General features: G+C 65.1%; 59 protein-coding genes (2 of these 59 running past the window's edge). 28 read left to right on the top strand and 31 right to left on the bottom strand.

The window, feature by feature from the left end; all coding sequences use genetic code 11:
- The 3 genes in view from ABCR88_RS30735 to ABCR88_RS30745 are tightly spaced (at most 29 nt apart) and all read right to left on the bottom strand, a layout consistent with a single transcriptional unit that may run on beyond the window.
- Positions 1–582, bottom strand: the 5' portion of a protein-coding gene (locus ABCR88_RS30735) for a transporter substrate-binding domain-containing protein (protein WP_015637346.1). The gene continues 321 nt to the left of window position 1, outside the view; the window shows 582 of its 903 coding nt (coding positions 1–582); its start codon is at positions 580–582; its stop codon lies off the left edge, out of view.
- Between the two features lie 29 nt (positions 583–611).
- Positions 612–962, bottom strand: coding sequence for a RidA family protein (locus ABCR88_RS30740; RefSeq protein ID WP_015637347.1), 351 nt, complete (start codon positions 960–962; stop codon positions 612–614).
- Positions 963–983: 21 nt separating this feature from the next.
- Entirely contained in the window at positions 984–2,225 is a 1,242-nt protein-coding gene (locus ABCR88_RS30745) for a D-amino acid dehydrogenase (RefSeq protein WP_041120223.1), read from the bottom strand.
- A 107-nt stretch (positions 2,226–2,332) separates the two neighbouring features.
- Between ABCR88_RS30745 and ABCR88_RS30750 the strand changes: the two genes are divergently transcribed.
- Positions 2,333–3,238: a LysR family transcriptional regulator gene (locus ABCR88_RS30750; protein ID WP_041120225.1), complete on the top strand. Its 906-nt coding sequence runs from the start codon at positions 2,333–2,335 to the stop codon at positions 3,236–3,238.
- A gap of 75 nt (positions 3,239–3,313) precedes the next feature.
- Here ABCR88_RS30750 and ABCR88_RS30755 read toward each other — a convergent pair whose 3' ends face one another.
- Positions 3,314–3,931 carry a hemolysin III family protein gene (locus ABCR88_RS30755; RefSeq protein ID WP_011063984.1) on the bottom strand — a complete coding sequence of 206 codons (618 nt, stop codon included), beginning with the start codon at positions 3,929–3,931 and terminating at the stop codon, positions 3,314–3,316.
- 155 nt (positions 3,932–4,086) lie between these two features.
- Here ABCR88_RS30755 and ABCR88_RS30760 point away from each other — a divergent pair, with 155 nt between their 5' ends.
- Positions 4,087–5,004: a LysR substrate-binding domain-containing protein gene (locus tag ABCR88_RS30760; protein WP_015637350.1), complete on the top strand. Its 918-nt coding sequence runs from the start codon at positions 4,087–4,089 to the stop codon at positions 5,002–5,004.
- Positions 5,005–5,018: 14 nt separating this feature from the next.
- On the opposite strand, the gene madM is transcribed toward ABCR88_RS30760, so the two are convergent.
- The 9 genes from madM to mdcA all read right to left on the bottom strand — a co-directional run bounded on the left by madM (position 5,019) and on the right by mdcA (position 12,301).
- The gene (madM, locus tag ABCR88_RS30765) at positions 5,019–5,786 is read right to left on the bottom strand and encodes a malonate transporter subunit MadM (RefSeq protein ID WP_016968745.1); all 768 of its coding nucleotides are present in this window, start codon (positions 5,784–5,786) and stop codon (positions 5,019–5,021) included.
- A gap of 5 nt (positions 5,787–5,791) precedes the next feature.
- The gene (gene madL, locus ABCR88_RS30770; RefSeq protein WP_060841513.1) at positions 5,792–6,184 is read right to left on the bottom strand and encodes a malonate transporter subunit MadL; all 393 of its coding nucleotides are present in this window, start codon (positions 6,182–6,184) and stop codon (positions 5,792–5,794) included.
- Between the two features lie 67 nt (positions 6,185–6,251).
- On the bottom strand, positions 6,252–7,187 hold the full coding sequence (gene mdcH / locus ABCR88_RS30775; RefSeq protein ID WP_350403816.1) for a malonate decarboxylase subunit epsilon: 936 nt from the start codon (positions 7,185–7,187) through the stop codon (positions 6,252–6,254).
- Positions 7,184–7,810, bottom strand: coding sequence for a malonate decarboxylase holo-ACP synthase (locus tag ABCR88_RS30780; RefSeq protein ID WP_350023324.1), 627 nt, complete (start codon positions 7,808–7,810; stop codon positions 7,184–7,186). The genes mdcH and ABCR88_RS30780 overlap by 4 nt, the downstream gene beginning before the upstream one ends.
- Positions 7,807–8,610 carry a biotin-independent malonate decarboxylase subunit gamma gene (gene mdcE, locus ABCR88_RS30785; RefSeq protein WP_041120231.1) on the bottom strand — a complete coding sequence of 268 codons (804 nt, stop codon included), beginning with the start codon at positions 8,608–8,610 and terminating at the stop codon, positions 7,807–7,809. Before mdcE ends, ABCR88_RS30780 begins: the two co-directional genes overlap by 4 nt.
- Entirely contained in the window at positions 8,607–9,458 is an 852-nt protein-coding gene (locus tag ABCR88_RS30790) for a biotin-independent malonate decarboxylase subunit beta (protein ID WP_041120233.1), read from the bottom strand. The genes mdcE and ABCR88_RS30790 overlap by 4 nt, the downstream gene beginning before the upstream one ends.
- Complete coding sequence (locus ABCR88_RS30795; protein WP_015637356.1) at positions 9,451–9,750, bottom strand: malonate decarboxylase subunit delta; 300 nt, start codon at positions 9,748–9,750, stop codon at positions 9,451–9,453. Before ABCR88_RS30795 ends, ABCR88_RS30790 begins: the two co-directional genes overlap by 8 nt.
- Positions 9,750–10,625: a triphosphoribosyl-dephospho-CoA synthase gene (locus tag ABCR88_RS30800; protein ID WP_041120235.1), complete on the bottom strand. Its 876-nt coding sequence runs from the start codon at positions 10,623–10,625 to the stop codon at positions 9,750–9,752. Before ABCR88_RS30800 ends, ABCR88_RS30795 begins: the two co-directional genes overlap by 1 nt.
- Entirely contained in the window at positions 10,625–12,301 is a 1,677-nt protein-coding gene (mdcA, locus tag ABCR88_RS30805) for a malonate decarboxylase subunit alpha (RefSeq protein ID WP_041120237.1), read from the bottom strand. Before mdcA ends, ABCR88_RS30800 begins: the two co-directional genes overlap by 1 nt.
- Before the next feature lie 192 nt (positions 12,302–12,493).
- Between mdcA and ABCR88_RS30810 the strand changes: the two genes are divergently transcribed.
- Entirely contained in the window at positions 12,494–13,054 is a 561-nt protein-coding gene (locus ABCR88_RS30810) for an NADAR family protein (RefSeq protein WP_041120239.1), read from the top strand.
- 72 nt (positions 13,055–13,126) lie between these two features.
- On the opposite strand, the gene ABCR88_RS30815 is transcribed toward ABCR88_RS30810, so the two are convergent.
- The 6 genes from ABCR88_RS30815 to pilG form a co-directional block, all read right to left on the bottom strand.
- A complete protein-coding gene (locus tag ABCR88_RS30815; protein WP_174395232.1) occupies positions 13,127–13,576 on the bottom strand; it encodes a chemotaxis protein CheW in 450 nt (149 codons plus the stop codon).
- Positions 13,569–19,478 (bottom strand): Hpt domain-containing protein, encoded by a 5,910-nt coding sequence (locus ABCR88_RS30820; protein WP_350403818.1) that lies wholly within the window; start codon positions 19,476–19,478, stop codon positions 13,569–13,571. The genes ABCR88_RS30815 and ABCR88_RS30820 overlap by 8 nt, the downstream gene beginning before the upstream one ends.
- A gap of 24 nt (positions 19,479–19,502) precedes the next feature.
- Positions 19,503–21,566, bottom strand: a complete 2,064-nt coding sequence (locus tag ABCR88_RS30825; RefSeq protein ID WP_011063998.1) for a methyl-accepting chemotaxis protein — start codon at positions 21,564–21,566, stop codon at positions 19,503–19,505.
- Between the two features lie 140 nt (positions 21,567–21,706).
- Complete coding sequence (locus tag ABCR88_RS30830; RefSeq protein WP_011063999.1) at positions 21,707–22,246, bottom strand: chemotaxis protein CheW; 540 nt, start codon at positions 22,244–22,246, stop codon at positions 21,707–21,709.
- Positions 22,247–22,256: 10 nt separating this feature from the next.
- Positions 22,257–22,622, bottom strand: a complete 366-nt coding sequence (gene pilH / locus ABCR88_RS30835) for a twitching motility response regulator PilH (protein WP_011064000.1) — start codon at positions 22,620–22,622, stop codon at positions 22,257–22,259.
- Between the two features lie 57 nt (positions 22,623–22,679).
- Entirely contained in the window at positions 22,680–23,084 is a 405-nt protein-coding gene (pilG, locus tag ABCR88_RS30840) for a twitching motility response regulator PilG (RefSeq protein WP_011064001.1), read from the bottom strand.
- A 236-nt stretch (positions 23,085–23,320) separates the two neighbouring features.
- On the opposite strand from pilG, the gene gshB reads away from it, so the two are divergent.
- The 7 genes from gshB (at position 23,321) to ABCR88_RS30875 (ending at position 29,285) form a co-directional block, all read left to right on the top strand.
- Positions 23,321–24,274, top strand: coding sequence for a glutathione synthase (gshB, locus tag ABCR88_RS30845; RefSeq protein ID WP_011064002.1), 954 nt, complete (start codon positions 23,321–23,323; stop codon positions 24,272–24,274).
- 99 nt (positions 24,275–24,373) lie between these two features.
- The gene (locus tag ABCR88_RS30850) at positions 24,374–25,273 is read left to right on the top strand and encodes an energy transducer TonB (protein ID WP_011064003.1); all 900 of its coding nucleotides are present in this window, start codon (positions 24,374–24,376) and stop codon (positions 25,271–25,273) included.
- An 85-nt stretch (positions 25,274–25,358) separates the two neighbouring features.
- Complete coding sequence (locus ABCR88_RS30855) at positions 25,359–25,928, top strand: YqgE/AlgH family protein (RefSeq protein WP_041120245.1); 570 nt, start codon at positions 25,359–25,361, stop codon at positions 25,926–25,928.
- On the top strand, positions 25,928–26,365 hold the full coding sequence (gene ruvX / locus ABCR88_RS30860) for a Holliday junction resolvase RuvX (RefSeq protein WP_015637366.1): 438 nt from the start codon (positions 25,928–25,930) through the stop codon (positions 26,363–26,365). The genes ABCR88_RS30855 and ruvX overlap by 1 nt, the downstream gene beginning before the upstream one ends.
- 115 nt (positions 26,366–26,480) lie before the next feature.
- Complete coding sequence (gene pyrR, locus ABCR88_RS30865) at positions 26,481–26,987, top strand: bifunctional pyr operon transcriptional regulator/uracil phosphoribosyltransferase PyrR (protein ID WP_210457927.1); 507 nt, start codon at positions 26,481–26,483, stop codon at positions 26,985–26,987.
- Positions 26,988–27,012: 25 nt separating this feature from the next.
- Positions 27,013–28,017 (top strand): aspartate carbamoyltransferase catalytic subunit, encoded by a 1,005-nt coding sequence (locus ABCR88_RS30870; RefSeq protein ID WP_011064007.1) that lies wholly within the window; start codon positions 27,013–27,015, stop codon positions 28,015–28,017.
- The gene (locus ABCR88_RS30875; RefSeq protein WP_011064008.1) at positions 28,014–29,285 is read left to right on the top strand and encodes a dihydroorotase; all 1,272 of its coding nucleotides are present in this window, start codon (positions 28,014–28,016) and stop codon (positions 29,283–29,285) included. Before ABCR88_RS30870 ends, ABCR88_RS30875 begins: the two co-directional genes overlap by 4 nt.
- 127 nt (positions 29,286–29,412) lie before the next feature.
- Here the strand turns inward: ABCR88_RS30875 and ABCR88_RS30880 are convergent, their stop codons facing one another.
- Entirely contained in the window at positions 29,413–29,832 is a 420-nt protein-coding gene (locus ABCR88_RS30880; RefSeq protein ID WP_232643744.1) for a TM2 domain-containing protein, read from the bottom strand.
- A 251-nt stretch (positions 29,833–30,083) separates the two neighbouring features.
- Between ABCR88_RS30880 and ABCR88_RS30885 the strand changes: the two genes are divergently transcribed.
- Positions 30,084–30,707 carry a C40 family peptidase gene (locus ABCR88_RS30885; RefSeq protein WP_015637367.1) on the top strand — a complete coding sequence of 208 codons (624 nt, stop codon included), beginning with the start codon at positions 30,084–30,086 and terminating at the stop codon, positions 30,705–30,707.
- A gap of 78 nt (positions 30,708–30,785) precedes the next feature.
- Here ABCR88_RS30885 and ABCR88_RS30890 read toward each other — a convergent pair whose 3' ends face one another.
- The gene (locus ABCR88_RS30890) at positions 30,786–31,820 is read right to left on the bottom strand and encodes a type IV pilus twitching motility protein PilT (RefSeq protein WP_015637368.1); all 1,035 of its coding nucleotides are present in this window, start codon (positions 31,818–31,820) and stop codon (positions 30,786–30,788) included.
- Between the two features lie 190 nt (positions 31,821–32,010).
- Between ABCR88_RS30890 and ABCR88_RS30895 the strand changes: the two genes are divergently transcribed.
- The 11 genes from ABCR88_RS30895 (at position 32,011) to ABCR88_RS30945 (ending at position 39,563) form a co-directional block, all read left to right on the top strand.
- A complete protein-coding gene (locus ABCR88_RS30895; RefSeq protein WP_123431082.1) occupies positions 32,011–32,709 on the top strand; it encodes a YggS family pyridoxal phosphate-dependent enzyme in 699 nt (232 codons plus the stop codon).
- 34 nt (positions 32,710–32,743) lie between these two features.
- The gene (gene proC / locus ABCR88_RS30900) at positions 32,744–33,562 is read left to right on the top strand and encodes a pyrroline-5-carboxylate reductase (protein ID WP_232643742.1); all 819 of its coding nucleotides are present in this window, start codon (positions 32,744–32,746) and stop codon (positions 33,560–33,562) included.
- A gap of 10 nt (positions 33,563–33,572) precedes the next feature.
- A complete protein-coding gene (locus ABCR88_RS30905; protein ID WP_011064014.1) occupies positions 33,573–34,163 on the top strand; it encodes a YggT family protein in 591 nt (196 codons plus the stop codon).
- A 14-nt stretch (positions 34,164–34,177) separates the two neighbouring features.
- Positions 34,178–34,471, top strand: coding sequence for a DUF167 domain-containing protein (locus tag ABCR88_RS30910; RefSeq protein ID WP_011064015.1), 294 nt, complete (start codon positions 34,178–34,180; stop codon positions 34,469–34,471).
- A 162-nt stretch (positions 34,472–34,633) separates the two neighbouring features.
- The gene (locus ABCR88_RS30915) at positions 34,634–35,773 is read left to right on the top strand and encodes a homoserine O-acetyltransferase (protein ID WP_041752663.1); all 1,140 of its coding nucleotides are present in this window, start codon (positions 34,634–34,636) and stop codon (positions 35,771–35,773) included.
- Positions 35,774–35,780: 7 nt separating this feature from the next.
- A complete protein-coding gene (gene metW, locus ABCR88_RS30920; protein ID WP_011064017.1) occupies positions 35,781–36,401 on the top strand; it encodes a methionine biosynthesis protein MetW in 621 nt (206 codons plus the stop codon).
- A 26-nt stretch (positions 36,402–36,427) separates the two neighbouring features.
- On the top strand, positions 36,428–36,862 hold the full coding sequence (locus tag ABCR88_RS30925) for a DUF4426 domain-containing protein (protein ID WP_011064018.1): 435 nt from the start codon (positions 36,428–36,430) through the stop codon (positions 36,860–36,862).
- Complete coding sequence (gene rdgB / locus ABCR88_RS30930; protein WP_210671333.1) at positions 36,859–37,455, top strand: RdgB/HAM1 family non-canonical purine NTP pyrophosphatase; 597 nt, start codon at positions 36,859–36,861, stop codon at positions 37,453–37,455. Before ABCR88_RS30925 ends, rdgB begins: the two co-directional genes overlap by 4 nt.
- A complete protein-coding gene (gene hemW / locus ABCR88_RS30935) occupies positions 37,452–38,654 on the top strand; it encodes a radical SAM family heme chaperone HemW (RefSeq protein WP_337154318.1) in 1,203 nt (400 codons plus the stop codon). The genes rdgB and hemW overlap by 4 nt, the downstream gene beginning before the upstream one ends.
- Positions 38,655–38,663: 9 nt before the next feature.
- Positions 38,664–38,987 carry a DUF3392 domain-containing protein gene (locus ABCR88_RS30940; protein ID WP_011064021.1) on the top strand — a complete coding sequence of 108 codons (324 nt, stop codon included), beginning with the start codon at positions 38,664–38,666 and terminating at the stop codon, positions 38,985–38,987.
- A 27-nt stretch (positions 38,988–39,014) separates the two neighbouring features.
- On the top strand, positions 39,015–39,563 hold the full coding sequence (locus ABCR88_RS30945; protein ID WP_350023331.1) for an RNA 2'-phosphotransferase: 549 nt from the start codon (positions 39,015–39,017) through the stop codon (positions 39,561–39,563).
- A 93-nt stretch (positions 39,564–39,656) separates the two neighbouring features.
- On the opposite strand, the gene trmB is transcribed toward ABCR88_RS30945, so the two are convergent.
- From trmB to ABCR88_RS30965, 4 genes are all read right to left on the bottom strand, one after another.
- A complete protein-coding gene (trmB, locus tag ABCR88_RS30950; protein WP_011064023.1) occupies positions 39,657–40,382 on the bottom strand; it encodes a tRNA (guanosine(46)-N7)-methyltransferase TrmB in 726 nt (241 codons plus the stop codon).
- 9 nt (positions 40,383–40,391) lie between these two features.
- Entirely contained in the window at positions 40,392–41,186 is a 795-nt protein-coding gene (locus tag ABCR88_RS30955) for a thiazole synthase (RefSeq protein ID WP_350403823.1), read from the bottom strand.
- Positions 41,187–41,349: 163 nt separating this feature from the next.
- Complete coding sequence (gene thiS / locus ABCR88_RS30960; protein ID WP_011064025.1) at positions 41,350–41,550, bottom strand: sulfur carrier protein ThiS; 201 nt, start codon at positions 41,548–41,550, stop codon at positions 41,350–41,352.
- 70 nt (positions 41,551–41,620) lie between these two features.
- A complete protein-coding gene (locus tag ABCR88_RS30965) occupies positions 41,621–42,001 on the bottom strand; it encodes a DUF423 domain-containing protein (protein ID WP_011064026.1) in 381 nt (126 codons plus the stop codon).
- Positions 42,002–42,075: 74 nt separating this feature from the next.
- Here ABCR88_RS30965 and mtgA point away from each other — a divergent pair, with 74 nt between their 5' ends.
- A complete protein-coding gene (gene mtgA / locus ABCR88_RS30970) occupies positions 42,076–42,798 on the top strand; it encodes a monofunctional biosynthetic peptidoglycan transglycosylase (protein WP_011064027.1) in 723 nt (240 codons plus the stop codon).
- 146 nt (positions 42,799–42,944) lie between these two features.
- Here the strand turns inward: mtgA and rpoH are convergent, their stop codons facing one another.
- The 4 genes from rpoH to ftsY form a co-directional block, all read right to left on the bottom strand.
- A complete protein-coding gene (gene rpoH / locus ABCR88_RS30975; RefSeq protein ID WP_011064028.1) occupies positions 42,945–43,799 on the bottom strand; it encodes an RNA polymerase sigma factor RpoH in 855 nt (284 codons plus the stop codon).
- Between the two features lie 113 nt (positions 43,800–43,912).
- Positions 43,913–44,935 (bottom strand): permease-like cell division protein FtsX, encoded by a 1,023-nt coding sequence (gene ftsX / locus ABCR88_RS30980; RefSeq protein ID WP_015637373.1) that lies wholly within the window; start codon positions 44,933–44,935, stop codon positions 43,913–43,915.
- A complete protein-coding gene (gene ftsE, locus ABCR88_RS30985; protein WP_011064030.1) occupies positions 44,932–45,603 on the bottom strand; it encodes a cell division ATP-binding protein FtsE in 672 nt (223 codons plus the stop codon). The genes ftsX and ftsE overlap by 4 nt, the downstream gene beginning before the upstream one ends.
- Entirely contained in the window at positions 45,600–47,132 is a 1,533-nt protein-coding gene (ftsY, locus tag ABCR88_RS30990; RefSeq protein WP_350403826.1) for a signal recognition particle-docking protein FtsY, read from the bottom strand. The genes ftsE and ftsY overlap by 4 nt, the downstream gene beginning before the upstream one ends.
- A gap of 355 nt (positions 47,133–47,487) precedes the next feature.
- On the opposite strand from ftsY, the gene ABCR88_RS30995 reads away from it, so the two are divergent.
- From ABCR88_RS30995 to ABCR88_RS31015, 5 genes are all read left to right on the top strand, one after another.
- The gene (locus ABCR88_RS30995) at positions 47,488–48,843 is read left to right on the top strand and encodes a pitrilysin family protein (protein ID WP_350023333.1); all 1,356 of its coding nucleotides are present in this window, start codon (positions 47,488–47,490) and stop codon (positions 48,841–48,843) included.
- Entirely contained in the window at positions 48,836–50,326 is a 1,491-nt protein-coding gene (locus tag ABCR88_RS31000; RefSeq protein ID WP_350403827.1) for a pitrilysin family protein, read from the top strand. Before ABCR88_RS30995 ends, ABCR88_RS31000 begins: the two co-directional genes overlap by 8 nt.
- Positions 50,326–50,946 (top strand): 16S rRNA (guanine(966)-N(2))-methyltransferase RsmD, encoded by a 621-nt coding sequence (gene rsmD, locus ABCR88_RS31005; protein ID WP_011064034.1) that lies wholly within the window; start codon positions 50,326–50,328, stop codon positions 50,944–50,946. The genes ABCR88_RS31000 and rsmD overlap by 1 nt, the downstream gene beginning before the upstream one ends.
- Before the next feature lie 131 nt (positions 50,947–51,077).
- Positions 51,078–52,079: a hydrolase gene (locus tag ABCR88_RS31010; RefSeq protein WP_320335618.1), complete on the top strand. Its 1,002-nt coding sequence runs from the start codon at positions 51,078–51,080 to the stop codon at positions 52,077–52,079.
- Positions 52,072–52,902 carry an AraC family transcriptional regulator gene (locus ABCR88_RS31015; RefSeq protein WP_232643734.1) on the top strand — a complete coding sequence of 277 codons (831 nt, stop codon included), beginning with the start codon at positions 52,072–52,074 and terminating at the stop codon, positions 52,900–52,902. Before ABCR88_RS31010 ends, ABCR88_RS31015 begins: the two co-directional genes overlap by 8 nt.
- A 101-nt stretch (positions 52,903–53,003) precedes the next feature.
- Here the strand turns inward: ABCR88_RS31015 and ABCR88_RS31020 are convergent, their stop codons facing one another.
- Positions 53,004–53,858, bottom strand: a complete 855-nt coding sequence (locus ABCR88_RS31020; protein WP_350403828.1) for a sulfurtransferase — start codon at positions 53,856–53,858, stop codon at positions 53,004–53,006.
- Between the two features lie 33 nt (positions 53,859–53,891).
- A protein-coding gene (locus tag ABCR88_RS31025) for a TetR/AcrR family transcriptional regulator (protein ID WP_011064038.1) crosses the window boundary here: on the bottom strand, positions 53,892–54,367 show its 3' portion. Its footprint extends 196 nt past the window's final position; the window shows 476 of its 672 coding nt (coding positions 197–672); its start codon lies beyond the right edge, outside the window; the stop codon is at positions 53,892–53,894.

Consider the following 54,367-nt stretch of genomic DNA (forward strand, 5'->3'; position numbering starts at 1 on the left):
CGACTGCAGCATCTGGAATGCCTCGCCGTGGTCCTTGGCGCTGATCACGAACATGTCGATCTTGTGCTCGACGTTGTAGCTCTTGAGAAAACGCTCGTTGGTGGTCCCCGCCGTGGTCACCACGTTCTTGCCCCGCAGGTCGGCGAAGCTCTTGATCCCGCTGTCCTTGGCGGTCAGCAACTGGCCTTTGACGTAGATGAAGCCATAGGAAAACGCCACCTGCTTCTGCCGCTCGGCCGTCACCCCGGTGGAACCGCACTCCAGGTCCACGGTGCCGTTCTGCACCAGGGGAATGCGCGTCTGGGAGGTCACCAGGTTGTACTTCACTGCGAGTTTGGGCAGGTGCAACTGTTGCTGGATGCGCTCCACCACCTTGCCCGCCAGTTCCACCGAATACCCCATGGGCTGGCCACTGTTGTCGCCAACATAGGAGAACGGCACCGATGCATCGCGATAACCCAAGGTAATGGTGGAGCTATTGGCGATCTTGGCCAGGGTGCCGTCCAGGGGCACTTCGCTGGCGTGGGAAATGGCGCTGAACAACAGTCCCAGGGTGCAGCCGAGCAACGTGATCTTATGCATTGTTATTCTCCGTTGTGGGTAGAAGTGATTCAGCGGCGAACAGCGATGACGCTGATTTCGATGAGGATCTCCGGACGTGCCAGGGCCGCCTGCAAGGTAGTGCGAGCCGGTGCCTGGCCCGGAGACAGCCAGGCCGACCAGACCACGTTCATGGCCGCGAAGTCCGCCTGGATGTCCTTGAGGTAGAGCGTTGCGCTGAGCAGATGATCCTTGTCACTGCCGGCTTCGACCAGCAAGGCGTCGATCTTCTCCAGGACCTCCCGGGTCTGACCGCCGATGTCGCTGCTAGAGCCCGGCACCTGGCCGGAAAGGAACACCAGTTCGGCAAAGGTGACGGCGCCGCTGAGGCGATTGTTGCTGTGGATACGCTGGATACTCATCTGAAGACTCCTGTTGAACATTCAGGCGACGCGGGGCGCCAGGCCCTGCATGTCGATGCTGGTGGAACGCTGGCCGATCAGTTCGCCAAGCAACTGGCCACTGCCGCAGGCCAGGGTAAATCCCAGCGCGCCGTGGCCAAGGTTGAGCCACAGATTGCGATAGGCGGTGGCTCCGATCAGCGGCACGCCGCTGGGAGTGGCGGGACGCATACCGGCCCATTCGATGGCTGCCGCATAATCACCGGCGGCGGCGAAGGTCTGCTCGGCCTGACGCCGCATCAAGGCCAGCCGAGCCGGGTCCGGGGACGGGTCGAAGCCGACGATGTCGACCATGGCCGCCACCCGCAGTTGCTGGCCGATACGCGCATAGACGATCTTGCGGTTGTAGTCGGTGATGCTGATGCCCGGCGCCCGGTGCTGCGGGCCGATGGGCACGCTGAGGCTGTAGCCCTTGAGCGGATACAGCGGCAGCTGGAGCCCGGGCAGGCGCAGTTCGGCGCTGCGGTGCCCGGCAGCCAGCACCAGTTGGTCCACCGGCAACACGCGCTCCCCCAGGTCGATGGCCTGGACCTTATCTCCCCCATGGCGAATGCCCCGCACCCGCTGGCCCAGTAGGATTTCGCAGCGCCCGGAAGCGCGCAGCCGCGTGGCCAGTTGCTGGCAGAAGGCGTGGCAGTCGGCCACTTCTTCATCCGGGGTATAGATACCGCCGACGAAGGGCGTATCCCCCAGGGCCGGTTCCAGGGCCGTGCATTCGGCGGCGCAAAGCACCTGTTGCTGGCCGCTGTCCGCCAGGTTGTGCCGGGCGTGCTCGAAGCTTTTTTGCTCGCGGAAAGTCACCAGCTTGCCGTTGCGCCGCCAGTCGAAGCCCTGTAGGCCATCCTCTTCGCGCCAGCTTTGCAGGGTGCTCTGGCTGAGCAGCGCCAGGCGCAGCAGGTGCGCGCCATTGCGCCGGTTCACCGAGTGCCGGCAAGCACCGAGGAACCCCGCCAGCCAGCGCCACTGCGCCGGGTCCAGGCGTGGCCGCAGCTTGAGCGGAGAGTCGCCCTTGAGCATCCAGCCCAGGGCCTGCCAGGGCACCCCGGCATCAGCCAGAGGCGCCACATAGCGATAGGACAGCTGCCCGCCGTTGGCGAAACTGGTCTGGCTGCCCAGGGACTCCTGCGCCTCCACCAGCGTCACCTCGAAGCCCTGGCGGACCAGGGCGTAGGCACTGGCCAAACCGATAACGCCCCCTCCAATGATGCAAACCCGCTGACTCATGACTGCCCCTGGCCTGTTGGTCGATGGCCCAAGGTTAGGGGCAGGTGACAGGCGCCGGACAATGAATAAAGATGGACCTCCCATAAACAAAGGTTATGGACTGCCCCATGCGCCTTCGTCATATCGAGATTTTCCAGGCCATCCGCCAGACCGGCTCCATCAGCGGCGCGGCGCAGTTGCTGCATGTCTCCCAGCCGGCGGTGACCAAGGTTTTGCAGCACGCCGAACTGCAGTTGGGTTTCCCGTTGTTCCTGCGGGTGCGTGGCAAGTTGCAGCCAACCCCGGAAGCCCTGGAGCTGGAGCGCGAAGTGGACAAGGTCAGCGAGAGCCTGCAAGGGGTACGCCGCCTGGCCCAGAACCTGCGCCGGGCGCCGGGCCACAGCCTGCGCATCGGCGCCACACCGGCCCTGGCCCTGGCCTTGCTGCCGCCCGCCATCAGTGAATGGATCCGCCTTTACCCGGACAGCCTATGCGAACTGTCCAGCGCCCATAGCCGCGAGCTGGTACAGAACCTGCTGATGCGCGAAATCGACCTGGCGCTGACCCTGCAACCCCCGGATCACCCGGGCCTGAGCGCCCAACCCCTGGCCCAGGGTGTGCTGGTGGCCCTGGCGCCGCTGGGCTTCTGGCCCGAGCACAGCCGCGGCCAGCCCCTGGCGCTGCAGGAGCTGGCGGACGCGCCACTGATTGGCCTGAGCAGCGCCGACCCGTTGTCGGCCCGGCTCGACAGCTACCTCAAGTCGGTGGAGCCGCCGCCGCGGGTGAGCATTGCCGTGCAGACCTATTCCCTGGCCCGGGCCATGGTCGAGTCCGGCGCCGGGCTGGCTCTGATCGACCCCTTCACCGCCCTGGGCGCCTCAACGGCCAACACCGCTATCCGCCCCTTGAGCCCGCCGCTGCCGATCACCCTGTACGCCGTGACCCGCGCCGCAGAACCGCCGCCCCACACCCTGGCCAGCCTGCTGGAAATCTTCGCCCGCCAGGCCCGGGCCCAGCTCGACCGCCCCTTGTAGGAGCTGGCTTGCCAGCGAAAACGTCCGCCAGCACGGTGCAAATCCAGAGGGCCCGCTGCGCCGGCCAGCCGGCCCCTACAGGACGTAGAACAGGATCGCGACGAAATGCAGCAGGCTGCCGGCGATCACGAACAGGTGCCAAATGCCGTGGGCATGGCGCAGGCGGCTGTCGAGGGCAAAGAAGATGATGCCCACGGTGTACAGCACCCCGCCCGTGGCCAGCCAGGCGAAGCCGGCTGGCCCCAGGGCCGCCAGCAGCGGCTTGACCGCCACCAGGACGATCCAGCCCATCACCGCGTAGATCACGATGGAGAGAATCCGCGCCTCCGAGCGCGGCTTGATCTCCTGGAGGATGCCGATCAGCGCCAGCCCCCAGACGATGCCGAACAGGGTCCAGCCCCAGGGCCCGCGCAGGGTCACCAGGCAGAACGGCGTGTAACTGCCGGCAATCAGCAGGTAGATCGAAAAATGATCAACCTTCTGCATGATGTTCTTCGCCCGTCCGCGCACGCTGTGATAGACCGTGGACACGCTGTAGAGCACCAGCAAGGTGAAGGAATAGATCGCCACGCTGACGATCTTCCACGGGCTGCCATCCAGGCTGGCCAGCACCACCAGCCAGATGCCGCCGATAAACGCCGCGATTGCCCCCAGCAGGTGGGTCCAGGCGTTGAATCTTTCTCCGTGATACATCAGTCGCTCACCCTTGAAACATTGAAAAAACACGCAAGGCTCAGGCCTGCAGCTTGAAAGCGCAATATGTCTATTGGGGCGCGGCCGAGAAAATACCAGCGGCCACGTCCTGACCGATCGGGCATCATCAGCCCCTCCTCAGCAGAGTCCGGACCATGCTCATCGACGAAGAGTTGACCCTGAAAAAGCTCGAAGTGTTTCTGGCCTTCATGCGCACCGGCAACCTGGCCCGCGCCGCCGCCGAGTTGCAGACCAGCAATGTCAGCGTGCACCGGGCCATCCACTCCCTGGAAAATGCCCTGCGCTGCCCGCTATTCAAGCATGAAGGGCGCAACCTGACGCCCCTGGAAAGCGCCTTCGTCCTAGAGGAACGGGCACAGAAGCTGGTGCAGGACGTGGTCGAGAGCGTGCGTCTGACCCGCGAAGCGGCGGGCTTTTCAGCAGAACGCTTCAAGCTCGGCGCACTTTACTCGCTGACGGTGAAAACCGTGCCGCAGTTGATCATGGGCCTCAAGCTGCGCCGCAGCGAGCTGAACATCGACCTGATCCTGGGCTCCAACATCGACCTGCTGTACAAGCTCAAGAACATGGAAGTGGACGCCATCCTGATTTCCCTGGACGACAGCGCCCATGACCCGGACTGCGAGCAACTGCCGTTGTTTTCCGATGACATTTTTCTCGCCACCCCCGCCGATTCGCCCTTTGCCCAGCAGAGCGAAGTGGACCTGGCCGACGTGCGCGACGCCACCTTCATCACCCTGACCCAGGGCTTTGCCACCCATCAGGACGGGGTGCGAGTGTTCAAGCAGGCGGGCTTCGAACCCAAGGTGGCGATGCAGGTCAACGACATCTTCACCCTGCTGAGCATGGTCAGCTCCGGGGTGGGTTATGCGTTGCTACCGGGAAGGATTGCCGCGGTGTATGAAAACCGCGTGAAACTGATACCGCTGCAGGCGCGCTACCGCCTGCAGCAGCATATCGGCGTGGTGTTTCTCAAGGCCAAGGAGCGCGACCCGAACCTGTTGGCGCTACTGGCCGAATGCCGGATGTACGCCAACCGCCAAACCCCCTAGAAGCCGGCCGGCGCCTACGCGCCCAGCAGGCCGCGCATCAACAGGAACAGCAACGACGGCCCGAGCAGGCAACCCAGGGCGGTGTAGAACGCCGCCGTCAGGCAACCGTAGGGCACCAGCTTCGGATCGGTGGCCGCCAGGCCCCCGGCGACGCCGCTGGAGGTGCCCATCAAGCCGCCGAAGATCACCGCGCTACGCGGGTTGTTCAGGCCGATCAACGGCGCCACGAACGGCGTCATCACCATCACCAGGATCGCCTTGATCAACCCCGCGGCAATCGACAGCGCCATGACTTCGGAGCTGGCGCCAATCGCCGCACCGGTCACCGGGCCGACGATGTAGGTCACCGCCCCGGCGCCGATGGTGGTCAGGCTCACCGCATCGGTGTAGCCAAAGGCCATGGCCACGCCGACCCCGGCGACAAAGGACGAGCCAACCCCGACGAACAGCGCCAGCACGCCCACGAACCCGGCGCGCTTGAGCTCCTCGACACTGACCCCGAAGGCCGTGGCGACAATCGCGAAGTCCCGCAGCATGGCCCCGCCCAGCAGGCCGATGCCCGACAGCAGCGGAATATCTACTACGCCCTTCTGCCCGCCGGTGAAGGCGCCGCCCACGTAAGACAGCACCAGCCCCAAAAGAATGGCGATGGCCGAGCCGTGCAGGCGGCCCTTGGTAAAGGTGTTGGAGATCCAGTAGGACACCCACATGGTGATCCCGATCACCGCGAAGCCGCTGATCAGCCCGTAGCCGGTAATGACCTTCATCATCGATTCGTACATGGCCCTTACCCCACTGTTTTCTGAGCAACGGCCGCATCCGGCGCCTTGTTGCCGATGCGTACCAGCACCGGTACCAAGGCGAAGGCGATCACTACCGCCAGGGTACCGGCGAGAATCGCCATCGGCCCGCCCTTGAGCGCGCCATAGACGTTCTGCTGGGCGGCCATGGCCACCACGATGGGGATGTACACAGCGCCCCAGAACTCCACACCCTGCTCGGACTTGCCGGCGAACAACCCGCGCTTGTGCAGGTAGCTGCCCAGGCCGATCAACAGCAGCATGGCAATACCGACGCCGCCGACATTGGCCGGTACGCCGATCAATTTGCCCAGCAGCTCACCGATGAAAATACCCACCAGGGTACAAAAGGCCAGGAAGGCCACACCGTAGATAATCATTGTTGTTGTCCTCAAAGTGCATCGTCGAAGTTGTTGTTCTTGTGCTTCGTCAGCCTGAGTCGGTGCTCTATCGGTCGCGGCTTCCCTCCTCACTCAACAGGGCTTGCAGGGTGTCCAGGCGCGCGCCGTCGAAGGCGATCACCGTCCCTTGGGCAAACACCCGGCGGGCCAGCCCGGTCAGTACCGCGCCGGGAGGCAATTCGACCTGCAGGCGCACCCCGCGCTCGTAGGCGCTTTGCACCGTGCCGCGCCAGTCGACGACGCGGCACATGTTGAAGGCCAGGTCGTCACGCAACGCTTCCACGGAGCGCATGAGGCGCGCCCGGCTGCCACTCAGGTAGCCCAGCTTCGGCAGTTGCAGGGGTACCTCGGCAAAGGCGGCAGCCAGGGCTTGGGCCGGTTGCTCCAGCAGTGGGCAATGGGACGGCACGCTGACCGCCAGGCGCTTGGCCACGCCGACCCCGCACCCCCGGGCCAACTCGGCCACGGCATGCATCGCGGCATCGCTGCCGGCGATCACCACCTGGTTGTCAGCGTTGATATTGGCCAGGTACACCGGCCTCTGCGGGCTGTGGACCTGGGCCAGCAGCCCTTCCACCGCCGCCAGTTCCAGGCCGATCAATGCGGTCATGCCATAGCCCTGTGGATAAGCCTGCTGCATCAACTCACCCCGCAGGCTCACCAGGCGCAAGGCGTCGGCAAACTGCAGGGCCCCGGCCACCACCGCCGCCGGATAGGCGCCGATGGACAGGCCCGCCACGTAGTTCACCCGAGTATCGGGCTGCAACAGAGTGCGCGCCGCCGCCACACCGGCGATCAGCAGGCACAGCTGCACCGCCCGGGTGCTGGCCAGGGCTTGGGGTGAATCCAGCGTCAGTACGTCCTGCCCCAACACATCGCTGGCCTCTTGCAGGCAGGCCCGCGCTTGCGGGCTTTGCGCCAGACGCTGGAGCATCCCCGGCTGCTGCGCGCCCTGGCCCGGAAACACCAGCAGGCTGCTCATGCCGCCTGCTCCTGAGGGTTCCAGGGGTCGCTGACCAGGCGCGCGCCACTGGCGCTCTTGAGCAGAACCCGGGCAGCCGGCCCGGCCCATTCGCGCAGGGCCAGGGCGCCGCCGGGCACCTGTAACTGCATATCCACCGGGCAACCGGCGCCGTCCAGCAGCGCCAGCAATTCACGGGCCCGGGCCCGTGGCAGAGGCTCCGGGGTACGCAGGATCAGGTCCAGGTCGCTGTGCTGATGCAAGGCAGCCACGCCGCTGGCCAGCTCGAAACCGGCACTGCCACTCACGCCCCAGATCCACTCCAGGGCATCCAGCTCATCGCGCAAGTGCTGCAACACCTGCAACGCCGGCCATGGGCGCCGGGGCGGCACATGACACAGCTGCTCGGGGCGCACCCCGCGCTGCACGGCTTGCAGATCCAGCAGCGCCGGATAGCGCTGTTCCCGGGAAACACCGCGCAAACCCACCGCAACCTGCCCCGGTGCAGTCAGGGCCCGGCGCACCACCACCGGCTGCCCGGCCTCCAGCACCGCATGGGCCCAGGCCGGCGCATCGCCCGGCAACTGCGCCGGGGTCATGCCCCACAGCAGGTCGTGGGGCAGCCAGGGGCCGCACCCGCTCACCACTGCTCCCGCAGCAACTGCCGGACTCGGCTCGACGCCGCCCGGTTCACCGCGCCCAGACGGCTGCCGAGGTCGACGCCCTTGGCCCGCACATCGGCAATCGCCGCCAACAGGCATTGATTGACCCGGGCCAGATCCTCCGCCGTCGGCTGCTCAATCTGCCGCACCGACAGGGTTTCCCACAGCAGGCCCAGGCCCGCGTAGCTGTCGATGTCATAGGCCATGGGCGGCACGCTGGCGGCCAGGGCTTCCAGCTCCTCGACGCTGCGCAGGGTGACCCGCGCCGCCGAGGCCTTGCCCATGGCGTGCACCATCACCCCTGGGTCACGCAGGGCGATCAAGCGGTTGGCCTGATACCCATGGGCCAGAAAGGCCCCGGACATGGCCTTGCCCACCAGCAGGGCAATCACCGGGTGCCCGGCCAGGCGGGCCCGGGCATAGCTGTCGGCGGCGCCCGCCAGGGCCTGATGAATGCCCAGCGCCTCTTCGCGCCGGCCATAGGCCTGGCTCGGCACATCGACAATGGCGATCAGCGCCCGCTTGCGCTCCTGGTCCTGATCGGCGCGGATCACCTCATCCACTGCCTTGGCCAGCCCCCAGCCTTCCAACAGGCCGACCTCGCCCTGGCGGGCGCGGGGAAAACGGTTGTCGGGGTCAGGCACTACAGCAATGAAACGCGCCGGCTGCCCGTCCAACTGGCCGTCGGCCACTTTCAAGGAAGGTGGCAGGCCGCTCACGGGGGTCGCATCGCCACTCAAGGCGTCGAACCAGTTCAGGCCCCGCAGGGAACTAGCAGTCATGGGCGGTCTCCTTGATACAGGTCGCGAACCGTCGCCGCATCGATTTGCGGCGTCGTGTCCAGGCGGGACAGACGTTGCAGGTACAGCTCGGCCTCGCGGCTGCGTTGCCGCGACGGCAAGCCCAGGGCCAGCAGCTCACGGACCCGGGCCTGGATCTGTGCCACGTCGTCAGCCACGTAGCGGTCCACCAGGCCAGTGGCGAAACGCTGCTCGCCGCCGGTCAGGCTCCAGATGAAAGGACGGTCCCGGGAGTCGTATTCCTCAAGGCCCGCTTCCTGCTCGATCACCTGCGGGCCGTTGAGCCCCAGGCGCGCTTCCTGGGTGACCAGCAGATAACTGCACAAACCGGCGGCAATCGACATGCCGCCAAAGCAGCCGACGCTGCCGGCCACCACGCCGACCACCGGCTGGTACTGGCGCAGGTCGACAATCGCCGCATGAATGTCGGCAATCGCCGCCAGCCCGAGGTTGGCTTCCTGCAAGCGCACGCCGCCGGTTTCCAGCAGCAACACGGCGCGGGTCGGGATGCCGTTACGGTTGTCCTCGGCGGCCAGCTCCAGGGCGCCGGCAATCTTCGCCCCGCCCACTTCACCGAGGCTGCCGCCCTGGAAAGCGCCTTCGATGGCAGCAATCACCACCGGCGAACCCGCGATGCTGCCCTTGGCGATCACCACCCCGTCATCAGCCTGGGGCACTACGCCCTGGCGCTCCAGCCAGGGCGACATGACCCGCTGGAACGGGTCCAGCAACTCACGAAAGCTGCCGGCATCCAGCAAGGCCCGGGCCCGCTGCCGAGCACCCAGCTCGACGAAGCTGTGCTTGTTCAACAAGCGTGCGCTGTCAGTCATGGCCGATCTCCTCGAAGCCCTGTTCCAGGCGCAGGCGCACCACCCCGGGGGTGGCACCGAAATCATGGATGTCGATCAACAGCGCCGGCGGCGTCTGGCCGTCGAACATGCGCTCGAACAGGTGCTGCCAGCGCGATGCGCTGCCGTTTACCGAGGTCTGTACCTGGATGCTCAATTTGCCGGGCTGCCCCGGCTCCAGCAGCACTTCCAGGTCGCCGGAGCCGACACAACCCACCAGGGCGCGGCCACGGCCGGGCTGGCCGGCGGGGAATTCAAAGGACAAGGTTTCCATCAGTTCGCTCCCTGGTTAACAGCATCGCCGGATTCGATCCGGTCCAGCAGCAGGCTGGCCGCCAGCAAGTCGGCAGCGCCGCCGGGCGAGGCATTCAAGGTCAGTAGTTGCACATCCAGTTCATGCAGGCGGCGACGCCCGGCCAGGGTGGCGCTGCCACCAGCATCGAGCACCGCCCGGGCCCCCTGCTGCATGGCCTGCAGGCCAAGCTCACCGGCGCGATAGAGCACGCAGGTGTCCGCCAGCCGGCTCATGATCGCCAGCAAGGCATCGAGCCGGGCATTCTGTTCGCCATGGCCCTGGGCGCGGCTGCGCTTGAGCTGCGGCAGCCCCAGTTGCAGCACCGCGGGAAAGCCTTGCTGGGCTTCTTCGCGGGCACCGCGCACGCCGAAGCGCAGCGCCACCTGGGCGCCATGGCTCAAGGGGCGTGGTGCATAACGGTCTTCGAGCAAGGCCAGGCGCGCGGCCCGCAGCGCGACACTGCCGGCACTCGTGGCTTGAGGTTCCAGCGCGGCGGCGGCCACCAGCAGCCCCAGGGCCCAGATCGCCCCGCGATGGGTATTCACCCCACCAGTGGTGGCGAGCATGGCCTGCTCGCCTTCTCGGCCAATGCGCCCCAGGGCTTCACGCAGGGGCAGGCCCACTTCCCCGAGCAGCAGGGCAGCGTCGGCCATTTCCTTGAAGGCCGGCCACAGCGACAGCGCCGAGGCATGCATCAGGCCCAGGTGCAGGTCGGTGTGGGCGCCATTGCCACGGCGGTCCACCAGGGCCGGCTTGGGCGACAGGTCGGCCTCGTCGATCAGCGCGTCCACCGCCAGGTCCGCCAGGCGCTCGGCCAGGCTCGGGGTGGGTGATTGCAGGTTGAATGCGTGCATTACCAGCTCCTGAACTTGGCGGGCGGGTTGTACAGGCCACCGGACCACTCCACCAGGTCGGCCACGCTTTTCGCCGCCAGCAGCTCGCGGCTGGCGTCGGTGCGGCGGATGCCCAGGTCTTCCGGCAGGGCAATCAGGCCTTCACGGCGCATGCGCGCGGTGTCCTTGGGGTTGTGGCGCAAGCCGATGGCAGTAACCCCGGCCACGGCGGCGATCATCGCCTGGCGCTCTTCCAGGGAACGGGCCTTGTACAGGTAGGCGATGCCTTCCTCGGTCAGCAGGTGGGTGACGTCGTCGCCGTAGATCATGATCGGCGCCAGGGGCATGCCGCTCTTGCGCGCTACGTCCACCGCGTCGAGGGTTTCGACGAAGGTCGGTTTGCCGCCTTCCTGGAAGGTTTCCACCATCTGCACCACCAGCTTCTTGCCGCGTTCGAGCATGGCCTGGGGTGCATCGCTCTGATCCTGGCGCATATCGAGCCAGGCCGGGGTGCCGTGGCGGCGCCCGCGGGGGTCGTGACCCATGTTCGGCGCCCCGCCGAAACCGGCCAGGCGGCCACGGGTCACGGTGGAGGAATGGCCGTCGCCATCCACCTGCAAGGTGGCGCCGATAAACAGGTCCACCGCGTACTGCCCGGCCAACTGGCAGAACATCCGGTTGGAACGCAGGGAACCGTCGCGACCGGTGAAGAACACGTCCGGACGCGCGGCGATGTAGTTTTCCATGCCCAGTTCGGTGCCGAAGCAATGCACGCTGTCCACCCAGCCACTTTCAATGGCCGGAATCAGGGTTGGGTGAGGATTGAGGGTCCAGTTGCGGCAGATCTTGCCCTTGAGCCCCAGGGATTGGCCGTAGGTGGGCAGGATCAGCTCGATGGCCGCGGTGTTGAAACCGATGCCATGGTTCAGCGACTGCACGTTGTGTTTTTCGTAGATGCCGCGAATCGCCATCATCGCCATCAGCACGTGCACCGGCTTGATATGGCGCGGGTCGCGGGTGAACAGCGGCTCGATATAGAACGGCTTGTCGGCCACCACCACGAAATCCACCCAGGACGCGGGAATGTCGACCCGGGGCAGCTCGCTGACATCGTCCACCAGCTGGTTGACCTGGACGATGACAATGCCGTCGCTGAAGGCCGCCGGCTCGATCAGCGCGGGCGTGTCCTCGGTACTGGGGCCGGTGTAGATGTTGCCGGCGCGGTCGGCCATGAACCCGGCAGAGAGCACCACATTGGGGATCAGGTCCACCACCAGCCGCGCATAGAGTTCGATGTAGGTATGGATGGCGCCGATTTCCAGCAGCCCGTCTTCCAGCAACTGGCTGATGCGCAGGCTCTGGGTGCCGGCAAAGGAAAAGTCCAGCTTGCGGGCGATGCCGCGCTCGAACAGGTCCAGGTGCTCGGAGCGGCCGACGCTGGGCATGATCATGTGCAGGTCATGCAGCCTGGCCGGGTCGGCCTTGGCCAGGGAGCGAGAGAGAAAGTCCGCCTGTTTCTGGTTGTTGCCTTCCAGCACCACCCGGTCGCCGGGCAGGATCAGCGCTTCCAGGGCCGCGACGATCTTGTCGGTCGGCAACACCACGCCATCGGCGATGGCCCGCACCTGCTCGAGGCGCCGCTGCTTTTCGCTGCGCCGCCGCGACCAGCGCGCGTCGGGGGAAATTATTGTTGTCATGCTCACTCCACGGGTTCGCTGTCGTGGCAGTCACCTTAGGAGTGAAAACAAGGAGCATCAATCAAGCACGGCGTTGGATCGTTACGCTCAGCGTAATGATTTGGGAGCCATGGCACTCTCATGCTCTCTCGGTACACAATGCCCGCCGTACCGGCCCATGAGCGGCCTGGGCAGACCAAGATGAGAGTCAGCATGGACACACCGATTCGCTCGAACCAGGCGCTGCTGGAGCAGCTCAAGCATGGCCTGAAGCCTGACTACCTGATGTTCTGGGGGCACCAGCCCACCCGGGACGGACGCATCTCCCAGAGCTGTTTCAGCCAGTGGTTCGACGCAGGTCTGGAACTCGATGGCATTCAATACCCCAGCGCCGAGCATTTCATGATGGCCGGCAAGGCCCTGCTGTTCGGCGACCAGGAAACCCACGGGCGGATCCTCAAGGCCGTGACGCCCGCCGACGTGAAGCAACTGGGTCGCGAGGTGCGCGGCTTCGATGACGCCCGCTGGACCGAAGCACGCCTGGATATCGTGGTGCAGGGCAACCTGGCCAAGTTCAGCCAACATCAGGCGCTGGGTGAATACCTGCTGTCCACAGGCGACCAGGTACTGGTGGAAGCCAGCCCGGTGGACCGGATCTGGGGCATCGGCCTGGCGGCAGAGGACGCCAGGGCCAGCCGGCCGGAACAGTGGCGCGGCCTGAATCTGCTGGGCTATGCGCTGATGGAGGTGCGGGACAGGTTGCGCATTGGCTGAGGGGCTGCCTTCGCTGGCAAGCCAGCTCCTACCGGCGATGTTGTGTAGCGGCCGGCTTGCCGGCCAAGAGGCCTAGAGCCCCGCCACCAGCAACTCTTCCAGGGCCAGCAGGTCCGGCACCTTGGCCACCTGCTCGGCCACCTGCACCGCGGCCTTTTCCAGCGCAGCCAGGGGCACGTCGACATAGCTCAACTGGCTGTCGAGCTTGCAGGAGCGGGGAATGCCCTGCACCAGCAGGGCCATGAACTTCAGCTCCGGGCGCCCGCCCAGGGCATTGAGCACGACGATCCGCGCCCGCTCGCCAATCACGGTCCTGCCACCGCAGGCCGACTCGAAGCTGATCAGCGCAATCCACCGCTCGCGCCACAGCACCCGGCCCAGGTACCAGGGCGGTGAATCCAGGTCGAAGGTGCCCTGCTGATAGTCGATCAGCTCGGCCACGGCCACGTTGGGCAGGATCAGGGTACGGTCGGCCAGGGGCAGCAGCAGCCCGGTGAGAGTGCTGGCGCGGTGATCAAGCATGGGTCTTGCTCCACAGGGCGATGCTTTCCAGCAGCACCGACTCTTGATAGGGCTTGCCGAGGTAGTCGTTGACGCCGATGGCCATGGCCCGGTCGCGGTGTTTCTGGCCGGTGCGGGAGGTGATCATGATGATCGGCAGGTGTTGCAGGCGCGGGTCGTTGCGTACCTGGATCGCTACCTCGAAGCCATCCATGCGCGGCATTTCGATGTCCAGCAGCATCAGGTCCGGGGTGTGCTCGGCCAGCAGCGCCATGGCGTCGACCCCGTCCTTGGCGGTGAGCACATTCATGCCGTGGCGTTCCAGCAGGCGGCTTGTGACCTTGCGCACCGTGACCGAGTCGTCCACCACCAGCACCAGCATCGGCCGCGGCGGTTGCACCTCGCTGGCCGGCTCGTCGCCCGCCAGGCGCGGCAGCGGTGCCTGGGCCTGCAAGGCGCGGATATGCGCCAGCAAATCGAGAATCAGCACCACCCGACCATCGCCCAGAATCGTCGCCCCGGACAGCCCCTGGACCGCGGCGAACTGCGGCCCCAGGCTCTTGACCACGATTTCCCGGGTGCCGGCGGTGGCATCCACCTGCACCGCGATGCGCTGCTCGTTGCAGTGCACCAGCAGCACAGGCAGCGGCTGCACCTGGCCCAGCAGCTTCGGCCGGGGCACGGTGTGCAGCAGCTCCCCCAGGTAGCACAGCTGATAAGACTGGCCGGCGTACTCATAGCGCGGTGGGTCGAGCTGGTAGTAGCCGTCCAGCTCGCCGGGCAGCACCCGGACAATGCCCTCCACGGTATTCAGCGGAATCGCGTACTGCTCGTCGGCGCACTGCACCATCAGCGCGCGGTTGACCGACACGGTGAACGGCAGGCGAATGCGAAAATGCACGCCCTGGCCGGCAACCGAGTCGATGCTCATGCTGCCGCCCAACTGGCGCACCTCTTCATGGACCACGTCCATGCCCACCCCGCGCCCGGAAATCTGGGTGATCTTCTCGGCAGTGGAAAACCCCGGCTGCATGATGAATTGCAGCACTTCGCGGTCGCTGAGCTGCGCCTCGGGGTCCAGCAGGCCGCGCTTGATGGCTTTTTTGCGCACGGCTTCCAGGGGCACCCCGGCGCCGTCGTCGCGCATGTCGAAAATCATGTCGCCGCCCTCGCGGGACAGGTCCAGGCTGATCCGCCCCTGTGCCGGCTTGCCTGCCGCAAGGCGCGCCTCGGCCGATTCCAGACCGTGGTCCACGGCGTTGCGCAGCATGTGTTCCAGGGGCGCGACCATGCGTTCCAGAACGTTGCGGTCCATTTCCCCTTCGGCGTTACCGACCACGAACTCCACATCCTTGCCCAGCTCTTCGGCCACCTGGCGGACGATGCGCTTGAGTCTGGGCACCATGCGCTCGAACGGCACCATGCGCGTGCGCATCAGGCCTTCCTGCAATTCGGTGTTGATCCGGCCCTGCTGCTGCAACAGATTCTCGGCGTCGTGATTGCGCCGGTCCAGGGTTTCCTTGAGGTCCAGCAGGTCCGAAGCCGATTCGAACAGGGCCCGGGACAGCTGCTGCAACTGCGAGTGGCGGTCCATTTCCAGGGGGTCGAATTCTTCGTAGCCCAGGCGCTCGGCCTCCACCTGCTGGCGGCTGAGAATCCGCCCCTGGGTTTCGGTGTCCAGGCGGCGCAACTGGTCGCGCATGCGCTCGATGGTGGTTTCCATCTCGCCCAATGCCGTGCGCGCATCGTTGACCTGTTGTTCGATACGGCCACGGAAGATCGAGGTTTCCCCGGCCAGGTTCACCAGGTCGTCCAGCAGCTCTGCCGAGACTTTGACCATGTCCCCCACCACTGCCGCTTCCGTCACGGGCGCAACGGGCTCGGGCTTGGTGCTGGGCAGTGCAGCTTGCGCGGCAACGCCGGTCGCTACCCGCGGATGGCTCAGGTCGTGGATTGCATCGATGAGCTTCTGGGCCGGCTTGATGGGCTGGCCGGCACGGGCCGCATCGAGCATCTGGGCCAGGCGGTCGTGGCTCTTCTGCAACAGGGTGAACAGCACCGGGCTAGGTTGCAGCAGGCCGGCGGACAGGCCTTCGAAGAGAAATTCCAGTTCATGGGCCAGATCGCCGATGGGGGCGATTTCCACCATGCGCGCACCGCCCTTGAGGGTGTGCAGGTCGCGCAGCAGGGTTTCCACTTCCTGGCGGCCCTGGGGCTCGGTCTGCCAGCGGGCCAGGGCCGCGGCAGAGCTGTCGATGATGTCGAAACCTTCTTCGAGGAAGATTTCCAGCAGCTCCGGGTCCTGGGCCGCACGGTCTTCCTCGACCGTGCCCTGGGCCACTTCGGCGGTGCTGGCGGCCTGCTGCCGGTACGACCGCACGGCCTCGATCTGCGCCCGGGATTCGTCCAGGGGATGCTGCCCCTGCAACTGTTCCAGCAGCAGTGCCAGTTGTTCGTGGCTGCTGCGCAACAGCAGGCCCAGGTGCTGGCTGTGGCTGTAGCGCCGATCCACCAGCCCCTCGTACAGCGACTCCAGCTCCTGGGCCAGTTCCGCCACCGGTGCCACTTCGGCCATCCGTGCGCCGCCCTTGAGGGTGTGCAGGTCTCGCTGAAGGGAAGACAGTGGCGCGCCATTGTCCGGGTCGGCCAGCCAGCGCTGCAGGGCCTGGTCGGCGCTTTCGAGGATATCCACCGCTTCTTCGAGGAAGATCTCGACAATCTCGTCGTCCGCCTGCATCGGGGCCACGGCCTGCTCCAGGCGGGCCGTGGCCGCGCCCAGTTCGCTGATGCTCAGGGCGCGGCCGCCATCGCTCTTGATCAGGCCCGTGGCAGAAGGGTCCAGACCTTCATCCAGCAGCTCGCGCAAGGCCTGCACCCGTTCCGGGCGCGGGCTGACTTCCTGGCCTGCGGCCAGCTCGTCGAGCATGTTGATCAAGGCATCATGGGCGCTTTCGGCTTCGTGGAAGAAACGCTCGCTGACGGCCAGGCTGCTCTCTTCAACCGCGCCATAGAGATCGAGCAAGGCTTCGCACAGCTCGTCCACCGGGTGCAGGTCGGCCAGGTGCGCGCCCTCGCCCAGGGTGGTCAACTCATCCAGCAGGGCGCTGAGTTCCTGGCGCTCGCCAGGGTGCTGCTGCCAACGGCGCAGCAGGCTTTCGGCATCCAGCAGGATGTCCATGCCCTGGGCCAGGAAGTTGTTGATCAACTGCGGGTCGCGCTTGGCCCGGGGCGCGCTGTCCGGGGCGCTGAGCAGGGTTTCCAGGCGCTCCCCCAGCAGGGCCAGGGCGCGGCCCACCAGGGAGCGGGCGCCATCGATAGGCGCCAGCGGGTCGCTGTCCAGCTGCCGCAGGCCCCGGCGCAGCAGGCCTTCGGCTTCCAGCAGCAGCTCCACCTCGTCCAGGTCCAGGGGGATCAAGTGCGCCCGGTATTCCCGGGCCAATTGGTCCAGAGGGCCGGCCAGCTCGGCAATCGACAGCACTCCGGCCATGGAGGCGCTGCCCTTGAGGGTGTGCAGGGCCCGTTGCAGTTCGTCGCTGGCCTGCAGCGGTACGTGTTCGGCGGCCTGCTCGAGAAAGCGGTTGATGCTGTCCAGATGGGTCTGGGCCTCGGTGCGGAAGATCTCCAGCAACTGCGGGTCCAAGGCCTCGGCCGGCACTGGCGCCGAGCCTTGCGCGCCATTGGCCAAGGCATGGGCCCGGGCGGCCAGGCGGTCGACATCGTCGCGCTGGCGCTGGGCCTGCTGGGCGAACTCGGCGATCAGTTCCGGCAACAGTTGCAGGGTGTCGGCCACCAGTTTCCGGGCCTCGACACCGGGCTCCACGCTGTGCTCCAGCACCCGGTTGAGGAGGTTTTCCACCGCCCAGGCCAGTTCCCCCAGCACCAGCGCGCGCACCATGCGCCCGCTGCCCTTGAGAGTGTGGAAGGCCCGGCGCAGTTCGCTCAGGGCAGATGTGCCATGGGGGTCCGCGGCCCAGCGCGGCAGGTACTCGCGCAGCATCTCCAGCACTTCCTCGGTTTCTTCGAGGAAGACTTCCCGCAGTTCATCGTCCACCGGCTCCTCGTCCCCTGGCGGCGGCAACAGGCTGCCCGGGGTAATCAGGGCCGGCGGGTTGAGGGCCGAGACCGGCACCGCCAGGACATCCGCCAGGGACTGCGCCACCCGGGGATCGTCCAGCTCTTGCAGGTCCTGCATCACCAGGGCTTCGCTGGGGCTCAGGGGCTGATCGAGCAACGGCACCTGCTCCACCGGCACATAGCCCAGGGCGAGCAGACCCTGCTGGGCCACATCGAGGATCTTCTCCCCCGGCGCCTCGTGGTCCTCGCTCAGGCGCTCCAGGTAGTACTCCAGGCTGGTGAGCACATCCGCCAGGTGGTCCAGTTGCTGCCAGTCGGGCCGGGAACGGGCCGCTAACAGGTGTTCGACGACAAACTGCTGGCAGGCCTGCATCAGCCCCGCCGCGCGGGGCAGCGGGATCATCGCCAGGGCGCCGCGCACCTGGGTCAGCAGCTCGGGCAGCGCCTGCAGGTGTTCGGCGTCCCAGTCGGCCTCGATGCACTCGGCGATCAGGTCCTTGGCCTGGTGCAGGCAAACCCGCGCCTCCTGGATCACCAACTGGTGGATCTGGGTCAGGTCGGTGGTGGGCAGGCGGCTTTCCTCACGGCTTTCGGGCTCCACGGTGCCGGCCATGCCGGCCAGGGTCGCTTCCACGTATAACAGGGCCCCCGCCACATCCATCAGCACCGCGTCGTCCGGCGCGCGCTGGCCCTGGGCCAGGCTCTGGACCACCGCCAACTGATCGATGATGACCTTGCGCGGCTGGCCGAAGCCCAGCACCGCCAGGGTGTCGGCGATCTGCCGCAGGGGCGACAGCAGCCCTTCGAGGTCGTCGGTGTGCTGGCGGTCGCTGCGCACGAACAGGTCGAGGCGTTCCTTGACCCGCACCAGGCCATCGCACACCGCGGTCAGCACCGAGCGCATGGCATCCCGGTCGGGGCCGGCCAGGCGGGCCCGCTCCTCGTCCACCACCGCGCTGTCGGGCAAGGCGTCATCCAGTCCGTAACGTTCTTTCATGGTCAGCATCAATGGGGTGGGATGGCGCGCCTTGGCGATATAGAACAGCAGGCTCTTGAGCAATTCATCGGGGGCCGGCCGGTTGATCCCGGCCATGCCCTGTTCCAGCAGGCGCTTGAGCTCCTTGTCGGCATCCTTGAGCAGGCTGCGCACCGCCGGGCTGTTGGCGATCTCGTCGTGGCGCATGCCCTCCACCAGGGCCGAGGCGATATGCCACAAGGGCGCCAGCGGGGCGTCCTGGCACAAGGCTTCCAGGCGTTCGAAGACCTTGGCCATGTAGCCCAGGCTCTGCTCGTCATCCTGCTCGCGCAGCAGGTCCACCAGGGCGGTCTGCAACATGTGTCGCAGCTTGCGCAACTGGTTGGGCAACTCCAGGGGTTCCAAAGCCGCCAGGGCCTTGTCGCTCAGGGGCGGCAGGCTGGGCAGTTGCGGGCTGAACAGGCTGGTTTCCGAGAGCAGGCTCTCGCCCCGGGCACTGCGCAGGTCGTTGAGCAGCGGCAGCACCACCAGCGGCAGGTCGCGCCGCGCGCTCTGCACCCGGTCCAGGTACTGGGGCAACTGGCCGATGGCCTGGCGCAGCAGGCGCAGGGCTTCGTCGCGCTGGGCCACGCGCCCCTGCTGCAGGGCCAGGGCGAGCTTTTCCATTTCTTCAGCCAGCAGCGCGGCGCCGTAGAACTCCACCATCTGCAGGCTGCCATGGACCAGATGAATGCCTTCCAGGCACTGGTCGATGGCCTCCAGGGCCTGGGGATCGTCCGCCAGATGCTCCAGCGCCTGATGCGCCTGCTTCAGGGTCTCGGCAATTTCGCCCTTGACCCACTCCAGGGCTACATAGTCGTGCCGATCAACCATAACCACTCCAGTCAAAGCCTTGTGTCAGCGGTTGTCATTCGGGGCCGGGCCCCGGGTGGCCGGCAGGGTGAAGCCGGACACCGAGCGGCGCAGCTGGCTGGCCATCTTCGCCAGGTTGCCGATGCTCTCGGCGGTGGCGGTGGAACCGGACGAAGTCTGCGAGGTGATCTGCTGGATCACGTTCATGGTCAGGGAAATCTGCCCGGCCGAAGAGGTCTGCTGCTGGGCCGCGTTGGAGATGCTCTGGATCAGCGCCGCCAGGGTCTTGGACACGCCTTCGATCTCTTCCAGGGCCACCCCGGCGTCCTGGGCCAGGCGCGCGCCGCGCACCACTTCGGTGGTGGTCTGCTCCATGGAGATCACCGCCTCGTTGGTGTCGGTCTGGATCGCCCGCACCAGGGTCTCGATCTGCCGCGTGGCCGCCGAGGAACGCTCCGCCAGCCGCTGCACCTCGTCGGCCACCACGGCAAAGCCGCGCCCGGCGTCACCGGCCATGGAGGCCTGGATCGCCGCGTTGAGGGCGAGGATGTTGGTCTGGTCGGCAATGTCGTCGATCAGGCTAACGATATCGCCGATCTCCTGGGAAGACTCGCCCAGACGCTTGATCCGCTTGGCGGTGTCCTGGATCTGCTCACGGATGTTGTCCATGCCGTGAATGGTGTTGTGCACCACCTCGTTGCCCTTGTTGGCGATTTCCACCGAGCGCTCGGCCACCGCCGAGGATTCCGCGGCGTTGGCCGATACCTGGTCGATGGACTGGGCCATTTCGTTGATCGCCGTGGAGGCTTCGGAAATCTGCTGGGCCTGATGCTCCGAGGCTTCGGCCAGCTGCATGGCGGTGGCCTGGGTTTCCTGCACTGCGCCGGCCACCTGGCCGGCGGTGAGGTTGATGGTGGCCACCAGGTCGCGCAGCTGGTCGACGGAATAATTGATGGAGTCGGCAATGGTGCCGGTGAAGTCCTCGGTCACCGAAGCGGTGACCGTGAGGTCGCCGTCGGCCAGGTCCTCGATCTCGTCCAGCAAACGCATGATCGCGTTCTGGTTGCGCTCGTTCTTCTCTGCGGTCTCGCGCAACTGGCGGTTGGTCTCGCGCACCATCACCAGGCCGATGAGGATGATCGAAGCCAGGGCCAGCAAGCCCAGGACGTAGCCGCCGATGGTGTCCAGCTTGCGGCTGCCGGCCAGGTTCTCGAAGCCACTGGCCAGCAGCGAAGCTTCGTCCAGCAGGGTCTGGGACAGGCTGAAGATGTTGCTCGCCGACTCGCGGACCTGGAACAGCTCGGGGGAGGTTTCGAGGATCTCGTCCACGGAGCCGGAGACGAACTCGAACAACTCGGAAATCTCCGCCAGCCGCCCCCGGGCATCCGGGTCTTCCACCTGGCTGATCTTCAGCCCCGGGTTGCCCTGCAACATGCCGTTGAGCACCTGGCCGAAGCGCGCGGCATCGCGACCGAAGGCATCGGCGGCCTGGACCGCGTTTTCGTCCCCGGCCAGCACCGTGTTGACCGCACCGAGAATCCGCTCGGCAAGCAGCGACTGGCGCTGGGCCATGGCCACCTGGGCCGCCGGGGCGCCACGCTGGAGCAGGATCTCGACGACCTTTTCATACTCCACCTGCAATTGCGGCACGGTTTCCGCCAGGGTTGCCGCCACCTGGTGCAGGGACAGCACGGTCTGCTCGCTGGCGAGAATCGCGTCGGTGTTTTTCAGCAGTTTTTCCCAGTCCAGCTGCACCGCGCGCATTTCCTGGCGCAAGGCCACCGGGGCCCCGGGCAGCCCGGTGTCCGGGTCACCCTTTTTCAGGTAGCCCCAGCGCCGGGCGAAATCGTTGCGCGCATCCCCCAGCAGCTTGAACGCCGCAGCCTTGCCCGCCGCCGCTTCGGTGGCGTTCTTGGCAATGCGCTGGGACAGCACCCGCAGCTCGCCAGCATGGCCGATGTACTGTTTGTCGTAGGTGGCCTGGGTATTGAGGTAAGCGAAGTTGGCGAACAACAGCATGATGAACACGATCAGTGCGATGAACAGCACGATGATCTGCGAGCGACTGCGGGAGCCTTCCAGGGGCTTGCCGGTTTTGGCTTTGGTCATCGATCAGGCCTGTGGCGAGCGGGCGGTCCCGCATTCGGGTGCCCGGGGCGCGCGCAACGCCGGGGCAGCATGGGTTGATCCAGGGAAACACGCGCTTCCCGTGGCACGGCCAACGGGTTGCCCAGGCGCCGGGGCGCCCTTCACGCTGCCACCTCCAGGAACCCCGGCGAACGGGCCAGGGCGAAGGGGCTGAAGACCTGCCAGACCTGATCGCGGCGGAACTGGCCCTGCAGGTAGGGGTTGACCGCGGCGTCGGCAAAGTCGGTGATGCCGGGCTCCAGGCTGTCCTGGGCAAAGTGCTGCAGCCCGGCCACCTCGTCCACCAGCAGGCCGGCGAACAGCTCCTTGTACTCCACCACCAGGACCCGCCGCTGCTTGCGCAGGGGCGACAGCTCATGGCCGAAGAAACCGCACAGGTCCATGATCGGCAGCAGCCGCCCGCGCAGGTTGGCTACGCCCTTGACCCAGGGCTTGACCCCGGGCAGCAGGGTGTAGCGCGGCTCGTGCAGGACTTCGCTGATCTCGCCCATGGCGGCCACGTACCAATGCTCGCCCAGGCGAAAGCCGATGCCGCTCCAGCTGTGCTGGCGGGTTTCCTGGGACGGCAGGTCGGCGGCCAGCAAGCGGCAGCGCTGGTCGATCTCCAGCAGCAGCTCGAAGGCGGTCTGGGATTGGCTCATGGCGCGGCTGTCAGCCGGCCAGGACGTTGTTCAGGGTCTTGATCAGGGTCTCTTCGTCCACCGGTTTGGTCAGGTAGTCCTTGGCGCCCTGGCGGGTGCCCCAGACCTTGTCGGTTTCCTGATCCTTGGTGGTGATGATGATCACCGGGATATGGCTGGTCTCGGCATCCTTGGTCAACTGGCGGGTCGCCTGGAAACCGTTGAGGCCGGGCATGACGATGTCCATCAGCACCGCGTCGGGCTTTTCTTCCCGGGCCAGGGCCACGCCGTCGGCACCGTTCTCGGCCTTGAGCACTTCATGGCCGTGCTTTTCCAGCATGCCGGTGAGTTTGTACATTTCAGTCGGCGAGTCATCGACGATCAGAATACGAGCCATGGTCTTCCCCATACGGTATAGGCGCGCGGCCTGCTGGCCGGGCGTCGCTGTGCGTGTCTACTGTGGCGCAAGCGCGACAAAGTCCGGGACATGGGCCTTGATCGCGCTCAGCAGTTCTTCCTTGCTGAAGGGTTTGGTCAAAAACTGGTCGGAGCCGACGATGCGCCCCTTGGCCTTGTCGAACAGGCCATCCTTGGAAGACAGCATGATCACCGGGATGGACTTGAACGCGCTGTTGTTCTTCACCAGCGCACAGGTCTGATAGCCGTCGAGCCGCGGCATCATGATGTCGACGAAGATGATGCCGGGGTGATGGTCGACGATCTTGGACAGGGCTTCGAAGCCGTCCACTGCGGTGATGACCTCGCAACCGACGTTCTTCAGCAGCATTTCGGCCGTGCGGCGAATCGTCTTCGAATCGTCGATCACCATCACCTTCAAGGCGTTGGAATGCTGTTCCATATCTGCTCTGCCATCGCCCCAGCGAATGATTTGGTCCGGTACCGCCGGGCAATGGGTGAAACCCTTGAACTTCAAGGCTTGGGCCCGGCCTGCGAGCCTTTTTAGCACACTCTCCCCCCTGCAATCTATGGACCACGCCAGGCAGTGGTTTTTCCTTGACCCAGGCCCCTGTCAGCGCCACTCTGACGCCACTTTTTTTGCCTCGCTCCCACTCATTTTCTTAAAGGAATCCACCCATGAGCGTTCGCGTCGGGATTGTCATGGACCCTATCGCCAGCATCTCCTACAAGAAGGACAGCTCGCTGGCCATGCTGCTGGCCGCCCAGGAGCGCGGCTGGACCCTCTTCTATATGGAACAGCGCGACCTGTACCAGGGCGCCGGCGTGGCCCGGGCCCGCATGCGCCCGCTGCAGGTGTTCGCCAACCCGCAGAAGTGGTTCGAGCTGGACGCCGAGATCGACTGCCCGCTGAGCGATCTGGACGTGATCCTGATGCGCAAGGACCCGCCCTTCGACATGGAGTTCGTCTACTCCACCTACCTGCTGGAACAGGCCGAAAGCGCTGGCGTGCTGGTGGTCAACAAGCCCCAGAGCCTGCGTGACTGCAACGAAAAGCTGTTTGCCACGCTGTTCCCCCAGTGCACCCCGCCCACCGTGGTCAGCCGCCGCGCCGACGTGCTGCGCGAGTTCGCGGCCCAGCATGGCGATGTGATCCTCAAGCCCCTGGATGGCATGGGCGGCACCTCGATCTTCCGCCACCGCGCGGGTGATCCGAACCTGTCGGTGATCCTGGAAACCCTGACCGTGCTCGGCAGCCAGCAGATCATGGCCCAGGCCTACCTGCCGGCGATCAAGGACGGTGACAAGCGCATCCTGATGATCGACGGCGAACCGGTGGATTACTGCCTGGCGCGCATCCCGGCTGCCGGTGAAACCCGCGGCAACCTGGCGGCCGGCGGTCGTGGCGAAGCCCGCCCGCTGAGCGACAAGGACCGCTGGATCGCCGCCCAGGTCGGCCCGACCCTGCGGGCCAAGGGCCTGCTGTTCGTCGGCCTCGACGTGATCGGCGAACATCTGACGGAAATCAACGTCACCAGCCCCACCTGCATCCGTGAAATCGACAACGCCTTCGGCACCAACATCGGCGCGATGCTGATGGATGCCATCGATCAGAAGCTCAAGGCCAAGTGATGTAGAACAACCAAGCACAAACCAACATTGCGTTATCATGCGCCGCCTGTGAAACCGTGATGTTGGTTTTGTGATGCCTCCTGTGATGTCGAACTGCCGATGAGCCTCCCGTCCGATCTGCCCCCCGAGCTTGCCCATAGCGGCGTGCGTGCGGCCGATCGCCTGGGTTTTACCCTTTTCCTCGCGGCGCTCCTGCACCTGGCACTGATCCTCGGCCTGGGCTTTTCCTTCGCCGAGCCCAAGGCCATCAGCAAGACCCTGGAAATCACCCTGGCCACCTTCAAGAGTGAGACCAAGCCGAAGAAGGCCGACTTCCTCGCCCAGGACAACCAGCAGGGCAGCGGCACCCTGGACAAGAAGGCCATTCCGAAAACCACCGAAGTCGCACCGTTCCAGGACAACTCGGTGAAGAAGGTCACGCCGCCGCCCTCGGTCAAGCCCGAGGTCAAGGACACCGCCCCCAAGGCCGCCGTGGCCACCACCGCGCCCAAGCCGAAAAAGACCGTCACCCAGCGTGAAGAGGTCAAGAAAGACCCGACTCCCAAGGCCCCCACTCCGACGTTCGACAGCTCGCAACTGTCCAGCGAGATTTCCAGCCTGGAAGCCGAGCTGGCCAATGAACAGCAGTTGTATGCCAAACGCCCGCGCATCCACCGCCTCAGCGCCGCCTCCACCATGCGCGACAAGGGCGCCTGGTATAAGGACGAATGGCGCAAGAAGGTCGAGCGCATCGGCAACCTCAACTACCCCGAGGAAGCCCGGCGCAAGCAGATCTACGGCAACTTGCGGTTGATGGTCTCGATCAACCGTGACGGCTCGCTGTATGAAGTGCTGGTGCTGGAGTCCTCCGGGCAACCGCTGCTGGACCAGGCGGCGCAGCGCATCGTGCGCCTGGCGGCGCCGTTCGCCCCCTTTACCGGCGACCTGTCGGACATCGATCGCCTGGAAATCATCCGCACCTGGCGCTTCGCCCGGGGCGACAAGCTTTCCAGCAACTGATCGGCCGGCAATCGTCCGTGCGACAGCGCCATGGCTGCACATCGCCAGCTTGTCAGCCGGGCCCGCCACCGCCACACTAGCGCTCATGAAAAATGTCAGCCCAAGCTATCTCAAGCATCATTTCCTGATCGCCATGCCCCATATGGCCGACCCGAACTTTGCGCAGACCTTGACCTACATCGTCGAGCACAACGCCAGTGGCGCCATGGGCCTGGTGATCAACCGCCCCCAGGACCTGAACCTGGCCGATATCCTCGAACAATTGCGCCCTGACCAAGAACCGTCCCTGCTGTGCCAGCACGTGCCCATTTTCAGCGGTGGCCCGGTGCAGACCGATCGTGGCTTCGTCCTGCACCCCAACGGCCCGGTCTACCAGGCCACGGTGGAACTCGAGGGGCTGTCCCTGTCCACGTCCCAGGACGTGCTGTTCGCCATCGCCGATGGCGTGGGCCCGGCCAAGAGCCTGATCGCCCTGGGCTATGCCGGCTGGGAAGCCGGGCAGCTGGAAGCCGAACTGGCGGACAACGCCTGGCTGACCTGCCCCTTCGACGCCGACATCCTGTTCAACACCAGCAGCGAACTGCGCCTGGAAGCCGCCGCCCGGCACCTGGGGGTCAACCTCAGCCTGCTCACCAGCCAGGCGGGCCACGCCTGATGACCCTGCGACTGATCCTCGGCTTCGACTACGGCACCAAGCAGATCGGCGTTGCCGTGGGCCAGGCCATCACCGGCCAGGCCCGGGAGCTGTGCACCCTCAAGGCGCAAAACGGGGTGCCCGACTGGAACCAGGTAGAAGCCCTGATCAAGGAATGGAAGCCCGACGCCGTGGTGGTGGGCCTGCCCCTGAACATGGACGGCAGCCCCAGCGACATGTGCGTGCGCGCCGAAAAGTTCGCCCGGCGCCTGAACGGCCGCTTCAATGTGCCTTTCTATACCCACGACGAACGCCTGACCACCTTCGAGGCCAAGGGTGAACGCCTGGCCCGGGGCGGCCAGAAAGGCAGTTACCGCGACAACCCGGTGGACGCCATCGCCGCCGCCCTGCTGCTACAAGGCTGGCTCGATGAAAACGCCGGTCTGTTGAACACCTGAGACCACATCCTGAAGATGCGCGGCCCCGGGGCTGCGCGCCTCCTGGCCCAACACCAGCCGTAAGTTCCCGCGCCCAGCTGCCCGGCAGCAGGCGCGAGCCCACGAAGGAGCCACCATGAGCCTGCCCAATCCCGCCGCCCTGATCAGCCAGATGGCCGCTGATCTCAACGCCCACCTGGCCCAGCGCGCCATCAGCGAGCCACGTTTCATCGGTATCCGTACCGGCGGCGTCTGGGTGGCCCAGGCCCTGCTGGAAGCCCTGGGCAGCGATTCGCCCCTGGGTGCCCTGGACGTGTCCTTCTACCGCGACGACTTCAGCCAGAACGGCCTGCACCCGCAGGTGCGCCCTTCGGAGCTGCCGTTCGAGATCGAAGGCCAGCACCTGGTGCTGATCGACGACGTGCTGATGAGCGGCCGGACCATCCGCGCCGCCCTCAACGAACTGTTCGACTACGGACGCCCGGCCAGCGTGACCCTGGTCTGCCTGCTGGACCTGAACGCCGCTGAACTGCCGATCCGTCCGAATGTGGTGGGCGCGACCCTGTCGCTGGCCGCCCACGAGCGGGTAAAATTGTCCGGTCCTGCGCCGCTTCAACTCGAGCTCCAAGACCTCGCCCTCTAACTCGCCCTTTTAAGAGTCCATTGCGATGACGCCTCTAGACGCCAAGCGCCCGCTGCAGCTCAACGATCAGGGCCAGCTGCGCCACTTCCTGTCCCTCGACGGCCTGAACCGCGAGCTGCTGACGGAAATCCTCGACACCGCCGACTCGTTCCTCGAAGTCGGCGCCCGGGCGGTGAAGAAAGTCCCGCTGCTGCGCGGCAAGACCGTGTGCAATGTGTTCTTCGAGAACTCCACCCGAACCCGCACCACCTTCGAACTGGCGGCCCAGCGGCTGTCGGCGGACGTGATCACCCTGAATGTCTCGACCTCTTCGGCGAGCAAGGGTGAAACCCTGCTGGACACCCTGCGCAACCTGGAAGCCATGGCCGCCGACATGTTCGTGGTGCGCCACGGCGATTCCGGCGCCGCGCACTTCATCGCCGAACACGTGTGCCCGCAAGTGGCGATCATCAACGGCGGCGACGGCCGTCACGCCCACCCGACCCAGGGCATGCTCGACATGCTGACCATCCGCCGGCACAAGGGCGGCTTCGAGAACCTCTCGGTGGCCATCGTCGGCGACATCCTGCACTCGCGAGTGGCGCGTTCGAACATGCTGGCGCTGAAAACCCTCGGCTGCCCGGACATCCGCGTGATCGCACCGAAAACCCTGCTGCCCATCGGCATCGAGCAGTACGGGGTCAAGGTCTACACCGACATGACCGAAGGCCTGAAGGACGTGGACGTGGTGATCATGCTGCGCCTGCAGCGTGAACGCATGCAGGGCGGCCTGCTGCCCAGCGAAGGCGAGTTCTACCGCCTGTTCGGCCTGACCACCGCGCGCCTGGCCGGGGCCAAGCCCGACGCCATCGTCATGCACCCGGGCCCGATCAACCGCGGCGTGGAGATCGAATCGGCGGTAGCCGACGGCCCGCACTCGGTGATCCTCAACCAGGTGACCTACGGCATTGCAGTGCGCATGGCGGTACTGTCCATGGCCATGAGCGGGCAAACTGCCCAGCGACAATTCGAGCAGGAGAACGCCCAGTGAAGCTCAGCATTCTCGGCGCCCGCGTCATCGATCCAAGCAGCGGCCTGGATCAAACCACCGATCTGCACCTGGAAGCCGGCAAGATCGTCGCCATCGGCGCCGCGCCTGGCGGCTTCAATGCCGTTACCACCATCGACGCCAAGGGCCTGGTGGCCGCCCCCGGCCTGGTGGACCTGAGCGTCGCCCTGCGCGAGCCGGGCTACAGCCGCAAGGGCAGCATTGCCAGCGAAACCCGCGCCGCAGCCGCCGGGGGCGTCACCAGCCTGTGCTGCCCGCCGCGCACCAAGCCGGTACTGGACACCTCGGCGGTGGCCGAACTGATCCTCGACCGCGCCCGCGAGGCCGGCAACAGCAAAGTGTTCCCCATTGGCGCCTTGAGCAAGGGCCTGGAAGGCGAGCAGCTTGCGGAGCTGATCGCATTGCGTGACGCCGGCTGCGTGGCCTTCGGCAACGGCCTGGAAGGTTTCCGCAGCACCCGCACCCTGTGCCGCGCCCTGGAATACGCCGCCACCTTCGACCTGACGGTGATCTTCCACTCCCAGGACCGCGACCTGGCCGAAGGCGGCCTGGCCCACGAAGGCGCCACCGCCAGCTTCCTCGGCCTGCCGGGTATCCCGGAAAGCGCGGAGACCGTGGCCCTGGCCCGGGACCTGCTGCTGGTGGAACAGAGCGGCGTGCGCGCCCACTTCAGCCAATTGACCAGCGCCCGCGGCGTGGAACTGATTGCCCAGGCCCAGGCCCGCGGCCTGCCGGTCACCGCCGATGTTGCCTTGTACCAGCTGATCCTGACCGACGAGGCGCTGATCGACTTCTCCAGCCTGTACCACGTGCAGCCGCCGCTGCGCTCGCGGGCCGACCGCGATGCCCTGCGCGAAGCGGTGAAGTCCGGGGTGGTGCAAGCCATTTCCAGCCATCACCAGCCCCATGAGCGGGACGCCAAGCTGGCGCCGTTCGGCGCCACCGAGCCGGGCATCAGCAGCGTCGAGCTGTTGCTGCCCCTGGCCCTGACCCTGGTGCAGGACGGCCTGCTGGACCTGCCGACCCTGCTGGCACGCCTGAGTGCCGGCCCCGCCGCGGCCTTGCGCCTGCCGGCAGGCAAGCTGGCAGCCGGTGGTGCGGCGGACCTGGTGCTGTTCGACCCGGCCAGTTCCACCGTGGCCGGCGAGCGCTGGCTGTCCAAGGGCGAAAACTGCCCGTTCCTCGGCCATAGCCTGCCGGGCGCGGTGCGCTACACCCTGGTGGACGGCCATATCAGCTATCAGGGCTGATCGCCTGGCAAACACCCTGTAGCCGCTGCCGCAGGCTGCGAACGGCTCCGAAGGAGCCGCCGCTCCTGATGGCGCCCTGCGGCAGTGGCTACAGGCTGCGCCATCACCGCCTGCGCCGATGACAGGATCAACGGCGCTTGGCGTTCTCCAGCGATACCTGATCGTTCAGGGTCCAGAAGTCGTACAGCACCCCCAGGAAAAACAGGCCGCCGGTGAACAGGTAGATCACCCCGCTCAGCCATTTACCCTGGTACATGCGGTGCACGCCGAAAACCCCGAGGAAGGTCAGCAGAATCCAGGCCACGCTGTATTCCACCGGACCTGCGGTAAAGCGAAGGTCCGCTTCCCGGTCCATGGACGGGATCAGGAACAAGTCGATCAGCCAGCCAATGCCCAGCAGACCGAAGGTGAAGAACCAGAGAGTCCCGGTCACCGGCTTGCCGTAATAGAAGCGGTGGGCCCCGGTAAAACCGAAAATCCACAACAGGTAACCGATCACCTTGCTGTGGGTGTCATGGGTGGATGCATCCTGACGATAGGTGTTCATTAAGTGCCTCTTTGCAGGTGATAGATAAATATTCTTAAAAACTTTGTGACTTTTTTACAGGCATTCGACGTGCGGGCAATGTTACCTTCTGTTCCGCCAAAGCCTTGTACTGCCTGACTTCTGACGGTTTTCTGCGTCAAGTTGCCACCTCTTTGCCGAAGTTGACCCCAAGGTTGAATCGACAAACGGCCACGGAAGTGACCTGAAAGCTGTTATAAAGTTGCGCGCTAACCAAATAAGAGCCTTGCCTAATGCGTCCATTTTTCAAGACATGGCTAACCATTTGCCTATTAATGCCACTGGCCGCCCACGCCACCAACCGTGAGCAACGACTTCCCAACGTTAATGGCTACACTCCGAAACCTCACGTTTCGACGGTCGCCGCCAAGAACAAGAGCACCATCAAGCACCCCACCCGCCTGAGCAAGGCCGACAGCAAGCTGGTGGCCAACAACGCCGGCCGGCCGAGCACCACGGTTCTCAGCCGCGCGGTCAATGTCCTCGGTACACCCTATCGTTGGGGCGGCAGCAGCCCAAGCAAAGGCTTCGACTGCAGCGGCCTGGTGCGCTACGCCTTCAATGATGTCGCCGCCGTGGACCTGCCACGCACCTCCAACGCCATGGCCAGCGGCCACGGGCAGAAGGTCGAACGCAAGGACCTGAAGCCGGGCGACCTATTGTTCTTCAACATCAAGAGCCGCAAGGTCAACCACGTCGCCATCTACCTGGGCGAAGACCGCTTCATCCACGCCCCGCGGCGCGGCAAGGCAGTGACCATCGATACCCTGAAGAAGCCCTACTGGCAGAGCCACTACGTGGTTGCCAAGCGGGTCCTGCCCAAGGAGCACGCGCCCCTGCGGGTCGTGCAACGCTGATACGCCGCTTCGCCGGCAAGCCGGCTCCTGCACCCAACTGTAGGAGCCGGCTTGCCGGCGAATGCATTTCCAGCCCAGTCAAAAGCTCTCCGGCATCCGCGCCTGCTCCCGCGCCTGATCGCGGCTGATCAGCCCCTGCCCGAGCAATGCCTTGAGGCTCATGTCCAGGGTGCGCATGCCCTGGGCGCCGCCCGTCTGGATCGCCGAATACATCTGCGCCACCTTGTCCTCGCGGATCAGGTTACGGATCGCCGGGCTGCCCAGCATGATCTCGTGCGCCGCTACCCGGCCACCGCCCACCTTCTTCACCAGCACTTGCGCGACCACTGCCTGCAGCGACTCGGCCAGCATCGAGCGCACCAGGGCTTTTTCCTCCCCCGGAAACACGTCCACCAGCCGGTCGATGGTCTTGGCCGCCGACGAGGTGTGCAAGGTGGCCAGTACCAAGTGCCCGGTTTCCGCGGCGGTCAGGGCCAGGCGGATGGTTTCCAGGTCCCGCAGTTCGCCCAGCAGGATCACGTCGGGATCTTCCCGCAGCGCCGCACGCAAGGCCGTGGCGAAGCTCTGGGTATCGCGCTGCACTTCGCGCTGGTGCACCAGGCAGTTTTTCTGCGGATGCACGAATTCGATAGGGTCTTCGATGGTCAGGATGTGCTGCTGGCGGCGCTGGTTCAGGTGGTCGATCATCGCCGCCAGTGTGGTGGACTTGCCGCTGCCGGTGGGCCCGGTCACCAGCACCAGCCCGCGGGGCGCCTCGGTAATCTGCCGAAACACTTCCCCCAGCCCCAGCTCCTCCAGGCTCTGTACCCGCGCGGGAATCAGGCGCAGCACCGCACCGGCGCCCCGGGCGTGCCGGAAGGCATTGACCCGAAACCGCGCCACACCTGGCAGTTCATGGGCGAAATCCAGGTCATTGCAGGCGGCGAATGCCTGGCGCTGAGCTTCGCTCATCAGTTCATGGATCAGCGCCAGCACCTCTGGCCCTTCCAGGGCCGGGCCCGGCAGCGGGCGAATATCGCCATCGATGCGCAACATCGGCGCCAGCCCGGCGGACAGATGCAGGTCCGAAGCGCCCCGGGAAGCGCTCAAGCGCAAGAGTTCGGTGATGTCCATAGTGCCCCCCAATTCCAGTAGAATGCCGCGAGCTTCAGACCCGCCCGCGCCTGGCAGATTCAATGGCCAGGCCGCGGACGATGCCCGACGCGACCCTTGAGCGTGGCTCGGGCCGGCGGAGAATCGAGGTCTGGTGGATTCACGCGGCAGCCGGTGGCCAGGGCCGCCGGTACTTTTGAGACGAAATCGAATGTCCACGATAGCAGACAACATTGCCCAGGTAGCCGAGCGCATCCGCAACGCCTGCCAGGCCGTACAGCGCGACCCGCACAGCGTCCAGCTGCTGGCCGTGAGCAAGACCAAGCCCGCCGCCGCCCTGCGCGAGGCCCATGCCGCCGGCCTGCGGGATTTCGGCGAGAACTACCTGCAGGAAGCCCTGGGCAAACAGCAGGAACTGGCCGACCTGCCCTTGAGTTGGCACTTCATCGGCCCCATTCAGTCGAACAAGACTCGTGCCATTGCCGAGCATTTTGACTGGGTGCACTCCGTGGATCGCTTGAAAATCGCCCAACGCCTGTCCGAACAACGCCCGGCCGAGTTGCCGCCACTGAACATCTGCATCCAGGTGAACGTCAGTGGCGAAGCCAGCAAGTCCGGCTGCGCCCCGGCCGACCTGCCGGCCCTGGCCAGCGCCATCGGTGCCTTGCCACGCCTGCAACTGCGGGGGTTGATGGCGATTCCCGAGCCTACCGAGGACCGCGCTGCCCAGGACGCCGCCTTCGCCGCGGTACAACGCCTGAACAACGACCTGCGGGACAGCCTCAACCTGCCCCTGGATACCCTTTCCATGGGCATGAGCCACGACCTCGAAGCGGCCATTGCCCAAGGCGCCACCTGGGTGCGGATCGGTACCGCGCTGTTTGGTGCCCGCGACTACAGTCAGTCCTGATGCGACTGACCCCGACCTCTTGTAAGGACCTGTCATGAACACGACTCGTATCGCTTTTATCGGTGCCGGCAACATGGCGGCCAGTCTCATCGGCGGCCTGCGGGCCAAAGGCCTGGAGGCCTCGCAGATCCGCGCCAGCGACCCGGGCGAGCAGACCCGCGCGAAAGTAGCGGCCGAACATGGCATCCAGGTATTTGCCGATAACGCCGAGGCCATCGAAGGCGTCGACGTGATCGTCCTGGCGGTCAAGCCCCAGGCCATGAAAGCCGTGTGCCAAGCCCTGCGCCCGAGCCTGAAGCCGCAACAGCTGGTGGTGTCCATCGCCGCCGGTATCACCTGTTCGAGCATGAACAATTGGCTCGGCGCCCAGCCCATCGTGCGCTGCATGCCCAATACCCCGGCACTGCTGCGCCAGGGTGTGAGCGGCCTGTACGCCACCGCCGAAGTCAGCGCCCAGCAACGCCAGCAGGCCGAGGAGCTGCTGTCCGCCGTGGGTATCGCCCTGTGGCTGGACCAGGAGCAGCAACTGGACGCAGTGACTGCCGTCTCCGGCAGTGGCCCGGCGTATTTCTTCCTGCTGATCGAAGCCATGACCGCTGCTGGCGAGAAGCTCGGCCTGCCCCGGGAAACCGCCGCCCAGCTGACTCTGCAGACCGCCCTGGGCGCCGCCCACATGGCGGTCTCCAGTGACGTTGACGCCGCCGAGCTGCGCCGCCGCGTGACTTCACCGGCAGGCACCACGGAAGCGGCCATCAAGTCGTTCCAGGCCGGTGGCTTTGAAGCCCTGGTGGAAAAAGCATTGGGTGCCGCTGCGCACCGCTCGGCCGAAATGGCCGAACAACTGGGCCAATAAGGAGCCAATGATGATTGGATTGAACACCGCTGCGGTGTATGTGCTGCAAACCCTGGGCAGCCTGTACCTGCTGATCGTGCTGATGCGTTTCGTCCTGCAACTGGTGCGCGCCAACTTCTACAACCCGCTGTGCCAGTTCATCGTGCGGGCCACCCAGCCGCTGCTCAAGCCGATGCGCCGGGTCATCCCGAGCATCGGCGGCCTGGACATGTCCTCGCTGCTGCTGGCGATCCTGGTGCAACTGGCACTGATGGCCCTGACCCTGCTGCTGACCTACGGCACCACCGGCAACCCGCTGCAACTGCTGATCTGGTCGATCATCGGCGTCACCGCGCTGTTCCTGAAGATCTTCTTCTTCGCCCTGATCATCAGCGTGATCCTGTCCTGGGTCGCCCCTGGTAGCCACAACCCCGGCGCCGAACTGGTGAACCAGATCTGCGAACCCGCCCTGGCCCCGTTCCGTCGCATCCTGCCGAGCATGGGCGGCCTGGATATCTCGCCGATCCTGGCATTCATGGTGCTCAAGCTGCTGGACATGCTGGTGATCAACAACCTGGCGGCCATGACCATGATGCCGGACATCCTGCGCCTGCTGATCTGACCCGGGCGGCCTGCATGAGTTATTACCGCTGGGACGGTGACGATCTGATCCTCGATTGCCACCTGCAACCCAAGGCCAGCAGCGACGAGTTCGCTGGCCTGCACGGCGAGCGGTTGAAGATCCGCCTCACCGCGCCACCGGTGGAAGGCAAGGCCAATGCGCACCTGATGGCGTTCCTGGCCAAGGCCTTTGGCATTCCCAAGAGCAACGTCAGCCTGGTCAGCGGCGAGCTGAACCGGCAGAAACGGGTGCGCCTGCAAGCGCCGAAGAAGCTGCCGGACCTGCCGGGGCTGGCTCGCCCCGCCTGATTCGTCGGCAAGCCGGCTCCTGCGCCCCATGTTCACTGCAGGAGCTGGCTTGCCAGCGAACCTCCCACATCATTCCCGCAACGAAACACAGCCCCGGGCTTTGCTTGCCGCTGGGGGCAGCGGTCTTTAGACTTACGCCTCATTTAAATGAGAGCAGGGTCGATGCCAACTGCCTTTCCCCCCGATTCTGTTGGTCTGGTCACGCCACAAATAGCGCACTTCAGCGAACCCCTGGCCCTGGCCTGCGGGCGCGCGCTGCCGGCCTACGACCTGATCTACGAAACCTACGGTCAGCTCAACGCCAGCGCCAGCAACGCGGTGCTGATCTGCCACGCCCTGTCCGGCCATCATCATGCCGCCGGCTACCACAGCGTCGACGACCGCAAGCCCGGTTGGTGGGACAGCTGCATCGGCCCGGGCAAGCCGATCGACACCAACAGGTTCTTCGTGGTCAGCCTCAACAACCTCGGCGGTTGCAACGGCTCCACCGGCCCCAGCAGCCTCAACCCGGACACCGGCAAGCCGTTCGGCGCCGACTTCCCGGTGCTTACCGTGGAAGACTGGGTACACAGCCAGGCGCGCCTGGCAGACCGCCTGGGCATCGACCAGTGGGCAGCGGTGATCGGCGGCAGTCTGGGCGGCATGCAGGCCCTGCAATGGACCATCACCTACCCGGACCGTGTACGGCACTGCCTGGCTATCGCCTCGGCGCCCAAGCTCTCGGCGCAGAACATCGCCTTCAACGAAGTGGCGCGCCAGGCGATCCTCACCGACCCGGAATTCCACGGCGGCTCGTTCCAGGAACAGGGGGTGATCCCCAAGCGCGGGCTGATGCTGGCGCGAATGGTGGGCCATATCACTTACCTGTCCGACGACTCCATGGGCGAGAAATTCGGCCGTGGGCTCAAGAGCGAGAAGCTCAACTACGACTTCCACAGCGTCGAGTTCCAGGTGGAAAGCTACCTGCGCTACCAGGGCGAGGAGTTCTCCGGGCGTTTCGATGCCAACACCTACCTGCTGATGACCAAGGCCCTGGACTACTTCGACCCGGCGGCCAACTGCGACGACGACCTGGCCAAGACCTTTGCCCATGCCACCGCCAAGTTCTGCGTGATGTCCTTCACCACCGACTGGCGCTTCTCCCCGGCCCGCTCCCGGGAACTGGTGGATGCATTGATGGCCGCGCGCAAGGACGTCTGCTACCTGGAGATCGACGCACCGCAGGGGCATGACGCCTTCCTGATCCCGATCCCGCGCTACCTGCAGGCGTTCAGCCACTACATGAACCGCATTACCTTGTGAGGACACGATGAGAGCCGATCTGGAAATCATCCAGGAATGGATCCCCGCCGGCAGCCGCGTCCTCGACCTGGGCTGCGGTAACGGCGAGCTGCTGAGCTGGCTGCAGGAGCACAAGCAGGTCACCGGCTATGGCCTGGAAAACGACCCGGACAACATCGCCGAGTGCGTGGCCAAGGGCATCAACGTGATCGAGCAGGACCTGGACAAGGGCCTGGGCAACTTTGCCAGCAACAGCTTCGACATCGTGGTCATGACCCAGGCCCTGCAAGCCGTGCACTACCCGGACAAGATCCTCGACGAAATGCTCCGGGTCGGCCGCCAGTGCATCATCACCTTCCCCAATTTCGGTCACTGGCGCTGCCGCTGGTACCTGGCCAGCAAGGGGCGGATGCCGGTTTCGGAGTTCCTCCCGTACACCTGGTACAACACGCCGAACATCCACTTCTGCACCTTCGAGGACTTCGAAGAACTGTGCCGCGAGCGGCAAGCCCGGGTGATCAACCGCCTTGCCGTCGATCAACAACACCGCCATGGGTGGGCCAGTAAGCTATGGCCTAATCTCTTAGGAGAGATCGGCATCTACCGCGTCAGCAGTCCCGGCCTGCAAGATCACAAGGTCGCGGTATAAACCACGTTGCATCGAGGAGAACCATCATGGGACGTCTGGTTACATTTCTACTGGCTGCCTGCCTGAGCGTCAGCGCCCTGGCGGCGGACCCGATCAAGGGCGAACGCCAGGAAGTGTTCGGTGACATCACCGTGCACTACAACACCTTCAACTCCACCTACCTGCAGCCTGATATCGCCAGGGCGGCGGAGCTGGTCCGCAGCAAGAACCAGGGCGTGATCAACGTTTCCCTGATCAAGGACGGCAAGCCGCTGGTCGGCCAGGTCAGTGGTACGGTCAAGGACCTGACCAGCAAGAGCATCCCGCTGAAATTCCGCCAGATCACCGAGCAGGGCGCGATCTACTACATCGCCCAGTTCCCGGTGGAGCAGCAGGAAAACCGTACATTCACCATCAATGTGCAGACTGGCGGTGACACCAACAGCTTCAGCTTCAACCAAGAGCTATTCCCGGGCGAATAATGAACCTCACGCAACTCGTACTGGCCAGCCATAACGCCGGCAAACTCAAAGAACTCCAGGCCATGCTCGGCGCTTCGGTGCAATTGCGCTCGATCGGCGAGTTCAGCAGCGTCGAGCCGGAAGAAACCGGCCTGTCGTTCGTCGAAAACGCCATCCTCAAGGCGCGTAATGCCGCACGCATTTCCGGCTTGCCGGCACTGGCCGACGACTCCGGCCTGGCAGTGGACTTCCTCGGTGGCGCCCCGGGCATCTACTCGGCCCGCTACGCCGACGGCCAGGGCGACGCGGCGAACAACGCCAAGCTGCTCGAAGCCCTCAAGGATGTGCCCGAAGAGCAACGCGGCGCGCAGTTCGTCTGCGTCCTGGCCCTGGTGCGGCACGCCGACGATCCGCTGCCGATCCTCTGCGAAGGCCTGTGGCACGGACGCATCCTTACCGCCGCCAGCGGCGAGCACGGCTTCGGCTACGACCCGCTGTTCTGGGTGCCGGAACGCAACTGCTCCAGCGCCGAACTGGGCCCCGAGGAGAAAAACCAGCTCAGCCACCGCGCCCGCGCCATGACCATTCTGCGGCAACGCCTGGGCCTGAAATGAGCCACGAGCCCTCCGCGTCGCCGCTGATTCTCGGCGGCGCGCATACGCCCCGGGCGGCGCTGCCCCAGTTGCCGCCCCTGGCGCTGTACATCCACATCCCGTGGTGTGTACGCAAATGCCCCTACTGCGACTTCAACTCCCACGCGGCCAGCCCGACGCTACCGGAAGAGGAGTACGTCGACGCCCTGCTGGCCGACCTCGACCAGGACCTGCACGCCGTGCACGGTCGCGAGCTGAGCTCGATCTTCTTCGGCGGCGGCACCCCCAGCCTGTTCAGCGCCCAGGCCCTGGGTCGGCTGCTCAAGGGCGTGGAACAGCGCATCCGGTTTGCCCCCGACATCGAGATCACCCTGGAAGCCAACCCCGGGACCTTCGAGCAGGAAAAATTCACCGCCTACCGCGCCTTGGGCATCAACCGCCTGTCCATCGGCATCCAGAGTTTCCAGGAACAGAAGCTCAAGGCCCTGGGCCGCATCCACAACGGCGATGAAGCGATTCGCGCCGCTGGCATGGCGCGCCAGGCCGGGTTCGAAAACTTCAACCTGGACCTGATGCACGGCCTGCCGGACCAGTCCCTGGACGATGCCCTGGGCGACCTGCGCCAGGCCATTGCGATGAAGCCGACCCACCTGTCCTGGTACCAGCTGACCCTGGAGCCCAACACGGTGTTCTGGAACCAGCCACCAGTACTGCCGGAAGACGACACCCTGTGGGACATCCAGGAAGCCGGACAGGCCCTGCTGGCCGAACACGGCTATGCCCAGTACGAAGTCTCGGCCTACGCCCAGCCCGGGCGCGCGGCGCGGCACAACCTGAACTACTGGAGCTTTGGCGACTTCATCGGGATCGGCGCCGGTGCCCACGGCAAACTCAGCCACCCGGACGGGCGCATCCTGCGCACCTGGAAGACCCGCCTGCCCAAGGACTACCTGAACCCGGCCAAGCAGTTCAAGGCGGGCGAGAAGGCCCTGGGCAACGAAGAGCTGCCGTTCGAGTTCCTGATGAACGCCCTGCGCCTCACCGATGGCGTGGACGCTGCGCTGTTCGCCCAACGCACCGGCCTGGACCTGGGCAGCCTCGCCGAAGGCCGGCGCCAGGCCGAACAAAGCGGCTTGTTGCAGGTCGAACCGTCACGCCTGGCGGCCACGGCCCGCGGGCAACTTTTTCTCAATGACCTGCTGCAATACTTTCTGATCTAAGGAAATCACATGGATCTGGTACTCGACCTGCTCGCCACCGTGTCCCGCTGGAGTCGCAGCAACCTCTCGGAAATCGCCCTGGCACTGGTGGGCTGCCTGCTGGTGCTGTTCGGCGCGGACATCAAGGGCTGGGTCGAACAGCGCCTGGGCGGCATCGCCGGCGCCCTGCGGGTGCCGCTGATGGCCCTGCTGTGCATGGTGGGCAGCGGCCTGGCGCTGATCTACGCCACGCCGTGGATCGTCCGCGGCCTGAGCCAGTTCAACAACTACAGCCTGGCGCCAGTGCTGTTGGTGGTGCTGGTGCTGATTGGCGTGGTCGCCGACCGCCGCTGACCTGCAGCCCGCTATTCAAGGAAGAACATGAGCAAGAAAGTCATCGAAGACACCAGTAAGTTCCTCAGCTATGTGCTGCGCCACGAGCCCCAGGCCATCGGCCTGGAACTGGACAGCGAAGGCTGGGGCGATATCGACGCGCTGATCAGCGGTGCGGCCAAGAACGGCCGGCGACTGAGCCGGGAATTGATCGAGCTGGTGGTCGAAGGCAACGACAAGAAACGCTTCGCCCTCTCGGCTGATAGCCAGCGGATTCGTGCCGTTCAGGGGCATTCCAACAAGGCCGTGCAATTGCAGCTTGAGGCAAAGCAACCGCCCGCCGTGCTCTTCCACGGCACCGCCACGCGCTTCATGGATTCGATCAACGAGAAGGGGCTGATCCCGGGTTCACGGCACCACGTGCACCTGTCCCAGGAAATCGACACCGCCCGGGCCGTGGGCCAGCGCTATGGCAAGGTGGTGATCCTGCAGATCGACGCCCAGGCCATGCAGGCCCAGGGTTTCACCTTCTATCAGGCAGAGAATGGGGTGTGGCTGACCGACCAGGTGCCGGTCGGCTTCATCAAAGCCCTGTAGGAGCCAGCTGGCTGGCGAAGGCGACCTTGAAGGCCTCTTCGCTGGCAAGCGGAACGCCGCCCGGCAGCTCCTACAGCAGCGTGTCCGCGGGGCTCAGGCGAGCTTTTCGAACTTCAAATCCCACACGCCGTGGCCCAGGCGCTCGCCGCGACGCTCGAACTTGGTGATCGGGCGTTCGGCCGGGCGCGGCACACACTTGCCGTCTTCGGCCAGGTTGCGATACCCCGGGGCGACGTTCATCACCTCCAGCATGTATTCGGCATAGGGCTCCCAGTCGGTAGCCATATGCAGAATGCCGCCAACCTTGAGTTTGCTGCGCACCAGCTCGGCGAAGGAGGCCTGGACGATGCGGCGCTTGTGGTGCCGGCTCTTGTGCCACGGATCAGGGAAAAACAGCATCAGCCGGTCCAGGCTGTTGTCGGCGATGCAGCGGTTGAGCACCTCGATGGCGTCGCAATCGTAGACCCGCAGGTTGGTCAGGCCCTGGGTCAGCACGCCATTGAGCAGCGCGCCGACACCCGGGCGGTGAACCTCAACGCCGATGAAATCCTGCTCCGGAGCCGCTGCGGCCATTTCCAGCAGCGAGTGGCCCATGCCGAAGCCGATTTCCAGGGAGCGTGGCGCCGAGCGGCCGAATACCTGGTCGTAATCCACCGGGGCGTCGGCCAAGGGCAGCACGTACAGCGGCGCGCCCTGATCCAGGCCGCGCTGCTGGCCCTCGGTCATGCGCCCGGCGCGCATCACGAAACTCTTGATGCGGCGGTGTTGGCGCTCGTCGCCGGCTTCCGGCTGGATTGGCGTGTCGTTTGATTCAGTCATCAATGGCTCTTACTTGATCAGACCATCCAGCGGCGAAGAGGCGCTGGCATAGAGTTTCTTCGGCATGCGACCGGCGAGGTACGCCAGGCGGCCCGCGACAATTGCGTGTTTCATGGCTTCGGCCATCATCACCGGCTGCTGCGCGTGGGCAATGGCCGAGTTCATCAGCACCGCCTCACACCCCAGCTCCATGGCGATGGTGGCGTCGGAAGCGGTACCGACACCGGCATCCACCAGTACCGGAACCTTGGTTTCTTCAAGGATGATCTGCAGGTTGTACGGGTTGCAGATCCCCAGCCCGGTGCCAATCAGGCCGGCCAGCGGCATGACCGCGATGCAGCCCATTTCCGCCAGCTGGCGGGCGATGATCGGGTCGTCGCTGGTGTAGACCATCACGTCGAAACCTTCCTTGACCAGCACTTCGGCGGCCTTGAGGGTTTCCAGCACGTTGGGGAACAGGGTCTTCTGGTCGGCCAGGACTTCCAGCTTCACCAGGTTGTGGCCATCGAGCAGCTCACGGGCCAGGCGGCAGGTGCGCACGGCCTCGACCGCGTCATAGCAGCCGGCGGTGTTGGGCAGGATGGTGTAGCGATCCGGCGGCAGGATATCCAGCAGGTTCGGTTCGCCCGGGTTCTGGCCGATATTGGTCCGGCGCACGGCAACGGTCACGATCTCGGCACCCGAGGCCTCGATGGCCAGGCGGGTTTCTTCCATGTCGCGGTACTTGCCGGTGCCTACCAGCAAACGCGACTGGTACGTCCGACCGGCCAGGACGAAAGGCTTGTCACTACGAACGTTGCTCATCGGAAATCCTCTGTTGGGGTGAGGTTCTTGCAGAATTCTTTATCAGGCCCGGGGCGCTGGTGACCCTCGATCCGGGGCCGGTGAAAGCATGTCGTCCATGAAAGGGCCCGGAATCGGGCCAGGGCGCTGCGCAGATGAGCAGCAGCGCGGTTGAAGCCAGTGACTAGCCGCCGCCGATGGCGTGGACCACTTCAACCTGGTCACCTTCGTTGAGGGCGGTTTCGGCGTGCTGGCTGCGCGGAACGATATCCAGGTTGAGCTCCACCGCGATCCGCCGTCCGGTGAGTTCCAGATGGCTCAGCAGGGCCGCAACGGTCGAGCCGTCGGGCAGTTCAAAGGATTCACCGTTCAACTGAATGCGCATGCCAAGGCCGCCATCATTTTTAGGGGCCAGCATTCTAGCCCGATCATGACCTAAAGGTCAGCTACAAGCGTCAGCCGGCGACTTGCAGGCGCCAGGCGGCAAGCCCCAGCAGGAACCAGCCGACCAGGAAGGCCACACCGCCGAAGGGGGTGATGATCCCCAGCTTGCTGGTGCCAGTCAGGGTCAGCAGGTACAGGCTACCGGAAAACAGCAGGATGCCCAGGGTGAAGGCAGCGCCGGCCCAGGTCACCAGCCGCCCGGGAATATGAGCCGCCAGCAAGGCGACGCCGAACAACGCCAGGGCATGCACCAGTTGATAGGTAACACCTGTATGAAAAATAGCCAGGTAGTCCGTGCTCAGGCGGTTTTTAAGACCGTGGGCGGCGAAAGCGCCAAGGGCAACCCCGGTGAAACCGAAGAAGGCGGCCAGCATCAGGAAGCCACGCAACATGAGGAACTCCAGTCAGATTCAGCACAAAGGGTCTGTATAATGGCGCGCTCAACGGGTTCGGCCAAGCCATCTCTATGCTGCGTTATCTGTTTCGTCGTCTTGTAAAAGCCTTGATGTGGTTCATGGTCGGCAGCGTCCTGCTAGTGCTGCTGTTGCGTTTCGTACCGCCACCGGGCACCGCCCTGATGGTAGAGCGCAAGATCGAGTCCTGGGTCGACAACGACCCCATCGACCTGCAGCGCACCTGGAAGCCTTGGGATGAAATCTCCGACAACCTCAAGGTGGCGGTGATTGCCGGCGAGGACCAGAAATTCCCCGAGCACTGGGGCTTCGATATCGATGCAATCCAGGCAGCGTTGATCCACAACGAAAGGGGCGGCTCGATCCGTGGCGCCAGTACCCTGAGCCAGCAAGTGTCGAAAAACCTGTTCCTGTGGTCCGGCCGCAGCTACCTGCGCAAGGGACTGGAAGCCTGGTTCACCGCGCTGATCGAGGTGTTCTGGCCCAAGCAGCGGATTCTTGAGGTCTACCTCAACAGTGTCGAATGGGATGAAGGGGTGTTCGGGGCAGAAGCCGCGGCGCGCCATCACTTCGGCGTCAGCGCGGCCAATCTGTCACGCCAGCAAGCCAGCCTGCTAGCCGCTGTTCTGCCCAATCCAAGGGTGTGGAGCGCAGCACGTCCCAGCACTTATGTGATGCAGCGGGCGGGCTGGGTTCGACGGCAGATGAGCCAGTTGGGTGGAGCCGATTACTTGAATCGGCTAAACGAGTCGCGCAGGGCGCCCTGGGCGGAGTAACCCGGATTTGGCTTTGCGCCGGTTCTTCTTGAGCATGTTCGAGATGGGGGCTGGGCTGGGGATTCGCCGGCAAGCCGGCTCCTACGCCAACCGCACAAACAAAAACGCCCCGAGGTAATCGGGGCGTTTTGCATGACGCTTCAGGCTTAAGCGGCGATGGACAGTTTCAGCTTGTTCATCGCGCTTTTTTCCAGCTGGCGAATCCGCTCGGCCGAAACGTTGTACTTCTGCGCCAGGTCGTGCAGCGTGGCTTTCTCTTCGGCCAGCCAGCGCTGGTAGAGGATGTCACGGCTGCGTTCGTCCAGCACTTCCAGGGCTTCGTGCAGGTTGCTGGTGGAGTTGTCGCTCCAGTCGGCATCCTCAAGTTGCAGCGCCGGGTCGTAGCGGTGGTCTTCCAGGTAGTTGGCTGGAGACTGGAAGGCGCTGTCGTCGTCCGCTTCCGCAGCCGGATCGAACGCCATGTCCTGGCCGGTCAGCCGGCTCTCCATTTCCCGCACTTCACGAGGCTCCACGCCCAGGCTTTCCGCCACGCGGTGAACTTCTTCGTTGTTCAGCCAGGCCAGACGCTTCTTCTGGCTGCGCAGGTTGAAAAACAGCTTGCGCTGCGCCTTGGTGGTAGCAACCTTCACAATCCGCCAGTTACGCAGGATGAACTCGTGAATTTCCGCCTTGATCCAGTGCACCGCAAAGGACACCAGGCGCACACCCATTTCAGGGTTGAAGCGCTTCACGGCTTTCATCAGGCCAACGTTGCCTTCCTGGATCAGGTCAGCCTGGGCCAACCCGTAGCCGGAATAGCTACGGGCGATATGTACGACAAAACGCAGGTGGGCGAGCACCATCTGCCGAGCCGCCTCAAGATCCTGCTCATAGTAGAGACTCTCGGCCAGTTCACGCTCCTGCTCGGGTGTCAGCAATGGAATGCTGTTCACCGTGTGCACATAAGCCTCCAGGTTTGCGCCTGGAACCAATGCGTAAGCAGGTTGCAAAGAAGTGGTCATACGAAAAAACCTCCGACTCACATAACTCGTGCCGTTCAGCACTGCGAAAATTGACCGGAAACCGCGAAACAAGTTCCCAAAAATGCTGAAAGGTCAATACAAGCAAAAAGATATCACTTCGGTGCCAGTTCCCTCAGGTGACGGGCCACCGCAATCCACGCACCGATATAACCCAACAGCACCGCCCCTAGCAAGAGCGACAGACCATCGGCAACCGGCACCCCCGCGAGGGCAAAATCGCTGCCATACAAGCCAGCCAGACCGATTACCGCATCATTCAGCCAGTTCAGGCCAAACGCCAATACACCCCAGGACAGGATCCCCGCGCCGAAACCATACAGCGCCCCCATATAGAGGAAGGGCCGACGAACATAACTGTCCGTTCCGCCGACGAGTTTAATCACTTCTATCTCGGTGCGGCGGTTTTCAATATGAAGACGAATGGTATTGCCTATCACCAAAAGTAATGCAGAAACCAGCAGCACCGTCAGGCCGAAGACAAAGCGGTCCCCCAGCTTGAGGATCGCCGCCAGCCGCTCGACCCATACCAGGTCCAGTTGCGCCAGTTGCACCTTGGGCATTTCCGACAACCGCTGGCGCAGGGCTTCCAGGGTCGCCTTGTCCACTTCGTTCGGCGTGACCAGCACGACACCCGGCAGCGGGTTATGGGGCAGTTCGCGCAAGGCCTCACCTAGCCCGGACTGCTGCTGGAACTCCTCCAGGGCCTTTTCCTTGCTGATGAACTCGGCATCCGCCACACCGGGCAGGCCCTTGATCTCTTCACTGAGCTTCTCGCCCTCGGTAGCAGAAGCCCCCAGATCCAGGTACAGCGAGATCTGCGCCGCGCGCTGCCAGGAACCGCCCAGGCGCTCGACATTATTGAGCAACAGCGACAAGCCCATGGGCAGGCTCAAGGCCACGGCCATCACCAGGCAGGTAAAGAAGCTGCCGATGGGCTGTTTGCCCAGGCGCCGCAAGCTGTCCAGCAAGCTGGCACGATGGCTTTCGATCCAGGCGTGCAGCAGGGTGCCGAAATCCGGACCGTCATCCTCGTCGCGTTTTTTCTTCGGCGGCGGTGCTTCGGAGGCCTTGGGCGCTACGCGCTCCGCCACTTTAGGGGTACGTGTAGCACTCATACGCCGGCCTCCCCGTCGCCGATCAAGCGTCCGCGTTGCAAGGTCAGCATGCGGTGGCGCATGCGGGCGATCAGTGCCAGGTCGTGGCTGGCGATCAGTACGCTGGTGCCCAGGCGGTTGATGTCTTCGAACACGCCCATGATTTCCGCCGCAAGACGCGGGTCGAGGTTACCGGTGGGTTCGTCCGCCAGCAGCAGAGCCGGGCGGTGGACAATGGCCCGGGCGATGCCCACGCGCTGCTGCTGACCGGTGGACAGGTCGCCGGGGTACAGATCGGTCTTGTCCGACAGCGCTACGCGCTCCAGGGCCGAGTCCACCCGCTTGGCGATTTCCGCCTTGGACAGGCCGAGGATCTGCAGCGGCAGGGCGACGTTGTTGAATACGGTGCGGTCGAACAGCAACTGGTGGTTCTGGAACACCACGCCGATCTGCCGCCGCAGGAACGGGATCTGCGCGTTGCTGATCTGCCCCAGGTCCTGCCCGGCCAGCAGCAGCTTGCCGGTGGTGGGACGCTCCATGGCCAGCAGCAGGCGCAGCAAGGTGCTCTTACCGGCGCCGGAATGGCCGGTGACAAACAGGAATTCGCCGCGACGCACGCGAAAGCTCAGCTCATGCAGGCCAACGTGACCGTTGGGGTAGCGCTTACCGACCTGTTCGAAACGAATCATGAACGCTCCCGCTCGGCAAACAGTGCCTGGACAAAGGGTTCGGCTTCAAAGGTACGCAAGTCGTCGATGCCTTCACCGACGCCGATATAACGGATCGGCAGGCCGAACTGCTTGGCCAGGGCGAAGATCACTCCACCCTTGGCGGTACCGTCGAGCTTGGTCAGGGCCAGGCCGGACAACTGCACCGTCTGGTTGAACTGCTTGGCCTGGTTGATGGCGTTCTGGCCGGTACCGGCGTCCAGCACCAGCAGCACCTCGTGGGGCGCGTCGGCATCGAGCTTGCCGATGACCCGACGGACTTTCTTCAGCTCTTCCATCAGGTTGTCTTTGGTGTGCAGGCGCCCCGCCGTGTCGGCGATCAGCACGTCAATGCCACGGGCCTTGGCCGCTTGCACCGCATCGAAGATCACCGAGGCCGAATCGGCACCGGTGTGCTGGGCGATGACCGGGATCTTGTTGCGCTCGCCCCAGACTTGCAGCTGCTCCACTGCCGCGGCGCGGAAAGTATCGCCAGCGGCCAGCATGACTTTCTTGCCTTCCAACTGCAGCTTCTTCGCCAGCTTGCCGATGGTGGTGGTCTTGCCGGCGCCGTTGACGCCCACCACCAGGATCACGAACGGCTTGTTCTGGGCGACGATCTGCAGTGGTTGTTCCACTGGCTTGAGCATGCTGGTGAGTTCGGCCTGCAGCGAGGCATACAGCGCATCGGAGTCGGTGAGCTGCTTGCGTGCCACCTTCTGGGTCAGGTTCTGGATGATCACCGAAGTCGCCTCGACCCCGACGTCTGCGGTCAGCAGGCGGGTTTCCAGGTCTTCCAGCAATTCGTCATCGATGGCCTTCTTGCCGAGGAACAGGCTGGCCATGCCTTCGCCAATGCTGGCGCTGGTCTTGGACAGGCCCTGCTTGAGGCGAGCGAAGAAGCCGATCTTGCTCTCTTCGGCGGGACGGACGGGCTCGGTCACAGGCTCGGGCTCTGCCGCCGCCACAACCGGCTCGGCTACAGGAGCAGGAGCAGGAGCAGGAGCAGGAGCAGGAGCAGGAGCAGGAGCAGGAGCAGGAGCAACAGGTTCAGCGCCGACGAATACCGGGGCAACCGGGGCTTGCACCTCGACCACGGGGGCCGGGCTAACCACCGGGGCTTCGACCACCGGCTCAGGGTGCACGGCAACAGCCGGAATCGGCGGAGCCACATGCTCGACCTGGGCGTCTTCCACCAGGGCCACCGGCTCTTCCGCCACCGGCAGGGTCAACCAGGGCTTGTGCTCGGCGCTTGGCGCCAGCGGCAGGTCGGGCGCCGCCGGTTCAGGCGCGATGTGCGGTTGCAGCACCGGCTCGGCCATTGGCAGCACCACCGGCTCGGCCGGGGCTACGCTGGCGGCAGGTTCGATGACCGGGGTCGGTGCCGGCTCGGCAGGCACTTGCGGCTGTTCGACGACGGGTTCCTGCGGCTTTTTGCGCAGCCATCCGAACAGGCCTTTCTTCTCGCCAGCCGCGGCTGGGGTCTTTTTGTCGTCGTTGGAACCAAACATGGAGACGGCTATCTCAAGGTAGCGATGCGCCACTGGGCGCCTCGGTAAATAAATATTCGATGCAGAACAGACTGTGTTTCATCCAGCTTGTTCACGCGCAACATGTTGTCGAAATGCCCAAAAGCACTTCAAGGAGCGATTTTACTAAAGGACTGGAACGGCAAAATCGGCGAAAAGTCGAAGTCTAGCTGGTAAATCAGGGCTTCTTGCCGGTAACTCATACAACCTGCTCAAGTACATGCTGATCCGCGAAGACCTGATAGGCGTGGCCGCCAGTAAAACGGATCAGTATCCTAGCACCTCCTCGCCCGCACAGGCTAAGACCAAGCGGGCAGTCCAACAGGTTTAAAAACGAATGAATGCTCTAGCCCGCCGCGCCGCAGGCCTGCTGCTCAGCACAGTTTGTCTGCCCCTTGCAGCCCTGGCTGCCGACCCTCAACCCACCCATGAATTCACCCTCAACAACGGCCTCAAGGTCGTGGTCCGCGAAGATCATCGCGCGCCGGTGGTGGTGTCCCAGGTCTGGTACAAGGTCGGCTCCAGCTACGAAACCCCGGGCCAGACCGGTTTGTCCCACGCCCTGGAACACATGATGTTCAAGGGCAGCGAGAAAGTCGGCCCCGGCGAGGCCTCCCTGATCCTGCGGGACCTGGGCGCCGAAGAGAACGCCTTCACCAGCGACGACTTCACGGCCTATTACCAGGTCCTGGCCCGCGACCGCCTGGGCGTGGCCCTGGAGCTGGAAGCCGACCGCATGGCCAGCTTGCGCCTGCCGGCCGACGAGTTCAGCCGCGAAATCGAGGTCATCAAGGAAGAGCGCCGCCTGCGCACCGACGACAAGCCGATGTCCAAGGCCTACGAGCGCTTCAAGGCCATGGCCTACCCGGCCAGCGGCTACCACACGCCGACCATCGGCTGGATGGCCGACCTGAACCGGATGAAGGTCGAGGAACTGCGCCACTGGTACCAGGCCTGGTACGTGCCGAACAATGCCACCCTGGTGGTAGTCGGCGACGTCACCCCGGACGAGGTGAAAACCCTGGCCCAACGCTACTTCGGCGCGATCCCCAAGCGTGACGTGCCACCGGCGAAGATCCCCATGGAGCTGGCCGAGCCCGGCGAGCGCCTGATCACCTTGCACGTCAAGACCCAACTGCCGAGCCTGATGCTGGCCTTCAACGTGCCGAGCATCGCCACCTCCGAGGACAAACGCGCGGTGAACGCCCTGCGCCTGGCCGCGGCCCTGCTGGACGGCGGCTACAGCGCCCGCATCCCGACCCAGCTGGAGCGCGGCGAAGAGCTGCTGTCCGGCGGCTCCACCAGCTACGACGCCTACACCCGGGGCGACAGCCTGTTCATGCTTTCGGCCACCCCCAACAGCCAGAAGAAGAAAACCATCGCCCAGGCCGAAGCCGGGCTGTGGCGCCTGCTGGACCAGTTGAAGACCACCCCGCCATCCGCCGAGGAACTGGAGCGGGTGCGAGCCCAGGTGATCGCCGGGCTGGTCTACGAACGTGATTCCATCACCAGCCAGGCCACCGCCATCGGCCAGCTGGAAACCGTCGGCCTGTCGTGGAAGCTGATGGACACCGAGCTTGCGGAACTGCAAAGCGTGACCCCGGAAGACATCCAGAAGGCCGCCCGCACCTATTTCACCCGGGAACGTATGAGCGTGGCCCATGTACTGCCTGAGGAGTCCGCTCATGAGTAAGCGCAAGAATGCCTCGCCGGTCCTGCTGGGCCTGGCCCTGGTGGCCCTGCTCACCGCCGGCGGCCTGTACCTGTCGCGTTCCGGCGAATCCAATGCCAGCCAGGCCCTGGACAACGCCAAGACCAGCCAGAAACTGCAATCCCTGGCCGAGCTGGATGGCAAGGCCCCCAGCCACCGCAACCTCAATGTGCAGACCTGGAGCACCGCCGAAGGCGCCAAGGTGCTGTTCGTCGAAGCCCGCGAGCTGCCGATGTTCGACCTGCGCCTGATCTTCGCCGCCGGCAGCAGCCAGGACGGTAACGCGCCGGGCGTGGCCCTGCTGACCAACGCCATGCTCAACGAAGGCGTGGCCGGCAAGGATGTAGGCGCCATCGCCCAGGGCTTCGAAGGCCTGGGTGCGGATTTCGGCAACGGCGCCTACAAGGACATGGCCGTGGCCTCGCTGCGCAGCCTGAGCGCTGTGGATAAGCGCGAACCGGCGCTGAAGCTGTTCGCCGAGGTGGTGGGCAAGCCGACCTTCCCCGCCGACTCCCTGGCGCGGATCAAGAACCAGATGCTCGCCGGCTTCGAATACCAGAAGCAGAACCCCGGCAAGCTGGCCAGCCTGGAGCTGATGAAGCGCCTGTATGGCACCCACCCTTACGCCCATGCCAGCGACGGCGATGCCAAGAGCATCCCGCCGATCACCCTGGCCCAGCTCAAGGCTTTCCACGCCAAGGCCTATGCCGCAGGCAACGTGGTGATCGCACTGGTCGGCGACCTGTCCCGCAGCGACGCCGAGGCGATTGCCGCGCAAGTCTCCGCCGCCCTGCCAAAAGGCCCGGCCCTGGCGAAAATCGAGCAACCCACTGAACCCAAGGCCAGCATCGGCCATATCGAGTTCCCGTCGAGCCAGACCAGCCTGATGCTGGCGCAACTGGGCATCGACCGTGACGACCCGGACTACGCCGCCGTGTCCCTGGGCAACCAGATTCTCGGCGGTGGCGGTTTCGGCACCCGGCTGATGAGCGAAGTCCGCGAGAAGCGCGGCCTGACCTACGGCGTCTACTCGGGCTTCACCCCGATGCAGGCCCGCGGCCCGTTCATGATCAACCTGCAGACCCGCGCGGAAATGAGCGAGGGCACCCTGAAGCTGGTGCAGGACGTGTTCGCCGAGTACCTGAAGAACGGCCCGACCCAGAAAGAACTGGACGACGCCAAGCGTGAACTGGCTGGCAGCTTCCCGCTGTCCACCGCCAGCAACGCCGATATCGTCGGCCAGCTGGGCGCCATGGGTTTCTACAACCTGCCGTTGAGCTACCTGGAAGACTTCATGCGTCAATCCCAGGAGCTGACGGTGGAGCAGGTCAAGGCCGCCATGAACAAGCACCTGAATGTCGACAAGATGGTCATCGTCAGCGCCGGCCCCACCGTCGCGCAAAAGCCGTTGCCGCCCCCCACTGACAAACCCGCCGAGCAGCCGCTCGGGGTTCCGGAGCATTAATGGCCCGTCCAGCCCGTCCCAGCAAGAAACCCGTCCACAACCAGCACAATGGCGTGGGCCAGTTGCGCATCATTGGCGGCGAATGGCGCAGCCGCAAGCTGAGCTTCCCCGACCTGCCGGGGCTGCGACCGACCCCGGACCGGGTGCGTGAAACCCTGTTCAACTGGTTGGCGCCCTATGTGGCCGGGGCCAAGGTCATCGACCTGTTCGCCGGCAGCGGCGCGGTGTTTCTCGAAGCCCTGTCCCGTGGCGCCGCCACGGGCCTGGCCCTGGACAGCAGCAGCGTGGCCATTTCCAGCCTGCGCGAGCACCTGGGCACTCTGCGTTGCACCGTCGGCCAGGCCCAGACCGCCGACGCCCTGCGCTACCTGGAAACCCAGCCGGCCACGCCGTTCGACCTGGCCTTCCTCGACCCGCCGTTCAATCAGAACCTGCTGCCCGCCGCCTGCGCCCTGCTGGAAGAGCGCGGCTGGCTGGCGGACGACGCCTGGATCTACACCGAAAGCGAAACCGCGCCATCGACCCTGGGGCTACCCGGAAGCTGGCGCCTGCACCGTGAACAAAAATCCGGGCAGGTGTATTACTCGTTGTGGCAACGTATGGCAGACAACGTCGCCTAGAACCTGATCACGACCTCGCGAGCAATGCTCAGGCCCGAGCCGCGCAGCAGATCGTAGACAGGCTCTCAAGCCGACCGGAACAAGGTACGCAGCCCGCCCGGGCTGCGCGCCGCTGCATCGAGACCCTCCCCGTGCCCGACTCGCCTGATCGCTTCACCCCCGCCTTCGGCCTTGGCAACCCGCACCTGCAGACCCTGTGGGGCCCGCTGTGGCGCCCGAGCACTCATCTTGAGCGCCAGCGCGAACGCTTGTGGCTGGACGACGGCGACTTTCTCGACCTGGACTGGCACGGCCCCCATAGCGCCGACGCGCCCCTGGTGCTGGTGCTGCATGGTTTGACCGGTTCCTCCAACTCGCCTTACGTGGCCGGCCTGCAGCAGGCCCTGGCAACCCGGGGCTGGGCCAGCGCGGCGCTGAACTGGCGCGGCTGTTCCGGCGAGCCCAACCTGCTGCCCCGCAGCTACCACTCCGGGGCCAGCGAAGACCTGGCTGCCGCCATCGCTCACCTGCGGGCCAAGCGCCCCCAGGCGCCGCTCTATGCGGTGGGCTACTCCCTGGGGGGCAATGTGCTGCTCAAATACCTAGGCGAAAGCGGCAGCGACAGCCCGTTGCAAGGCGCCACGGCGGTGTCGGTGCCGTTTCGCCTGGACCAGTGCGCCGATCGCATAGGCCAGGGCTTTTCCAAGGTCTACCAGGCGCACTTCATGCGCGAGATGCTGGCCTACATCAAGGACAAGCAGCGCCAGTTCCAGCACGACGGCCGCCACGAAGGCCTGGCCACCCTGGCGCAACTGGGGCCGCTGACCAAGATGCGCACCTTCTGGGACTTCGACGACCGGGTCACCGCACCGCTGCACGGCTTTGCCGATGCCCAGGACTATTACCGCCGCGCCTCCAGCCGCTATTTCCTGGGGCAAATCCGGACCCCGACCCTGATCATCCAGGCCGCGGACGACCCCTTCGTATTCCGTCACAGCCTGCCCGAAGCCAGCGAGCTATCCGCCAGTACCCAGTTCGAGCTGCAGGCCAAGGGTGGCCATGTGGGTTTTGTCGACGGCAGCCTGAAACACCCCGGCTATTACCTGGAGCGGCGGATCCCACAATGGTTGGCAGGCCTGGATCGCCATGGATAAGCCAGCCCGGGAATCGATCCGATTCTGGCAGAGTGCGCCCCTGGCCGGGGTCGAGTTGCTGGCCGCGCGTTACATCGAGCAGCGTTTCGTGCCCCATGTGCACGAGGGTTATGTGATCGGCATGATCATGGCCGGTGCCCAGCGCTACCGCTATCGTGGAGCCGAGCATCTGGCGGGCAGCGGCACCCTGGTGCTGATCAACCCGGATGAGCTGCACACCGGGGCCAAGGGCGTGGAAGACGGCTGGCTGTACCGCGCCTTCTACCCGGAGAACCAGCAGATATTCGGCCTGCTGGATGAACTGGAACTGCCCAGCGGCAGCCTTCCGGCCTTTGGCGCCACCTTGTACCGCGATCCGGACCTGGTACAGGGTTTTGCCCGCCTGCACCACCTGCTGGAAAGCCCGGCCACGGCCCTGCAACAACAGACCCAATGGCGAGAAATGCTGCTGTTGCTGTTGCAACGGCACGCCGGAGTGCGGGCACCAGGTAAACCCGGGCAGGAACACCGGGCCATCGTCCAGGCCAAGGAGTTGCTGCGCTCGCAGTTGGCGGCGCCGCCTTCACTGGAGGAACTGGCAGCAGCGGTGAACCTGTCACCGTTCCATTTCGCCCGGGTGTTTCGCCGGGCTACGGGGATTCCGCCCCACACCTGGTTGATGCAACAGCGCATCGCCAAGGCCCGGGCCTTGCTGCGTGATGGCTGCCTGCCCCTGGAAGTGGCGACACAACTGGGGTTTGCCGACCAGAGTCACCTCAGTCGGCAGTTCAAGCAGGTGTATGGGGTAGCGCCGGCGGCTTATCGCAGTGCAGTTCTGCAGTAGGGCGGTGCGGCTTTCGCGAGCAAGCTCGCTCCTACAGGTTCGCGGAGGCCTGCGGGCCGTAAGAGCTGCCTTGCCAGCGAAGGGGCTACGGGTAAAGGCCGTCAGTCACCGGTGGCGACAGGCCGCTGCGCATCGGTGATCCACTCGCTCCACGAACCGGCATACAGCCGCCCCAGGGGGTAGCCGGCCAGGCTCAGGGCAAACAGGTTGTGGCAGGCGGTGACACCAGAACCGCAATAGGCCACCAGTTGCTGCGGGTCACGCCCGGCCAGTTTCTGCGCGAAACGCTGCTTGAGCTGATCGGCCGGTAGAAAGCGCCCATCCTCCCCCAGGTTGTCGGTGAACGCCGCGCATTGCGCCCCGGGAATATGCCCGGCCACCGGGTCGATGGGTTCCACTTCGCCACGAAAGCGCGGCAGGCCACGGGCATCCAGCAGCGTCAGGTCCGCCTGGCCCAGGCGCTTGCCCAGATGCTCGGCATCCAGCAGCAGGCTGTGATCAGGGTGCCCGACGAACTGCCCCGGCGCGTTTTCCGGGGCATCCAGGCTCAGCGGCAGGCCAGCGGCGTGCCAGGCTTTCAGGCCACCATCGAGAATGAACACCCCGTCACGCTTGCCCAGCCAGGCCAGCAACCACCAGGCGCGGGCGGCGAAGGCACCCGGGCCGTCGTCGTACAGCACGATGTCGCTGTCGCCGCTGATGCCCCAGGCCTGCAGGCGCGTCAGCAGTTGCGCCGGCTCCGGCAAGGGGTGGCGACCGGTCACGCCCTTGACCACCGGCCCGCTCAGATCCCGGTTCAGGTCCGCGAAATGCGCCCCGGCGATATGCCCTTCGGCATAGCTGCGCTGCCCGTAGTCCGGGTCTTCCAGAGCAAAGCGACAATCCAGAATCACCAGGCCAGGCTGCTGTTTCTTCTGGTCCAGGGCAAGCGGGCTGATCAACTGCGCGAGGGGCATGGCGGGCTCCAGTGAATAAGTTGGAGGTTGATCCTACTGCACTTCTTCCAGGGCTTGGGCCAAGGGCACATAAAACTCTTCGAACAGGCCGTTGACCGCTTCCCGGGCCTGGTCGGTGACGAAACCGGCCTCCAGCACCAGCACCTGGTACACCCCGCGCTTGATGGCTTCTTCGCTCAGGTGCGTGGAGTTTTCCCGGGTCGTGCACAGAAAGCGCACCCAGGAGGTGAGGATGATCCAGGCATTGAGGGTCAGGGATTCGATCTGCACCTTGTCCATGGCGACGATCCCGGCGTCGACGAAACGCCCGTAGATGGCCATGCCCTGGATCAGGCAGCGCTGGGAAAAGCGTCGGTAGCGCGCTGCCAGCTCGGGGTCGCTGTCCAGCAGGTGTTCCAGATCGCGGTGCAGGAAGCGATAGCGCCACATGGCCGCCAGCAGAGCCTGCAGGTAGTAGCGCTTGTCTTGCACGGTGACCGCGCGCCCGGGGGGCGGTCGAAGGAAGCTGT

Source organism: Pseudomonas sp. W17 (assembly GCF_040268305.1).
Classification (GTDB): domain Bacteria; phylum Pseudomonadota; class Gammaproteobacteria; order Pseudomonadales; family Pseudomonadaceae; genus Aquipseudomonas; species Aquipseudomonas protegens.

Bases quoted from the DNA above. Each gene is read 5' to 3' on its own strand.
- hemW (WP_337154318.1), top strand. From the start codon at position 37,452: ATGAGCCACGAGCCCTCCGCGTCGCCGCTGATTCTCGGCGGCGCGCAT.
- ABCR88_RS30815 (WP_174395232.1), bottom strand. From the start codon at position 13,576: ATGCTTGATCACCGCGCCAGCACTCTCACCGGGCTGCTGCTGCCCCTG.
- ABCR88_RS30740 (WP_015637347.1), bottom strand. From the start codon at position 962: ATGAGTATCCAGCGTATCCACAGCAACAATCGCCTCAGCGGCGCCGTC.
- ABCR88_RS30925 (WP_011064018.1), top strand. From the start codon at position 36,428: ATGGGACGTCTGGTTACATTTCTACTGGCTGCCTGCCTGAGCGTCAGC.
- ABCR88_RS30955 (WP_350403823.1), bottom strand. From the start codon at position 41,186: ATGAGCAACGTTCGTAGTGACAAGCCTTTCGTCCTGGCCGGTCGGACG.
- ABCR88_RS30790 (WP_041120233.1), bottom strand. From the start codon at position 9,458: ATGACTGACAGCGCACGCTTGTTGAACAAGCACAGCTTCGTCGAGCTG.
- madL (WP_060841513.1), bottom strand. From the start codon at position 6,184: ATGATTATCTACGGTGTGGCCTTCCTGGCCTTTTGTACCCTGGTGGGT.
- ftsE (WP_011064030.1), bottom strand. From the start codon at position 45,603: ATGATTCGTTTCGAACAGGTCGGTAAGCGCTACCCCAACGGTCACGTT.
- mtgA (WP_011064027.1), top strand. From the start codon at position 42,076: ATGCTGCGTTATCTGTTTCGTCGTCTTGTAAAAGCCTTGATGTGGTTC.
- metW (WP_011064017.1), top strand. From the start codon at position 35,781: ATGAGAGCCGATCTGGAAATCATCCAGGAATGGATCCCCGCCGGCAGC.
- trmB (WP_011064023.1), bottom strand. From the start codon at position 40,382: ATGACTGAATCAAACGACACGCCAATCCAGCCGGAAGCCGGCGACGAG.
- mdcA (WP_041120237.1), bottom strand. From the start codon at position 12,301: ATGACAACAATAATTTCCCCCGACGCGCGCTGGTCGCGGCGGCGCAGC.
- ABCR88_RS30885 (WP_015637367.1), top strand. From the start codon at position 30,084: ATGCGTCCATTTTTCAAGACATGGCTAACCATTTGCCTATTAATGCCA.
- ABCR88_RS30755 (WP_011063984.1), bottom strand. From the start codon at position 3,931: ATGTATCACGGAGAAAGATTCAACGCCTGGACCCACCTGCTGGGGGCA.
- ruvX (WP_015637366.1), top strand. From the start codon at position 25,928: ATGACCCTGCGACTGATCCTCGGCTTCGACTACGGCACCAAGCAGATC.
- thiS (WP_011064025.1), bottom strand. From the start codon at position 41,550: ATGCGCATTCAGTTGAACGGTGAATCCTTTGAACTGCCCGACGGCTCG.
- ABCR88_RS30915 (WP_041752663.1), top strand. From the start codon at position 34,634: ATGCCAACTGCCTTTCCCCCCGATTCTGTTGGTCTGGTCACGCCACAA.
- ABCR88_RS30745 (WP_041120223.1), bottom strand. From the start codon at position 2,225: ATGAGTCAGCGGGTTTGCATCATTGGAGGGGGCGTTATCGGTTTGGCC.
- mdcH (WP_350403816.1), bottom strand. From the start codon at position 7,187: ATGAGCAGCCTGCTGGTGTTTCCGGGCCAGGGCGCGCAGCAGCCGGGG.
- ABCR88_RS30855 (WP_041120245.1), top strand. From the start codon at position 25,359: ATGAAAAATGTCAGCCCAAGCTATCTCAAGCATCATTTCCTGATCGCC.
- pilH (WP_011064000.1), bottom strand. From the start codon at position 22,622: ATGGCTCGTATTCTGATCGTCGATGACTCGCCGACTGAAATGTACAAA.
- ABCR88_RS30870 (WP_011064007.1), top strand. From the start codon at position 27,013: ATGACGCCTCTAGACGCCAAGCGCCCGCTGCAGCTCAACGATCAGGGC.
- ABCR88_RS30940 (WP_011064021.1), top strand. From the start codon at position 38,664: ATGGATCTGGTACTCGACCTGCTCGCCACCGTGTCCCGCTGGAGTCGC.
- ftsX (WP_015637373.1), bottom strand. From the start codon at position 44,935: ATGAGTGCTACACGTACCCCTAAAGTGGCGGAGCGCGTAGCGCCCAAG.
- ABCR88_RS31015 (WP_232643734.1), top strand. From the start codon at position 52,072: ATGGATAAGCCAGCCCGGGAATCGATCCGATTCTGGCAGAGTGCGCCC.
- ABCR88_RS30820 (WP_350403818.1), bottom strand. From the start codon at position 19,478: ATGGTTGATCGGCACGACTATGTAGCCCTGGAGTGGGTCAAGGGCGAA.
- ABCR88_RS30890 (WP_015637368.1), bottom strand. From the start codon at position 31,820: ATGGACATCACCGAACTCTTGCGCTTGAGCGCTTCCCGGGGCGCTTCG.
- ABCR88_RS30965 (WP_011064026.1), bottom strand. From the start codon at position 42,001: ATGTTGCGTGGCTTCCTGATGCTGGCCGCCTTCTTCGGTTTCACCGGG.
- ABCR88_RS30880 (WP_232643744.1), bottom strand. From the start codon at position 29,832: ATGAACACCTATCGTCAGGATGCATCCACCCATGACACCCACAGCAAG.
- ABCR88_RS30905 (WP_011064014.1), top strand. From the start codon at position 33,573: ATGATTGGATTGAACACCGCTGCGGTGTATGTGCTGCAAACCCTGGGC.
- ftsY (WP_350403826.1), bottom strand. From the start codon at position 47,132: ATGTTTGGTTCCAACGACGACAAAAAGACCCCAGCCGCGGCTGGCGAG.
- mdcE (WP_041120231.1), bottom strand. From the start codon at position 8,610: ATGACTGCTAGTTCCCTGCGGGGCCTGAACTGGTTCGACGCCTTGAGT.
- ABCR88_RS30995 (WP_350023333.1), top strand. From the start codon at position 47,488: ATGAATGCTCTAGCCCGCCGCGCCGCAGGCCTGCTGCTCAGCACAGTT.
- ABCR88_RS30810 (WP_041120239.1), top strand. From the start codon at position 12,494: ATGGACACACCGATTCGCTCGAACCAGGCGCTGCTGGAGCAGCTCAAG.
- ABCR88_RS31020 (WP_350403828.1), bottom strand. From the start codon at position 53,858: ATGCCCCTCGCGCAGTTGATCAGCCCGCTTGCCCTGGACCAGAAGAAA.
- ABCR88_RS30895 (WP_123431082.1), top strand. From the start codon at position 32,011: ATGTCCACGATAGCAGACAACATTGCCCAGGTAGCCGAGCGCATCCGC.
- madM (WP_016968745.1), bottom strand. From the start codon at position 5,786: ATGTACGAATCGATGATGAAGGTCATTACCGGCTACGGGCTGATCAGC.
- rpoH (WP_011064028.1), bottom strand. From the start codon at position 43,799: ATGACCACTTCTTTGCAACCTGCTTACGCATTGGTTCCAGGCGCAAAC.
- pilG (WP_011064001.1), bottom strand. From the start codon at position 23,084: ATGGAACAGCATTCCAACGCCTTGAAGGTGATGGTGATCGACGATTCG.
- ABCR88_RS30945 (WP_350023331.1), top strand. From the start codon at position 39,015: ATGAGCAAGAAAGTCATCGAAGACACCAGTAAGTTCCTCAGCTATGTG.
- ABCR88_RS30850 (WP_011064003.1), top strand. From the start codon at position 24,374: ATGAGCCTCCCGTCCGATCTGCCCCCCGAGCTTGCCCATAGCGGCGTG.
- rsmD (WP_011064034.1), top strand. From the start codon at position 50,326: ATGGCCCGTCCAGCCCGTCCCAGCAAGAAACCCGTCCACAACCAGCAC.
- ABCR88_RS30750 (WP_041120225.1), top strand. From the start codon at position 2,333: ATGCGCCTTCGTCATATCGAGATTTTCCAGGCCATCCGCCAGACCGGC.
- ABCR88_RS31000 (WP_350403827.1), top strand. From the start codon at position 48,836: ATGAGTAAGCGCAAGAATGCCTCGCCGGTCCTGCTGGGCCTGGCCCTG.
- ABCR88_RS30800 (WP_041120235.1), bottom strand. From the start codon at position 10,625: ATGCACGCATTCAACCTGCAATCACCCACCCCGAGCCTGGCCGAGCGC.
- pyrR (WP_210457927.1), top strand. From the start codon at position 26,481: ATGAGCCTGCCCAATCCCGCCGCCCTGATCAGCCAGATGGCCGCTGAT.
- proC (WP_232643742.1), top strand. From the start codon at position 32,744: ATGAACACGACTCGTATCGCTTTTATCGGTGCCGGCAACATGGCGGCC.
- ABCR88_RS30825 (WP_011063998.1), bottom strand. From the start codon at position 21,566: ATGACCAAAGCCAAAACCGGCAAGCCCCTGGAAGGCTCCCGCAGTCGC.
- ABCR88_RS30910 (WP_011064015.1), top strand. From the start codon at position 34,178: ATGAGTTATTACCGCTGGGACGGTGACGATCTGATCCTCGATTGCCAC.
- gshB (WP_011064002.1), top strand. From the start codon at position 23,321: ATGAGCGTTCGCGTCGGGATTGTCATGGACCCTATCGCCAGCATCTCC.
- ABCR88_RS30830 (WP_011063999.1), bottom strand. From the start codon at position 22,246: ATGAGCCAATCCCAGACCGCCTTCGAGCTGCTGCTGGAGATCGACCAG.
- ABCR88_RS30795 (WP_015637356.1), bottom strand. From the start codon at position 9,750: ATGGAAACCTTGTCCTTTGAATTCCCCGCCGGCCAGCCCGGCCGTGGC.
- ABCR88_RS30760 (WP_015637350.1), top strand. From the start codon at position 4,087: ATGCTCATCGACGAAGAGTTGACCCTGAAAAAGCTCGAAGTGTTTCTG.